This window comes from Leeuwenhoekiella nanhaiensis (assembly GCF_002744755.1).
GTDB lineage: Bacteria > Bacteroidota > Bacteroidia > Flavobacteriales > Flavobacteriaceae > Leeuwenhoekiella > Leeuwenhoekiella nanhaiensis.
This window is the reverse complement of record NZ_KZ319288.1, coordinates 230686-288356: the sequence shown is the minus strand read 5'-3', so window position 1 is coordinate 288356 and position 57671 is coordinate 230686. Positions and strand designations below refer to the sequence as shown.

Here is a 57671-nt window from a genome sequence, read left to right as displayed (position 1 = left end):
AGTTGGCGCTGCAGGGCGCTTTCGTGTTCAAAATTGGTATACAGCAACAACAGGCTGCGGTGGGTGATTTTACGTTTGACTTCGGCATACAGACGGCCAAAATCACTGTCGAGAAAACGGGTTTGTATGGAGTACAACACCTCGAAAATGGTATTGAGGTGGGTTTTTTTACTGCTGGCAGCCAGATGGTTGATGATCGTGTTGCTAAAGGTAATCAGCCCCGTTTTATCGTTCTTTTTAAGCGCCACATTGCTAAAGGCCAAAGTCGAGTTTATGGCGTAATCCAGCAGGGTAAGGCCTTCAAAGGGCATTTTCATCACCCGGCTGGCATCGATGATCGAGTAGATGGGCTGGGATTTCTCATCCTGAAACTGGTTGACCATCAGATCGCCGCGTTTGGCAGTAGCCTTCCAGTTGATGGTGCGCACATCATCGCCGCTTACGTAGTCTTTTATCTGTTCAAACTCCATCGTATGACCTATACGGCGTATTTTCTTAAGGCCAAACTGGGTCAGTTTGTTGTCTATGGCCAGAAAGGCATATTTTTTCATCTGTATAAACGACGGATAGACTTTTACCGGCTGCCCGTTGTCAAACACATAGCGGCGCTTCACCAGCTTTATGGGGCTCGTTACAAAAACATTCAACCGCCCAAAGGTATATACCCCGCGTTCTACCGGGCGTAGGCCGTAGGTAATTCGGTTTTTTTCACCCGCTGAGATGCTTCCGGTTTTGAGAAAGTCCCGTTTTTGAAACTGTACCGGGATCTCGTCAATCACTTCAAAAGCGACTTTAAAGGGATAGCGGTTGGTGAGTTGCAAGGGCACCTCATTGACATCTGAATTGGAAAATTTCTCGGGGAGTTTTCGCGTAGCGCTAATGCCTTCCTTTTTCTTGTAGAGGGTGATCGCGTCAAAAAGTACGGCGATTCCCAGCAGCAGCATCCCTACCGAAGCGATGGGAAACAGGCTGTGGTTCCAGTACGAAAACAGGAACAGCACCACCAGCGCGCTCAGCACGTAAAAGACCCTACGGTCAAAATACAGACTTTTTATGAAGGCTATAAGGCGCACTAGCGGGGTACTTCTACAGATTGAACAAGCATATCAATCACCGTTTCGGGCGTCATCCCTTCCATTTCGCGTTCGGGCGAAAGGATTACTCTATGCCGCAATACCGGCGTTACCGAGCGTTTTACATCTTCGGGCGTTACAAAGTCGCGGCCGTTGATGGCTGCAAAAGCTTTAGCCGACTTTAAAATCGCCAGGGAAGCACGTGGCGAACCACCCAAATACAAATGCGGATGCGTTCTCGATTTTACCGTGATCTGCGCGATGTAGTTGAGTATTTTTTCTTCGACCAAAACCTGACCCGTCTGCTCCCGGAATTCCTGAAGCTTCGCCGGAGTGAGAACCGCATCGATTACCGCGGTGGCCGCGCCACTCAGCTGATTCTGACTTTTTAGAATCGCGATCTCATCTTCCAGATCAGGGTAGGTCACCTTGATTTTGAAAAGGAAACGGTCGAGCTGGGCTTCGGGAAGGGCATAGGTACCTTCCTGCTCGATGGGGTTTTGGGTGGCGAGAACCATAAAAGGTTTTTCCAGGTCATACTGAGTCCCGTCTATGGTGATCTGGCGTTCTTCCATCACCTCAAAAAGCGCAGCCTGGGTTTTGGCCGGCGCACGGTTAATCTCGTCAATCAGCACAATGTTTGAGAAAATAGGCCCGTGTTTAAATTCAAAATTGCTGGTTTGCATATTGAGCACCGAAGTTCCCAAAACGTCACTCGGCATCAAATCTGGCGTAAACTGAATACGGCTAAATCCGGTACTTAGGGTTTTGGCAAACAGCTTGGCGGTTACCGTCTTGGCGATTCCGGGTACGCCTTCAATAAGCACGTGACCATCAGCAAGCAGGGCGACGATAAGCAGTTCTACAAACTCGTGCTGGCCTACGATTACTTTGGCCAGTTCGGCTTTAAGTGCGACAACCGAGTCGCGCAACTCATCAAGCGGTATGCGGTTTTGAAACTCCAGGTTTTCAGAATCCGATGTTTCTTGTGAAGCTACCGGAGTTTGCTCAGGCGTGTTTTGCGGGGTTTCTTCCGGGTTATGTTCAGGCGTTTGCCCGTTTTCTAAAGGCGTTGAATCTTCCATCAATGGGTAGTTTTAAAATTTTCAATCAGGCTGTTGAGGCGTATGAGTTCGTCTTCACTCAATTCGGCCTTTTGCCTGATGGTTACGATATAATCTATAGTATTTTGAACCATGTCGAGGGGCTTTCCGCTTTTCGCCGTGAGGCGCTCTATAAAATCACGGTTAAGCCGGTCTGTCGCCAAAACATAAGTGCTGCGCAGGTATTCCATAAAATGGTTGATCTGGTGCGTGGCGATCTGGCGGTTTTCTTTTTTATCTAAATACATCCCGGCAATGGTGCGGGTATAGTCAAGGGTGTTGTTAGGCAAAGGCTTGATCACGGGGATGCTGCGCTGTTTGCGCTTGCCTTCAAAGATGACCCAGATCAGGGCACCCAGCAACAGCGTGTACCAGGACCATTTGAGGTATTTGTTTGTCAGAATCAAAAACAGCGGCGACACGGCGATGGTCTTGCTGTTTTTATAGTATTGATCGAGGTAAATGGTACCGTCTTTAGGCAAATAGGACAAAACGTTTGCCGTATAGTCTGCATTGCTGTCGTGCAGCATAAAGTAGTTGGTAAAAGCCTGCGGAAAGGTGCTCAGAATGATCTCGCCTTTTTCAAAAGGCAGTTTGATGAAATTGACTTTGGGTTTTTTAATACGGGTGGAATCTTCGTCGCGAATGATGTCTGCAACTCCCAGAACGGTAGTATTTAAAGTGTCGATTTTATTAAAATAGGCTATAGAATAATCCTTGTCTAAAATATACGGAAGCTTGCCGCGTAGCGCCGGATTGCTCAGGTTTACGAGCGGGCGTTTGATCAGATCGTCGTTGTCGTAAGTATATTCGCTTTCCAGATTTAGGGTGTCTTCCAAAACTTCACCAAAGCCATCAGAAGCCATAAACAACGTATTGCCCTGAGCTACCCAGTTGAGCAGTTTTCGGGTTTCAAACTCATCGTTATAGATATACGAGTTTACAAAGAAATAGGTGCCTTTGGGCTGATTGAGGCTATCCATCAAAAACTCATAAGGCGGAATGTTGACTTCCTCGAGCCGGTCTTCCTCAATGAGCGAGGAGAGCTGCTCGTAAAATACATAGGTGCCGAAGGGAATCTTATCCTGCTTTCCATACGACTCATACCAGTTTAGAGGCTCTTTTTGAGAAGCTTCGGCATAGACCAGAAGACCCAAAAACACGATCAGCAAACCGGCGAGTATTTTATAGCGCTTACTCATAAGGTGTTGATGCTCTTTTTAAACTCGGTTTCTGCTTTAGCAAAATCGGTTTCGTTTACTTCAAAATTCCCATACCAGATAAAATCATATACCCGTGTGAGCCGGGTAAAGGTATTGCGCAAGCCGGCGTCTTTGAGCTCGTACACATAATCGGCATTGGTCTTTTGCACTTCCCAGTCAATGAGTTCTTTTTGCGCCAGTTTTTGCAGCAACAGCAAATAGTAAAAACGCACGGCCAGACGGTAATTCTTTTCGCGAAGCGCGGCTTCTATGAGTTCGTCAATATTTTGATTTTCGATGATTTCCTGTTCATCGGTAAGGATTACTTTATTGAGGTCAGGGCCTTTAAGCGGCGAACCACCCAGATCAACTTTCATAAACAACCAGACCAACAGGGCGACCACCCCGGCAATCAGTAAATAGGGGAGTGCGCGAACCAGAAATCCAAAGAATCCGGTAGCTTCCTCTCCCTGAAGAATCCAGTTAATAAATTGGCGCCAGATATCATTAATCCAGGCTTTAAAGCGCGTCCAGATATTGTCTGGTGCTTCTTCTTCCACATAGTCAAATTCTTCCTGAGCCGTATAGTTTTCAATCTGATCGGTATCAAATTTTAAAGGTGTGGCGGGAGTCTTATCGTATTCTATTTCCTGAACAATTTTCGGTTTTTCAACCACAGTGGAATCCTGTGCCATCGCGATATTTTGCAGGCCAATACATACAACTATGTAGAAGAAAATCTTACGCATTAGCGGTCTGTACCTATGCTGTCAATGGTTTCAAAAGCCCCGGTTTGATTGGCTTTTTCGTTTAAATGATAATAGATAAAGGCAAGACCAATGGGATAGATCGCAGCGATTATATACTGTGCGGCTGACGAAATCACATTGAGGGTGATAGACACCCAGTCTACCAGACTGCTCATATCGCCTGCTGAAATTTCGGCTGCTGAAGTTAATCCCTTGATGATTCCGTAAATGGTTGCCGGCAAGGCAAAAACAACGTTGGCAACACCTAAAATCAGGCTGAGAACGAAAATAGTGGCAAAGGTCATCCACCATTCGCCTTTAATGAGTTTAAAACAGTCTGAAATTACATCACCCACCGGTTTGTTTTCAAAAACCAGCATAGCCCAGCCCAAAGAAAGCGGGATAGCGAGGTAAATACCAGGTAGCACACAGAGCATTAATCCAAAAAATACAATGATGGCAATAAGAAAGGTCAGGGAAATCAGCGAACCGAGTTTAGAACGTACTTCAGATTTGAGTACTTCCTGATCTACAGTGCCGTGGTTTTCAATATAAAGCCTGATGTAGCCCAGCACTGTGCCGTACATAACCCCATAGTAAAACAAGGCGGTTAATAACAGAAAAAATACGGGTATCAGTATATTTGCCGCGCTAAACATACCATAGCTAAACGGATTAAATTCTGCTGAAATACTAGCGTAATAGGCAGCCGCCGCGACCAGTAAAATAAAAGGAATGATCGCGTTGCGCACCAAAGCTTTAAAAAGGCCTTTGTATTCCTGTCTTACAAATTTGAACGTATCGCTCAGGGTCTCACCGAGTTCGCGTTGTCTTTTAAAATTAATGTAATTGTTCATCGATAGATTCTTGGTGTTTTTTGTTAGCTATTCGGGGGTATAGGACGTAATAAAACAGAATTAGTAACAGCGAAAGGCTGATGATCATAATCGCAAGCCAGTCCGGCATTTCGGTGTGGCGGGTCACAAATCCCTCGAGAAATCCTGCAATAATAAAAAATGGAATGGTACTGACCACGATTTTGAGTCCGTCTTTCATTTTCCGTTTAAATGATTCGAGTCTGCTGTAGGTGCCGGGAAATAAAATACCGCTACCTAGAACCAAACCCGCCGCACCGGCAATCACAATCACCGAAATCTCAATGGTACCGTGTATCCAGATAGTGCGTACCGACTCCCACAGGAATCCCTTTTCGTAGAAAAAATACTGAAAAGAGCCGAGCATTACGCCATTGCGCATCATTATATATAAGGAACCTAAACTTAAAAAAATGCCGTAAATAAAAGCCATCAGGGCTACTTTGATGTTGTTAACGGTGATCCCCAGAAACATTTCGATCTCATTCATCTCCTTATAGACCCGCATTGGGTCACCACGTTCCATATTTTCAAGCGTCATATTTACATAACCATCACCCAGAATACTGCGCACGTAAGCCCCGTCTGTTGCGGCACTGTACGCGCCAACGATGCAAAAAAGAGCAAAAACCAGAAACGAAAGCAGGAGTTCACGCTGGTAACCGTACATCAGCAGCGGAAATTCTTCCGTAAAAAAGGTGATAAACCGGCGGCTTGATTCCCGTTTAGTCTTATAGATTTTTTGATGCGATCTGGAAGCCAGATAATTGAGGTATTGCGTGGTCTTACTTTCGGGATAGAAGGTGCGTGAGTAGCTCAGGTGGTCTGTAACTTCAAGATATAAGGCCGAAAGTTCATCGGGCGTCAGCTCGTTGTTATTCCCCAACAATACGTTTTCAAATCTTAACCATTTATCTTTATTTTGCCTCACGAAAGCAGCCTCGCGCATAGTTTTGGGTTTTAAAATGAATTCTGAAGTATTTCGGACTCTGCCCAAGCATTCAGAACAGCTTTCTCAAATTTTAAATAACCGTAGGGCAGTAATTTAAGCTAACATACTGTTTTGAGGCAAGCTTTGGGACCTATAAATCCCGATTTTCGAGTAAAGAAAAAGAATTCATGGATAACTTTCAAATTGAAACCGCACAAAATATCAGCATTCAGCAACAGGTTGCGGGCATTGGCGATCGCATACTCGCTTATATCATTGATGCTCTGCTATTAATAGGTTATTGGATCATTTCACTCTTTCTTGTATCGGCTTTTGGGTTAGACACTAACGAAAGCAGCTCAATCATGATCTATTTTATGATCATTGGGATTCCTTCTTTTCTGTACTTTCTGCTTTTTGAAGCCTTCTGGGACGGGCGTACACCGGGCAAGTCGGCCATTGGTTTGCGTGTGGTGAAGTTAGACGGTTCTAAACCCGGTTTTGGAAGCTACTTTGTACGCTGGCTGATGCGTATTATCGATATTAGTTTTAGCAGTGGCGGGATTGCGGTTTTTACCATTTTGCTGAACGGAAAAGGACAGCGTTTGGGGGATATCGCTGCCGAGACCACCGTAGTAAATGAGCGTAAAAAGGTCACTTTAGGGCAGACCTTATTAGAAAACATCCCTGAAGATTATGTACCTAAATATCCGCAGGTAACTGTATTCACCGATGCCGATGTGCAGAAAATCAAAACGGTTTACAGCAAAGCGAAACGGGAAAGTAAACACAATGTCATTTTAAAGCTCAGTGAAAAAGTGAGCAAAACCATGCAGGTAACGCCTGATGAAACGCCGTTTGCTTTTATAGACCGCGTGCTTAAGGATTATAACTACTACACACGCGAATAATGGAATCTATTGCTGACATCATTGATATTCTGGGAACCATTGCATTCGCGATTTCGGGTGTGATCACGGCGACCAAAAAGCGTATGGATCTCTTCGGTATCCTTATTGTCGCTACGGTAACGTCAGTGGGCGGTGGCACGCTGCGGGATTTGTTAATCGGCAAAACTCCGGTAGGCTGGTTGCTCAATACGACTTTTGTCTATACGATTTTGGTTACCACAGTTGTTGGAGTGGTTTTTAGAAAACAACTGCACTACGTACGCAAGTCGCTGTTTTTGTTTGATACCATCGGGATCGCCCTATATACCATCACCGGTGTGCAAATGGGTATACTCATTGATTTGCATCCGGCTATTTGCGTGGCTTTGGGGACCATAACCGCTTGTTTTGGAGGGGTGATTCGGGATATTTTGTGCAATGAAATCCCGGTGATTTTTAGAAAAGAAATTTATGCCAGTGCCTGTATTTTAGGAGGTGTGGTTTATATAGGTCTTATGCATTTTGGAGCAACAGCCGGAGTTACGGCGGTAATTGCCGGACTTACCGTGATTGTGGTACGTACCCTGGCGGTGGTTTATGAACTGCAATTACCCAGTATTTATTCTCAGGCGGAGCGCGAGGAAATCAATTAGATTATGGGAAAGCAATTACCGGAGCTGACCAATCAGCTTATCAAATTCATCGAAGAGCAGCATATCTTTTTTGTGGGTACGGCAGCTGCCGAAGGACGTGTAAATGTTTCCCCTAAAGGAATGGATACGTTTGCCATGCTTGATGCTAAGGAGGTCATTTGGCTCAATCTGACCGGAAGTGGAAATGAGACGGCCGCACATCTGCTGAAGGATTCGCGGATGACGATCATGTTTTGTTCGTTTGACCGTAAACCGCTTATTCTGCGATTATACGGCAAAGCCGAAATGTACCATCCGCGGGATGCAGCTTTTGAATCCTATATAAAGTATTTTGGCGATACCGAAGGTGCCCGCCAGATTTATAAACTGAAGATTGATATGGTTCAAACTTCCTGCGGTTTTGCAGTACCGTTTATGGAATACAAGGGGGAGCGCGAAACCCTAAAAACCTGGGCAACTGAAAAAGGCGACACCGGAATCAAAGACTACTGGACCGAGAAAAACCAAACAAGCATTGACGGTTTTGAAACCGGGATTTTTGAGTGATTACTTAATCAACAAAGGTTTCTTTGATAATTGCCTTACATTGGGTAATCTCAGAAGTGTGAAGTTTACCAATAACTTTGATAACACGTATTCTATCAACTGTACGAATCTGATCTAAAGCAATCATTACTCTTTTGTTATTGTAGTTTACCTCCACCCTTGTAGGATATGCTTTTACATTTGTAGTCATTGGGGCAATGACTACTGTTTTTAGGTGCTTATTCATTTCATTTGGAGAAATAATCGCACATGGCCTTGTTTTTTGTATTTCGCTGCCAACAGTAGGGTCTAAATTGACAAGAATTATCGCGTACTGCTTCAGTTCCATTCGTCGAGATCTTCGTCTTCAAAAACATCATTCAAAAGTAATACGTCATCGCCTTCCAGGTGCATTTCCTTAAAAGCTTCTTCCCAATTTTTTCTGGGTTCATCAATAGGCTTTAGTATAATATGCCCTTTCTCCAGAATCAATTCCACTTTGTCTTTAATGTTATATTTCTCAAGTATAGTTTTACTTAACCGTAGCCCTTTAGAGTTTCCAATTTGAATGATTGATGTTTCCATAAGATAGAATTTAGGAATTACAAAGTAATTACATTTTTCAATTCAAACAAAATATTCCGAAAAACTTTAATTTACTACCGCAGAGAATTCAATTTCAAGAAGAAAATAATCAAATTAAATTAACTGAAAGCCAAAGCATTACTTAATCAACTCAACTTTTTCCAGATAAATATTTTCAATAGGCCATTCATTATCATCAACTTCCACCTTGTTAATTTGATCTACCACGTCCATTCCTTTGGTCACACGGCCAAACACGGTATGCTCGCCATCCAGATGATGGGCGCCCCGTTCGGGCACAACAATAAACCACTCAAAAGGGGAGGAGGCATCGCTGATGTTTTGCTCGGTATATTTCGCAGCCGAAAAAGCGCCGCGTACGTGCGGGTGCGCCGGTGAAGCTTCGTTAGGAATCAGGTAATTACCAATTCGCATCCGTTTGCGCGGTGTTTCATACCCGTCGCTGTTACCACCCTGCACGACAAAATCAAGCGCATTGCGGTGTATCATGGTATCTTCAAAATAACCCTGCTTCACCAAAAGGATAAAGTTGGCTCTGTGTAAAGGTGTGTCCCGGAATAATTCAATTTCAATATCCCCGTACTTGGTCGTAATGCGCACGCGGTTTTCAGGATTTTTTTTGCCGTATTCGGTGAGAAAAGGAATGAGTTCGGCCTGTGACTCTATGATAGAACCGGCTTTTTTCTTAAGTTTTTCGTTCTGAGCTTTAGCCTTATCTTCGGCCGTGCTGTCCCTGGTTTTTTCGGTAACCTCGGTTTGTGTTTCCTTTTCCTTAGATTTTTTATCTTCACAGCCCGCCATTACAAGGACTAAAGCAAGAAGACTTAAACGTATATACTGACGCATAGATGCAGTTTGAAGAATTTTTAAAACAGATTTCAAAATTAAGCATTTTGGACTTACCGGGGCAAGAGGCTCATTATCTGATGGCTCCTGAAGAGCGCATTCAACAACTTTCCAAATTAGATATCGAAAAACGGAAACCCCGGGAGGCCGGTGTTATGGCTGTTTTTTATCCGGATTCCCAGGGCGAAACCACGCTGGTGCTTATTTTACGCCGCACCTACAAAGGGGTGCACAGCAATCAGGTGGGCTTTCCCGGAGGCAAGGCAGAGCCTGTAGATGCTGATTTGGAAGCCACAGCGTTACGGGAGACCGAAGAGGAGGTAGGTCTAAAAGCCGAAGATATTAGGGTGCTTAAAAAACTTACGCGTTTGTACATCCCACCCAGTAATTTTTGGGTACAACCCTATATAGGTGTTGTAGACTATACGCCAGAGTTTATTCCCGAAGAAGCTGAAGTAGCAGCCATACTTGAAGTCCCTTTAACTGCTTTTCTTTCTGAAGACAGCCTCATCAGGCGACAGATTGACACCTCATACGGCAGTATGATTGATGTGCCCGCTTTTGACCTTGCAGGTCATGTGGTTTGGGGAGCTACGGCGATGATGCTGAGCGAAATCAAATGGGTACTACAGCAAATAGATGCGTTTTAAGGCGCATATTCGTTACATTTAGGTTAAATTTCGCCTCTGGCAAAACCTTCAGATTAATTATGGGACTTTTTAAGACCAATCCATTTGGGCATTATAACTTTTTGAAGAAATGGTTGATACGCATTGCGGGTATGATGACCCACAGGCGCTATCGGGGTTTTAATGAATTGCAAATAGACGGTTCAGAGATTATTAAAGAACTGCCCGATACCGGTGTGCTTTTTGTCTCCAACCACCAGACCTATTTTGCCGATGTGGTGGCGATGTTTCACGTCTTTAACGCGAGCCTGAGCGGCAGGGTAGACAGCATTAAAAATATAGGCTATCTCTGGCAACCCAAGCTTAATATTTATTATGTGGCCGCCGGTGAGACGATGCGTAGCGGTCTCTTACCCCGCATTATGGCCTATGCCGGCGCGATTACCGTAAGTCGTACCTGGAGGGAGAAAGGGAAAGAAGTAGACCGCCCTGTAAACCTGAGCGATACCGAAAACATAGGTATTGCCCTGCATGACGGCTGGGTGATTACCTTTCCACAGGGAACTACCAAACCCTGGAAACCCATCAGAAAAGGAACGGCACATATCATTAAACAGTACAAACCTGTGGTGGTGCCCATTGTCATTGATGGTTTTAGACGCTCATTTGATAAGAAAGGGATCCGTATTAAAAAGCGTGGTATTCTTCAGACTATGGAAATCAAAAAACCATTGGAGATCGACTACGAAAACGACAGTATCGAAGACATCGTAGAACAGCTTGAATATGCAATTGAGCAGCATCCTTCTTTTCTTAAAGTTATTCCGCAGGAAGAATTGCAGAAGGAGGAAGAACTCAATAAAACCCGACAGTGGGAATATTAAATCTTTTTTCTTTAACATTTCTTTGGCAAGGTGTTTGAACAATTTAAGATGGAAAATTGTTAAACTTTGGGTTTAGGTAAAATTTAATGCAACTTTTACATACTTTGGAAGTACTTAATGCGTTAGAGCCCCAAACCCCTTAAGACCAAAAAAATATATGAAAAAATTCACTTTTGTCGCAGTACTGTTCACACTGGCACTGTTCTCAAAAATACAAGCTCAGGAACTACCTTTTAAAGATTGCATTGATGCCCCTCTTGAAGACTTTGAAAGTTCCGTTTTAAAAACCCAACTCTATAATCAGATTGCTAAAGATCCTCAGATGAAAAGTCTGATCGATCGTAAGAAAATGGCAGTAGGTATCGTAAGTCTTGACGATCCTAAAGCCATTCAATACGCCGGTATCAACGGTGAAGAAATGATGTACGCGGCCAGTTTGCCTAAAATCGCTATTCTGCTCGCAGCAATGGATGCCATTGAGAAGGGCGAACTTAAAGAAACCGCAGCTGTACGCAATGATATGTGGCTTATGATTAGTAAATCAAACAATCAGGCCAGTACCCGTATGATAGACCGTTTAGGCTACGATAAAATTGCAGGTGTTTTAACCAATGATAAATACAAGCTTTACGATAAGGAGCACGGTGGTGGTCTTTGGGTAGGTAAGCGTTATGCTGCTGCCGGAGAACGCAGACCAGATCCTATTAAGGGTTTAAGCCACGCAGCTACAGCGGAGCAGGTTTGCCGTTTCTACTACAAACTGGTTACCGGTAAACTGGTAAGCCCCGAGCGTTCCAAGCAAATGCTTGACATTATGGAAAACCCTTCTTTACACCATAAGTTTGTAAACACTTTAGAGCGCATAGCTCCTAATGCACGCTTATTCCGTAAGTCCGGTTCCTGGAAATCGTACCACTCAGATTCCATTTTGGTATGGGGAGAAGATGGGCGTAAGTATATTTTGGTTGCCCTTGTGGAAGATCCTAACGGCGAACAAATTATCAGAAATTTAGTATTTCCGGTTGAGAAAGCTCTTCAAAAATCTCGAACTTTACTGGCGAGCGCTACAAAAGGTGCCGGCCACGTAGGTGATTAGAAAGTTCCTCAAAAAAACGTTTAATATAAGAGATGGTGAAATCACCATCTCTTTTTTCATGCAGTTATACGTTTTTTTAATAATCACGATACTGCTTATTGTTAAACCTATTGTAAACGCCCTCTTTCTGGAAGGTTTGGGCGCAGACAATCTGGCTTACGGATATCTTTTAATCGCGGGTACTGCAATAGCAACCACCTATTTTTACAATCAGGCGGTGCGGCGGTATTCACTAAGACGCATTATAGTTTTTTCCCTGCTCTTTTTCGCAATCGCCTTCAGCGTACTGAGTTTGCTCTATAAATTGCGCGTTATCAATGCTGCTTCTCTTTATGTGTTTTACGTCATCAGCGGCATATTTGCGGTGTTGACCACCAGTCAGTTCTGGCTGCTTGCCAATATGGTTTTTAATGCCCGCGAGGCTAAACGTTTGTTTGGTTTTATAGGAAGTGGAGCCATTGCCGGCGGGATTTTTGGGGGATACCTCACGACTATTTTGGTGCCTTATATAGGCAACGGGAATATGCTGCTTATCGCCGCCGGACTCATCCTGTCCTGTATTCCGTTACTAAGCTTAATTTACAGGAAAGGCTACGTAAGCCGTGCTTCGCGCTCCGGTGCTGCCGAAAATATTGGCGGGGAGACCGCCTTTAAATTGGTTTTACGATCTAAACACCTCACTTATTTAGCGCTTATTATCGGGATTGGTGTTATTGTAGCCAAACTTATTGATTTTCAGTTTAGTGATTTTGCCAGTAAAGCCATACCCGATGCAGATCGTCTGGCTTCCTTTTTCGCATTTTGGTTTTCAACCTTCAATCTGGTCTCCTTGGGAATTCAACTGTTTTTGACCAATAGGGTAGTGGAAAAATTAGGAGTAAACAGTTCGTTACTCATCTTACCATTAGGCATTGCAATAGGTTCACTGCTTTTTTTAACCTTTCCCGAATTGTGGGTGTTGGTTTTGATCAAAGGAATAGATGGAAGCTTCAAACAATCGGTAAATAAGGCAGCCACAGAGTTGGTAATGGTTCCCATTTCGCTGGAAGTAAAAAATAAAACCAAATCATTTATCGATGTGGTGGTAGACAGCTTAGCAACCGGTCTGGCGGGTTGTTTGCTTATTTTCGTCATAAAAGCCCTAGACCTGCCGTCAACCTATGTGACGGTCATTATTTTATTTCTGATTCTCATTTGGATGGTCGGTATTTTTAAGGTACGCGACTCGTATTTTAAAAGTTTTAGGCAAAGCCTGCGCGAAGCCATTGAGCACGCTGAGGAACCTTCGGGCCGCAAGCGAAAATCTCCTCTGGAAATAGGCAAACGCATTCTTTCATCTGATGACGCCGAGCAAATTGTAAAGTATTTAGGAGGTTTAAACGGAAGAAAATCGCGCTTGCTTAAGGCCAAGATTCTTCCGTTACTGGAGCATCCCGATGATGCGGTAAAGATTGAAGCAATTAATCAGTTATACCATTATCCCGAAGGCACAGCATTAGAGACTGTACGCCAACTGGTCTATCAGAAAGATGACGAGGTGGTTTTCGCAGCAATGAACTATCTTATTTTGCACACCTCGCTTAACGACAACCGCATTTTTGATTCGTATCTCAATCACAGCAGTGATTATATTGCGCACGCCGCTTTATTATGTTTGGCTAAAGAAGGCCGAACGAATAAGAAAATCGCTGCCCGCTACAATCTGGAATTACGTATTGAACTTTGGATGGCTGAGTTTGAGCTTCCTAATAGTGAGCATCGCCCCGAAGAATTGTCGTTTTTACTGGAATCAATAGGTTACGCCGGTATCCCCAGGTTTCTGTCTTTTATTTCGGCCAACTTCAATAACCGAAACCCCATGATCGTAAAGCACGCCATTATCGCTGCCGGAATTTCGGGGGAGGAATTATTTGTAGATGCTTTAATTGATTTTCTGAAGGTAAAAGAATACCGTGAAGAAGCCATTGAAGCCCTCATCGCCTATGGCGAATCGATAAGCGAATTACTTCTGGCACGTGAAGCCGCAAGGACTTTGCGCAATGATGTAAAAAAATACATCCCGCAGGTTATTCAGAAGTTTGAAACCCAAACCTCTGTACGGGTGTTGCTGCGTTTGTTGCAAAGCCGGGATAATCTCATCAGGCTAGCCAGTGCCAAATCCTTAAATCGACTGAAAAATAAAAATCCCAAGCTCAACTTTTTTCCAAAAAGTATTTTTCGGTTTATCCTGACTTATTCGTTTGAATACCGGGATATTATAAGTTGCCGAAAAGTCATTAAAAGCAATTTTAGGGCAGAAAACTACAGCGGTCTTTCTGAAGATGATAAGACTGAACTTTTTCAGGCACGGGAAGGCTTGCTTGAAATTTTAGACGTTCAGCTCAGTAAGCGTATTGCCACCATTTTTCATTTATTGGCGGTGTACTACAGCCATAAAGATCTGGATGTGGCTTATAAAGGTTTTAAAAGTGAAGATCGGGATACCCGTGCAAATGCTATTGAATTTCTAGATAACATCCTTGCTCCAAAACTAAAACACGTGCTCTTGCCTTTACTGGAATTAGCGATTATTGAAGACGCAGATGTCTATCAGGAAATTTTGGAAGACACCGACATCAGTTTTAACCGGGCACTTATCAACCTCATTAAAGTAGGAGATGGTAACCTAAGACTTCCGGTGATTTACCTCATTCAGTTTTTAGGAGATACCAGTTTCTCACCGCTTTTAGCGGAATTACAGATCACGGCTAAAAACAGAGATGTACGCTCTTTTGCTTCTTTGGCCTTAAAGAAATTGCAGCCTGCTCTGATGCAGAAGGAGGAAAATTCATAAAACTGATTTTGCTATTCTAGCTCCTCCCTAAAAGCTCTTTGATCATTTTTTCCATCTTTTTTGGCTTAGTGGTCGGGGCAAAGCGCTTTACCGGTCTTCCGTTTTTATCGATTAGGAATTTTGTAAAGTTCCATTTGATTTTACTGCCCAGAATGCTACCCAGTCTTCCTTTAAGCCATTTAAATAAGGGATGGGCGTCAGAACCGTTAACCTCTATTTTTTCAAACATCGGGAAACTAACGCCATAATTTACCTGGCAGAACGAATCAATCTCGGCAGCGCTTCCGGGTTCCTGCTTGCCAAATTGATTGCAGGGAAAGCCCAAAATGACCAAACCGGCATCCTTATATTTTTCATATAGTTTTTCGAGCCCTTCGTATTGCGGAGTGAGCCCACATTTGCTCGCGGTATTCACGACAACGACCACCTTTCCGGCATAGGTGTTCATAGAGAGGTTTTCGCCCTTTAAAGTTTTGGCTTCAAAATCGTAAAAAGTCATAGTTTTTTGAGTTTAGGGATGATTTCCTCAAAAATACGATTCTCAAAACGATTAAAAGTTCCTTGCTTCTAGCAAAAAGGTATTCAGCAGCGCTTGATCAAAACATTTTTTCTTCCTTTTGATACTCGCGCTTCAATCCTTTAATCAGGTTCTGACTGTCAATTTCAAGCGTTTTACGATTCAGGGCATTGAGACAACTGTAGTGCACTACATTATTGATGTTAGCACCGGTGATATCGTAGGTTTTAGCCAGTGATTTAAGGTCAATATCTTTCGCAAAGCGGAAACCTTCAGGAAGTGCCAGTTTCCAAAGTTTGAGACGTTCATCAAAATCTGGTGCAGTAAATTGTACGATCGCCTGAAAACGACGGGTAAAGGCAGCGTCGATGTTTGATTTAAAATTGGAGGCCAAAATGACGAGTCCGGGATGTTCTTCCAGACGTTGAAGCAAATAGGAAACTTCCTGATTGGCGTATTTATCGTGGGCATCGCGCACCTGGGTGCGTTTCCCAAAAATGGCATCGGCCTCATCAAAAAAGAGAATCCAGTTTTTATAGCGGGCTTTGTCAAAGAGTTTAGACAGGTTTTTTTCAGTCTCCCCGATGTATTTTGAAATCACAACCGATAGATCAATGCGGTAGACTTCACGGCCGGTGTATTTGCCCAAGAGGCTTGCGGTTAGTGTTTTCCCGGTTCCCGGCGGACCGTAAAAGAGCGCCCTGTAGCCGGGTTTGAATTTTCCGGTGAGGTCATGCTCCTTTTTCAAAACCTCGTGATGCTTAAGCCAGATTTCCAATTCTTTGATTTCGCTAAGCGTTTGTTTGTTTAAGACCAAATCTTCCCACGACAGATTGGTTTTCAGTTTTTGAGCAGGAAATTCGATGCTCAGCTCCGGGTCTGGAATGCTTCCCGTGAGTAGCAGCTGTACATAATCTTCCTGCAACACCAGATTTCCGCTTAAAAAGGGTTCGTGAGCCGCAGTTTTTTCCAACTGAATGACTTTATTCGATCGCAGGGGTGCTTCCGGAAGCAAAAAACTCAGATTTCGCATGCGTTCCTGCACATTATTGCCGGAGAGCAGAAAAAGTACGGTTTCACCGGTAGGGAGAATCCCGCGATGCTTGGTGCCTTTTGTTCCGCCCAGTTCAGGTAATTCGGCTCCTTCGGGATATACTTCATTTACACAATTTTTAAGCAGGGCAGGAGCGAGATGTGGCGCAAGAGCTAAAAATAGAATAACCTGCTCTTCAGCCTGCAATTCTAAAATGCTGATCAGTTTTTTTAAATACGAATCAGGCAGGCTGTCTGCATCAAAACGCGGCGCCGACTTAAACGAAACATCGGGGTTGTGTAAACGCCAGAGCAGCAGTTCCTCTAAATACTTTATGGCCAGTTCAAATGCTTTAAATTCAGGCATTGCTGTATTTTTGATAGGCTTTTTCCAATTTGATATCGTATTTGTTCTGCGCATAACCCGGCCCGTTATAGCCTTTGGCAAAGGCAGCCCAGTTTTTAGATTGTAGGTGCCTTAGCAGGTTATTGGCCTTTAAAAATTTACCAAAAGCTTCCAGATGTGCCCGTTCGTGCGTATACATATGCGCCACAAAGGCATCAACGCTGGGATAGCCCAGGCTTTCGTAATGAAAACCCATAATTTGATACGAACCGTAGGAAGCCGAGGCATAAGCGGTATCGTGCACGGCATCGAGATCGCTCATTCCTGCCGCTTTTTCCAAGCGCTCGTATTCTTCAGCACCGCCTTTGTAATGCGACCGGGTCCAGGTTTCGTAGAGCACATCTTTGGTGTAGTCTGTCACAAAATCAGCCGGATTGAGTCCGCGCTTTTTAAGCTGTCGCCAAAAAATGTGGCCTTCAAACAAGATACGCGGCCTGCCATCAATCAAAAATCCCTTACCGCTGCTTTCAACCTCATTCACCGCTTTTACCGCAGCCAGCTCCACATCAAAGTCTTCGGCAAACTGTTTTAAATCAGCTTCGCCCAACAATTTATCGCTAAAGCTGAAGAGGTTATCACGAGCCGAAAGCAGTTTTGACCAGGTTTTAAGCCCTACAACACCATCTATAACCAGATCGTTCTTCTTTTGAAAATCCCTAACAGCGGCATCGGTGTCTTTCCCAAAATAAGTGGAAACGTAAACCGAATAGCCCAGTTGTTGTAAAACTTCTTCGAGGAAATAAACTTCCTGATCCTGTGAGCGGTAGCGTAGTGTTTTCATAAATGAGGGTTATTTTCTTTTGATAATTTCTAAAATTTTTGTGTCATACTCAGCATCTTGTCCCACAGACAAATCAACAGAAACACCCTGAGTGTTTCCATCTGTATAACTTGTAGTTCCATCAAGATTATAATGCACTCCCATAAATTTACCGGGTAATGCGTGTAAATCAGGTCTTATTAAAGTTAATAAATCCCGCTCCATCGCGTCTTCAATTGAAGGAATGTGATCTGTATTATCTTTCTTGGCTTCTTCATTTAAGGCTGCAAGTAATCCTGCGCTTGTCGACTTCTCCTTAACAATATTAGCTGAAACCTCCAGATTGAAATTATTCTGATCTTTTGAACCTGATTCCAAAATACGAGCAATAGCATCTTCTTTAGACTTCATCTCTTTAGTATTGTATCGAGGTGTGCTGGGATGAATATTTTCTGCAGAATTACTTCCTGAACCACCAAAACGATCTGCTATTAAGTGGGCATTATGAAAACCCGCAGTTGCGCTATCTGTAACTCCACGAGCGCCTCCTGTAGCTTTAAGTTTTAAATTTCTGCCTGAAACGTGACGGGTGATATTTTCGTCTTCATTTGCAGCTAATACACCTGCATGGCTGATATTGATTTGGAAGTTTGGTCCTTTCTCTCCCGTATCTGTAAGGGTTGTATAGGCCACTTCATATCCCATCGCGGTTTCTGTTTTAGTAATCTTATCTGGTATATAATTTTTATGTTCGGCTTCACTACCAGAGGATGAACCTCCTAATTGTAATTTCCCTTCGGCATCAAAAGAAAGCTGGGGGACACTATCATTGGCTTCTTTACGACGAATGTATTTTTTGCCTGAGGCTGATGTGGCATAATGATAACCGCTGGTCTCTAGTAAGGTCTGTTTTCCATTCCCGTAAGAGGTTAGAGTTGTATGGTCTTTTGAAGCGTACTCCTTCCCTAGTTCCTGAAGCATTGCATTGTCACCGGTGCCCACGGATCCCGGTTCCACTCCTATAGTTTCCAGATCGCCGGCTATACTGTTGAATTTTTGTTCTATTTCACTTTTCCAGCCTTCTATTTTAGCAGAATCAGGTGCTGATTTAGCTTCTTCGGTTTTAATTTTTTGTAAAGTTGCCCGGGTCTCAGAAAGATAACTGGTGATTCTACCTTCGGCTGCAATCCTATTGGTTTTGATTTCCCCATCAGGCAAGGCCTGTGTTTCCTGCTTGGCTTTAGTAAGACGATCACCTACCTGCTGCTTTTCACTTTGCACCATCAATTGGGGCTTACCGCCACTTTCTTCTAAAAAGAGTTTATGATTTTTACCGTCTTTCGTTTTGAAGCGTTTTTTAATGCCTAACCAGTCGATGAATTTTCCGGCCGCTTTTTTTCCTTTACGTACCAATTTCGAAAACGCCTTCTTGGCTTTTAAAATCAGTTTATCAATCGCTTTATCAATACGTTTTCTGATTTTACCGATTAGTTTCTGCACCTTTTTAGCCAAACCGCTAATGCCCAGTAAGGAGGCGAGAAAGCCAATGATTACCGGTACGGCCTTGCCCAGAGCATTTTCAATTTTGGTAGCGATCATACCCACATTACCTGCCGCCACGGCTTTGACTCCTTCGATAAACGCATTGATGAGTTCCATAATCTGGCTGCCGCGCTCAATAAAGAATTTTACTATATCTATAATCATCATTGCTGCTTTGACAAAGGCTCCCGCAGGGCTCATCAAGCCCAATACCCACTTGATGCCCGCATCAACCACGGTAGAAATGATCATTTCCTGAATGCTGTCTATGACGGTCTCTTTAAGATCGTTAAATTGCTCTTTGATGTATTCCCAAATACCTGCGATCCCTTCGGTACGTATAATCTGAAAGAGCTCAAAACCCATTTCGAGTGCCTGTACTACGGGCTCGCCAAGAAGTTTTACCGCCTTTTGCCGCATATAATCCCAGGTAAGTCCCAAAACCTGCATCACCAGGCTAAAAATGCCTTTGAGACTAAAAATATCTTCAGGGATGGTGATGCCCATGGGACCCAGGGCACCGGTAAGCCAGGTGACGAGACCACTCATCAAATGCCTCATAATGTTATTACCAAAATTGACAAAGCCCTCTTTAACGCCCCGAATAAGGTTGCTCAAAAATCCGATAGGATCTGAAATGATCGCGCCGATAGCTTCCAGCGCAGCGCTCAGCAGGTTGGTCAGCATATTTTTAATAGCGATGATGGTATTGATGATGCCCATTACCAGTCCCATCGCCATATCGATGAGTCCGCGGTTTGCGGCCTGCATTTCTTCAATACGCGCGTCTACTTCGGCCAGACTGTCCTGATACTGCTGTGCAAGGGAGTCTATGAGTTCGTCCTGCTTGCTATTTACATCCTCTTCCAGGCTGTCAAACTGCTCCTGAATGTTTTCTGCAGCTTCCTGAGCTATACCCCGCAAAGCTTCCGGCTGTGAATCTACAAAAGTCGCTACCTCTTGTTTGCCCTGGGTAATACGCTGTTTGGCTTCGGTAAGTTTTTGAGCGATATACTCGGCGATTGTAGTAAGCTCGCCATCCATCGCTTCAATATATTTGTTTCGGCCTTCCTCAAAAAAGGCATTGACTTCATCAGGCAGGCCTGTAAAAGCATCACCAACCCAGGTTAAAGCTCCGCCAACGCCGCTGTAACGCTCGTCTTTATAGGCATCCATCTTTCGCTCTACGTAATCCTCAAAGACTTTTTTAGCCCTAGTTGCAGCAGCTTCAAAGCGGGTTTCCACTTCGGCCTCCAGATCGGCCAGCAAGGTTTCCACATCGGTTTTGGTGGCTTCAAAAATTCGGTTGATTTCCCCTGCGATACGCTCACGCTCTGCACTGTCTGACTGGGCGCCGGTTTCCTGATGGGTCTGCATTGTACCCAGCGTTCCGGTGCGGCTGTTGTGCATGGCCTCAAGCCCGGCAGTACTGCTGTTTTGCGCCTGCTCTCGGGTAGCTGCAAGACTGTTTTGCTCGGTTTGTCTAAATTCCTGCGGAGCCTGCTCGGTATGCGTTTGGGCTTCCTGTTTACTGTCTAAAGCCTGCGTAAAACTGGGTTCGTTACTGTTTGCCAGCATCTCATCGGTAACCTGATTATTGGCCATCTCCGAATCGATACTTTGCATATTCTCCTGAAGCGGAGCACTTACCTGATCTTCGGGACGGGGAGCAGGCATCGCCTGATCTGCCCGCACAGGAGCAGGAGGGGAGCCATACTCGGGTTCGGGAAGGGGTTGCACCTCTCGTGCCGGGACAGCGTCCGGGTTGGGTTCGGTTTGTGTAGCCTGATCAATAGCCCCGGCGGCCTGTTGCCGCTCTGCCGAAGCCATCGCGGTACCGTCTGCGGTAACTTCATCTATGTTATTGTTGTTTTCAAAATCATCAGCTTCTTCTTCGTTTGCCGGTAGTTGCATAGCCTCGATTCGTTCCATCAGGCGAGCTTTAAAGGCAACCGCGTCAAAAGTACCGGGTTCCTGTTCTTCCATTACGGCAACCTGACCCGCTTGTGCTTCACTCAGTTGTTCATTGGATGCAGCAGGAGCAGCTGCCGATGCTGCCGCAGCTGCCTGTGAAGCGGGTTGGGTGGTCTGGGCGGTTTCCGACCGGTCTTCCACCTGATTTTCGGTCTGTTGAAAAGCTGGGTCCTCCTGCGGACTGCGTGGATAGGGCGTCACGGCAGTTTGTGCCTCGCCGGGTTGTGCTTCTGCATTTTGCGGTACTTCCTCCTGTGAATTGGCTGGAGCTTCTGCGTTTGCCGGAGTTTCAGGAGTTGTTAACCTTGTATTTTCTGAGACCGAATCTACTGCTGTAGTTGAAGTCGCAGGGGCCGAAGTACTACCGTTTGCGTTGCTTTGTGGTGCCTGTTGCGGATCAACCGCACCCTGCTGAATGGTATGTGTTAATTCGTGGGCTAGAAGCGCATCACCCTGCACAGTACCGGGATTAAAGCGCCCCTGATTAAAATAAATATCGCTTCCGCTGGTAAAGGCCTGAGCTCCTATGTCCTGAGCCATACGCTGCGCCCGCTGATCGGTATGTACGCGTACTTCGCTTAAATCGGTACCAAAACCGGATTCCATTTGATTACGGGAAGTTTCAGGAAGGGGAGAACCTGCCCCACGGGAACTTTGTAATTCACTGCTGATGTCGGTATTGCGTTGTGTCGTCGCAGCCCGCATTTGTACTTCTTCCTCGTCTTCTTTTGATTGAATGGCCTCTTCTTCTTCAGCCTGGGCTTGTACTTCCTCTTCCTCACCTTTAGATTGAACCGCTTCTTCTTCCTCCTGCATTTGGAGTTCGTCATCGGCTTTAGACTGAATGGCTTCCTCTTCTTCCTGCATTTGAAGTTCTGAATCAGACTTGGCTTGTACCGATTCGTCTTCTAAAGGCTTGAGTTGTACACCCGTGCTGATGCTTTTAGCCAGAGGTTTTGCCTGCACGGCAGGCGTATTTGCATCTGCCGAAGTATTCTGAATGACACGTGCAGCCACATTGTCGGCCTCGGTCTCATAGCGATCGCCGGGTTGACCGGTTTTCAGCTTTGACTGTATGCCAAAAAAAGGCGTCTTCCCGGTTTTGCCGGAAGCCTTCTGAGAAGCAGGTTTAGTTTTGGCGAAAACAGGCATAACCTTAATTATTTTGAGTTCGTTGCTGTGTACTTAAATAGCGCGTACGCAGTACATACTGGTTTATAGGTTCGTATCTGGCCGGAAGTCTCACCTGTTGAAGTTGTTTAGCGGCAGCGCTGTCAATGGCGGCTGCGGTCGCGGTATACCGGTTAGCAATCTTCAGTTCTTCCTGTACCTGCGCGACCTGCTTCAACTCTTTAGCGGTCTCGGAGTTTTGATTTTCAGAAAGGGCTTTTTCAGCAAAATATTCGGCCTCTTTGGGTTTTTGAAGCAGGATTTTAGAATAAGTAATGCTGTTCAATTGCTCTTCGGTATGTGCACGGGCTTCAATTTTGTTAGTAAGGGCTTCCACTTTTTTACGTGAAGCACTATCTGCAGGATTTTCAACCAAATCCTGTTGGGATTTGTGAAGTTTGATCCAGATTTCCTGATATTTTATCTCCTGAATACTGGGATAACCAATCATTAAAATCGGCATCAGGAAAAACAGGAGTAAAGGTTTAAGTTCTTTTCCCTTGATTACAAAAAATACCAGCGAACCCAGCAAAACAAAAAACATCAGGATGCCGAGATACATAAAAACCTGTTCGAAAAACGTAAGACTTTCCATGGTTTTTTAATTTAAATGAGTGCCGTAACGGTCTTATTTACAATGATTTTTATGGCTTCGTTCTTAAAAAGGCCAATTTTGATTTTAGAAATTCCGGCACGTTGCAGGCTTTGAATCACCAGTAAGTCCTTTTGACTTTTAAGCAGCAGTTCAAATTCAGCAGGAGTCAGGGCACCTTGTTCCAAAAGTGAGGTCCAGCGCATCAGTTTATCTTTAGACCCTTCCAGAAAATCTTCAATGTCTTTACGCACCTGAGTTCCCTCTTCGTCAAAACGGTCTTTTACCAGCTCAAGAATGTCTGTTTTCAATGCTTCAAATACGTTTTTAAAATCCATAATCGTCGTTTTAAAGGGTTATCAGGTCAAGCAACAGGCTTTTTGACTGTGCATCTTTTTGGGTTTCATAATTGGCCATCAGGTCAAAGATTTTCTCAACCTGAGGTCTGTATTCTTCCTTAAAAACCGGACTTAACGTACCTTGTTGCTGCCAGAGTTTTAAAAACTGCTGCAGACTGCAGTCCTCATTTTGAAGGTATTGCCACATCTGTACGGTGATTTCATTTTTTGATTTGGCGCGCTCGTAAGTCAACATCAGGTCTATCTGACTTTTTAAAGCTTCTGCAGCGGCTTTATGATCTTCAAAATTTTGATCAGAGACATTAATCAGGCTAATCGCGGCTGCTTTGGTTTCCAGCGTTTGGGTGTAGCTGTAGTGATCGTAGAGACTGGTGCCGCATGAAAGCAAAATCAGGCCCGTAAAAAGGGTAAGTAAGGTGTGTTTTAGCGAATTCATAGTGTTCAGTTTTACCAGTTTATGTACAGTATTTTTTTGAGCCATGGCAGTCGCATCATACTCAGTCCCCAGGGGAGCTGGTCTAATAAAATGTCTGCCGTTACCCGCTCCAGTTGGAGTTGATCCCGCTCGCTGTCAAAGCTTAGTTTACCGGAGCGAATAAGAAATTGTCCCCGTAAACCCGCCGGTGATGTGTTTTTTAATACAGACCAGTGTTGGATGGCTGTTTCCAGCAAATGGGTAGCTTCAGTTTTTTGCTTTCGCGAAAGCTTGACATTCCTTTTTACCGGAAATTGCTGCGGAAGACCACACAGGTATTTTTCAAAACCCAGTTCAGCTTCGAAAGGCTTTAGGTTGCCTGTGGCTAGAAAGTGGAGCACATGAACGGCTTCGTCTTGTTTCGACTTTCTTAGTTGCTTAGCTTCGTCTAAAAAGTTTAGCTCTTTAAATAATACCGGTAAGAATGGATGCAGTAAAACCAGACCTGCCTGTTGAACAATCAGCGACCCGGCATCAGCTTCTGTAGGGTGCTCTTGCTCGCTATTTTTAGGATAAAATTCTTTTGCAGTTAACTCATTTTCGAAGGGCTCAAATACCGGTTTTTGCGGTGAAACCGAAAGTTCTTCCAGCTTTTCATTAAGCACTTTATCGGGATTTACTATGTACTTTAATTTTCTCTTTTTTAAGTTTTTAAGTCCTTTTACCGAAAGCGTTACTTTGTTTTTATTTAGAGTTACAAGAAGTTGATTTTCGGTAAGTTGCGATAAGGTCATCAGGTCCGTGAAAAGCAATTTTTCATTAGACCGAAGCAATACGCTCAACACCCGATTTAATGCCTGATCAATACGAGGTACCGGTGCCTCTGCAAAGCTTTCCAGGATCAGGTTGAATACCGATTCTCGATAAGCAGCATTGGTGTTTTTGGAATAGCCGGTTTCAGAAGCACGGATTGATTTGGAATTACCCTGTACCAAAACCGGCACGAGTTTTTTCAAAAATTCCGAGTTATTAGCATATTGAAAAACCAAACGTTTTAAGGCGAACGGGTGTTCAAGCAAGAGTTTTTTGAGCTTAGGAGTCATTCGGTTTAATGCTGTCGCAACCTCCTCAAGGTTTAGTTTTTCTCCTTCATTGAAATACCAGGGTAAGCTTCCGGTTTTTAAGAAGTGAAGAAAAGCTTCCGGATGACGTTCCTGTGGTTCCAGAAGCTCTACTTCACTTGATTTCTCGGCGGAATTCTTGTGCTGAATGGTTTTGCTTATGCTTTCCTGAATCTTTTCGCAGAGTGTATCTGCTAAGTCTGAATTCAAACCTGAAGTCGTTGTGCTTAAGTCCAGATCAAGCGTTTCCAAACGGTAAAAGTTCTCAGAATATAGTCCCTGAGTCTCCAACCAGGCTTCCAGTTTTGGGAAAACCTGTTGCTGCAACACCTCATCAATATGATCTTTAAGAAACAGCGCACGCTCCATCGAGTTGCAGCTTACTTCTACAACCACTTTATCTATGATATGAGCCTGCGCTGTCGCCATCACTTACTTAAGATTTTCGATTAACAGATTAAAATGCGTCTCGTAGCGCGGCGTGTTGAAATGCTTCTGCAGCTCCAAATATTTGGCTTCCAGATTATCGGGGAAGCTTACTCCATCCTGATTGCCAAAGGCGCCGTTTTCTTTACGGTTAAAGTGTTTTTCAGTCGCTGAGAGAATAGGAGCGACCACCGTTGTACTCCAAAAGGTCGACTTCTTGCAGCGCATCACGCCGTAAAATAAATCCTGAGCGAAGATGTAAAGTCTTACAAACAGCGGTTTTTCCGTGCTTTTTGCAGCCAGGCAGGCTTCGTGAATACGGTCTAATGTCTGTTGAATGCGCTGACCGAGTTCGCTGCTGAGTCCGCTTGTAAGTATCGCGGGATCTGCCAGGACATCGCGGTACAGTTCTTTGACCAGAGTGCCTGCTCCAACCAAATCCATATTCTGACTTCCTTTTAGAAGACTGTTAAGTGCCGGAAGCTGAGCTTTCAAATATTCGGTTGTTTTGCTGCTACAGGTGGTATCATCGGCAGGTGGGTCTCCCGGCTCCTGCACCTTGATCTCGACACGGGTGGGCTTAGATCGCAAATTATCGCAAGGCGGAATACTAACCTGTAAGACCAATTCAGCTGAAAGCGCCTTATCTAATGCAAAGGAGATTTTATTGTCTTTAAAGTCGTCGAGTGCTTTACCGTCCAGAAGCCAGGTATAACTTGCGTTTGTGTCGGTTATATTGCTGGTATAAATACGATTTCCATTTTCTTCTTTGGGAGTGAGAATTACGTCTCTGCCGGAAGGAGCCCCCACACGTATAGTGATAGACTGTCCGCCTTCAGGTTTAATTTCGTAGATATTGGGAGCCAGACCCAAAGGTATAAAGCCCCATTTTTCATTTTCAAAGACAACTCCCTCCCCGGTAATTTTGGTTTTAGGATCACCCGATACGAAAGTGATTGAATACGTGCTTTGATCGGTATTGCAGTATTGCGTTTCTTCCATAGCAATGACAACTGTTTCTACCTCATCAGTTTCCAAAGCCGGAATTTCAATACTGATAATCTCTGAACGTATGCTACCGCAAGGCTCTATCACAGCATCTACAAATACTCGCGCTGTTAAAGCAGTTTGACTTTGCTTAATTATCAACTGTCCATCCTCAGTAGTTTTATGCGGTTTACCATTAATAAACCATTCAAACGGTGCCTTTGCATTAGGATCGTCAACGCTGATGCTAAGCTGTTTATTTGCGGAGTCAAAAACAGGTTTGAGGCCAAAGGCTTTGGGAACATCCTGCACTGTCACGCCAATTGAATTTCCGTCTTTTAGAAGGATCTGATGAATACCCGGACCTGCTTTTGCCGGCATAAACGTCCAGCCCTTGTCGTTTTGTTCAACACCAACTCCACCAATTTCAACTACGGCATCTTCCGGAATTACGGTGATGGGATAGGCAAACTCGTCATTTGCGCAGAATAGGCGGGGTTCAATATTGATAAAGGTTTGCTGAGCTTGCTTTATTTCAATCAGCAGATTAGTTTCCTGAGTGACGCTTTCACAAATAGAACCCTCAAGTCTCAAACTTACTGGAACTTCAAACATACTGCCGTCAAATTCTTTAGGCACAGTAACCCGATAGGTAGGATTTTTACCGGAAAACTCCTGATCACCGGCCTTCCAGTTGAATTCGAAGACGCTGGTATTGAATTGATTGGTGTTTTCGATATCTAGTTTCAACTCAATAGATTCACCCGGTGCAGCGCTGAGTTGCTGCGGAATGGTCACAATTTCAAAAGCCGGTTTTTTGATTACCGTTAAACTGGCCGTAGTGAGCACGCCATCAACTGCAAATTGCAGGGGCGTATCGTAGGCATTGTATTCCGGCGGACTGATGCGCAGCGCGGTTCCCTGAATGCTGATTCCTTTTATGGTTTTATTGATGAGGCTTACTTCTCCATCTGAAGGACTGACAGTAAGTGTTACTTCTACCGGATCTTTACTTGCAGGATCAAGACACAAACGGTTGGGATTAACAATGAGCGAAGCACTATCTACAGGCTCCGGAATTATGAACCCAATAGGAGCACAGTCTGAGCAGCACATATAAGGCAGTGCAAAATCGGCCACTACCGTGTTTGGAGCTATGTTTGAATCGGCCTGTTCTCGTGTGATGCCTGCGTAAAGCATTACAAATGTGCCGCCCATAGGTACCCCGGCTTTATGCTCTAGACCGGGATGTTTTCGCACGAAGTTTTCAAAAATGAGTTCGTCAAGAATTTGAGCTTTTTTGGTTTCAATCTCTTCCAGAATTACCTCCAATTGCTCGGCAGCACAGCAGTTTTCCTGCAAGCGGTCTAACATAAACGTATATATGGTCTCGTAGCCATAATGTGTATAATCAACCTGCGGATTATTAAAAATCTCATTGACAATGGCACGGGCCTCTTTTACAAACGCGCAGAGGTCTGCCATTGCTTTGACAAAATTTTCCTTGCCTTCTTTGGTCACCGATTCCAGATCTGGTGGAATGTGCGAAGCCGCAAGTTGTAATCGGGATAAGATACCAGCAGGAATCTCCAGACCTACTTTGAGATCGTTGGGATTGGTTGGGGTTTCTTTAGGGAACAATTCTTTTTGCCTTCGCAGAATATCCCTAATAAGTTCAACAGCACTGGCATTGACACGATCTTTAGAAACGAAATCCACCACAGAGCCCAGATCTTCGGGTTTGGTATATAAACTCGCCGTTACCGTTTTATTGACTTTAACTTCCTGAGTAAGTGGTGCGATGGTTTTGAAAGCACTTTTCATACGCACTGTACTGTCTTTTGCAGTAGACGTGGCGCTGCTATCGGTAATACCACCCAGAATGCGGAAGCTATCTGTTTTTGAGGATGTAGATTTTTCGGTAAAGAAGTCCATACGTACGGCATCTTCTGCCAAAAATTCCTTGATTTCACCTTCGCCTTGACCACCGGTGATTTTAGTAATCAGACTGGTAACCTGTTTTTGATAAGATGCCAAAACCGCCTGAGTATCTCTTGCTGTGGTTAATTTTTGGCGAATCTCTTCCAAAAGTTTTTGCAGCTGGTCTAACTGAGCTCTGGGGTATTTCTTAAGCGCTTCAACATCAATCTTGTAATAGTCAATGATGAACTTTTGGTCTGCTGCCATTTTTGATGAATCGCGCAAATCAGGTCGTATAACAACCTCTTTGTCTAACAAATCTTCCCGCCCAAACTGCTCAAAACTGTAATTGTGACTGCCCAAATCTTTAATATTGAATCCGCTGAAAAAGGCGGTCACCTCACTGTTTAGACAATCCTGCTCAGCCATCCACGATTTTAGGCTGGTTGCCAGATAATCAAAATTGCAGGAGTAGGCATCCAGTTCAATATCCTCAAGGCTTGCATTGATGTTTATCGCCTTGATGTCAAAAGCCAGATTGTATTCTTTTTTTAGGTTTTCGAGACTTTTTAGCGCCTGGCTGAAGGGTTTACCCTGAATACCTTCAATTCTGAGGAAATTAAAGCCTGTGAGTTCATACGCCAGCGGATTAGTAATCGTAGGGGCTTTGTCTAAGAAGTCTTTATGATAACCCAGATTAAATTTCTCCCGAAAAATTGACGTTTTGAAGTAATCCCAAAGTGCAGTCAGTTGCTCATTCGGTTTATAGTAGAAAGGAATAGCCCGGGCATCTTCTTGTTGTTGTGCAGGGTTGTTTGAAGGTGTAATGACGATTGCAGGCTGCACAGGCAAACTGAAGGATTCACTTAAAACCACAGCCTTTTGAAGCAAAAAGCGCGCTTTTTGAAATGCCTTATCTCCATTTGCAGTTATAGGCGAGTTGTAAAATTTATGCCTGTTTTTAGCAAAACGCAGGGAAGCATTAGGCTTGCCCAAAAGCAGATGCTTCGGAAAGGCATCAATGGGTGGACAGCACACGTGTTGAATGTGCAAAATCAAGTCCCGAACTTCGTTGTACACAGCAGTCAAATCAGCCAGGTAATCGTAATAATACTGAACCTGTTCCTGCGGAATTTGCTTGGAAAGCGTATTCAAGTTTTGAATGAGACTGTTTAGTTTTATAGATTCTATATCAAGAAGTTGTCTGAAATTTTCCTGTACTTTAAGGAAACCATTTGCCAGTTCACCGGCAAGCCCCGCGCATTTCACTCTGTAGTCTGAAGCCAGAGCCGAATAGGTTTTGGTATTTACAGGTTTAAAGTTGGTATTGATGCGCAAACCCGATAAATCTCTGATCTCCGGAAAAACCGGTTTTAAAGGTTTGATTTCTTCGGCAATCGAGAAGCCGGGAGAAAACTTAATGGGTGTTTCTGCGATTTCTTTGGTGGTTTTAAGACTTTCTAAGCCATTAACTTCTTTAGGTAATTGGATCAGACTTTCATCAAAAAGCAAATCTTTACGCAGATTGATAAAATCGAGCAGGGCAGAGGTATCCAGTCTCGGCGGTTCTTTTATTTCTTTTGCTCCTGTTTTAAGAAGAAGTCTGGGTACTTTTATTTCTGGCAGACTTTGATATGCAACCAGGTTGTTGTGAACACCGTAAATGGAATCTTTCTTTAATAGTACGGGGACGTCACTCTCGTTAACAAGTAACACTCGCAAATTAACCGCCTGTCGTTCTCCCTGATTGTCACAATTGGTTTCGGTACAGATATCAGGTGTTTGCGGGTAGGTTTCCAGGTATAAAACCACCACTTTGTCTTTGAGTTCTTCAGCAGTAAGTACGTTGTCTTTCCCGGTTTCTTTAGTAGCCTCTGTTCGTAATTCAAGTAAAGGAATTTGTGTCGCCGTTTCGCCAGCTCCGGTTCTGAAATAGGGATATTTGGCATAGGCGTCCTCAAACTCGCGGTAATGTGTGTAATGTAAAGCCTGGCCGGCCAGTTTTTGATACACATCGCTACCGGTAAGTTGTTCACCTGCTTCGGTTTCTTTTACCGGTTGCAAGAGTTTGATCAGGTCACCATCGGTGGTAATGCCACACCCGGGTTTTACGATTAGTGTGGTTCCTGCTGTTGAAACCTCAAATCCACAAACGATGCCTACACCGCTCAGGCAAATACGAGAGAGTCTATCCTGGTCCTGAAAAAAGTCTAAAAACTCATTGAGTTGACCCGCGGTCAATACCTGATCATCAACAAACGCGCGGTAATCGGGTGTTATTTTGGTTAATAGTGCTTGCATGATACGTTGTTTTTAGAGTTTGCCAAGATTGGTTCTTCCCAATATGACATTTCGGTTCGTTTGATTCTCTTTGGTTTCTGCGCTCTCAGGCGTCTGGTTCTGATCTTTGGGTCTGCAGCGGTGCAGTCTGCCCTGATGATAGATGGTATGTAAACTGCTTATGGCCTTGTTCAGATTGATCAAAGCGGTCTCGTCCTGAGCCTGTTCATTTGAAGTACGGCTGAGCAGCCAGGCTTTGTAGGCTTCTTCAAGAATCACCATCTCATTTTCTTCAGGTGGATTACCCGCTTCATCGGTATAATTTTTGGCGTAACCAATCCAGCAGATTTTGGCAACAATGTGCGCCGGTAATTCGCGGCGTATCAGGTCTTCAACAAAGCGTCTAAAGTCGATGTTGCTAAAACGCTCGGTCCAACCCGGGAGCACGATACTTACTCTAAAGCTATAGGGATCAATAGATTCGCAGCTATCCGCCTCACAGGCATCTGCACAAATGGGTAAAAAGGTTTTGGTATTTGTAGTTTCCAGATTTACATCGGGTCTGAGCAAAATATGCTCTATGAGGTACATGCCTTCATTGCCTTTAAGCGAATTGATGAAATTAAGCACGGCTATTTTGGCTTTCGTTGCATTTTCTTTGGTCTTAAAGGTCGAAATGCGTCGTGCAATGATGTAGGCTTCAGAACCCGGCTCTTCATTAGGGTTGACCAATACGAAATAAAACCCCGGTGTCTTATTGGGATCTTTAGGCCTGGTTTCTTTAATTATAAAGTTGTCTGGATCCTGAGCATAGCGTTTCACCAGTATCAATTCCTGATGCAATTGCTCCAGATTTTCATAATGCTTGGTAGCCGAAGACAATATGGTTTTAGAACCGTCTTTTATACGCCAGCGGTATTCTAAAATGTCATCGGTGTCCTTTTCTTCATAAATCTCGATATAATCTTCAGACAGATTTCTGCGGTTGATATCTGTAATGCCCAGCAACAGATACAGGCGTTTTTGCAGGGCCGAAATATTAGGGGTATCCCATAAATTTTTAGGTTTCTGATTGAAATAATTGAAACTCAAAGCACGTGCGCTACCGCTTGTGGCATATTCCTTCAGAAAACGTTCTTTAGTACTGATAATCGCTTCTTCAGCAAATTCCCCGTAGATTTTTCGCATTAAAAAGGCGTAGTCCCCGAAGTTTTCGGCAAAGCGTGCCAATAGATGATCGAGAACTTCATTGCGCTTTTTTAGGTTTCGGTCTTCAAAATTGGGGTAGAAGTGTGCAGTAAGCTCTTCATCATCGTTAGGATCGAAACTGGTATCCGGACCTTCAAAAAGTTTGTCGCGACCTTTCAAATCATTTACTGCCTGAGCAAAATAATGATTGCGGGATTTCCCGGTAACCGAAAATAAAGTGCCCACTTCTTCTAGGTGTTTGAAGTAGTTTGCTAAAATCTGATCAAAGAACAGCAGATAGGCCTTAAGTTGTTTGGCCTGAGCCCGCTCAGCCTCGGTTGCGGTAGACTTAAGCCCGTAGGGACCAATGCCGTAAACCTCCGGGAAGTCATTTTGTATGCTGGTAGTTTCACCGAGCTTATAGCTGTTTCCGTTAGGCAATTTCAAGCTTTTAGGAGCTGCTGCAATTGCTTCAAGATCGGCAGCACGATTCTCTAAAAGTTCGATCTTAAACTGATTGACCCGTTGCTCATCAATATTCAGCGGAATAAAGCCTTTAAAAAAGCTCCACGAACTCTTGTCACACACTACCGGTTTTTTACCGGGATCGATACAGAATACCCAGTTGCTGCCGTCAGGAGTCTGATCGTTACAGGCACCTATGCTGATGTCCCTGATGTTTTCGACGCCATCAAGATCCATAATGATATTGATAAGATCAGATTGACGCACTTCGGTTTTTAAAGTCGCTTTGATCACCTCATCGTCGTCCAGAAAACCGTTTTCAAGCTGTGGACCATTGAATATTTCGAGAGGTGATTTACCCGAAGCTGTAAGTTCGCCCAATGTTTTTGGGGTGATCTCCGGTGTAAAATAGTCTTCAACCGCAAGCAGGATTTGCGCTTTTACGGCATCTTCATCAGCTTTAGGATGCAATTCGATTTCGGCACATATTTTCACGGAATGCTTTTCGACTTCTTTGATTTCAATCAGATCTTCACAGAGGTTTCGGTTTTCGTGGTATTTAGCACGTACCGCTTCTTCAATAGTTTCCAGCTTTATGCCTTCTTCCAGATCGAGCAGCAACGTGTATAGACCATTCAGGTAAAAATGCTTTTCGTCTTTTTGTTGTAAATATTCAAAGCCTTCTTTCTCCAGGAATGAATCATAATTCAGCAGTTTGTCTTTGCAGTTTACGAATACCTTTTTCTCGTGGCGTTGCAACCAGGCATTGCGAATACCCGGCATATCGATAAAAATCTTACGGTAATCGAGATGCGTAACCGGCTTCGTGCTTAAAATCTCGTGTGCCTCGTGAAACTGAGCGTTAAAACCCGAATCTCCGTCTGTGAGCAGGTCGGCCATCGGCAGGTTGAGCCGATTGGCCAGATCGGTAATGGCATAGGAGAGCACCTCGAGTATGGTAATGCCGGGATCGTGGCTGTTAAAGTCAGTCCACAGGCTACCCGCGAGCTTTTCGATATAGGCGATGCCCTGTTGTCTTAAGAACTCAAAATCCAGATCATCGCGACTGTTGGCGTCTTTAGGTATGCTGATATGTTCATTAAAACTTAACATAGACTATCAATGGAATTTGAGGTATTGGCAGCGCAATACTGTGGTGCGCGCGTTACGCTGTGTGTTTTGGCAGAAACCAATATGGCTTTGGGATTAGAAGGTTTTACCCGTTTCTTTTCGACCCCCTGATGCGTGATGATCAAATCAGTAATAAAATCCACATAATCAAGCTCCTCGATGTAGTTGACCAGCGTATGTTGACGCAGTTCTACGCTAAAAACGATTTTCGCTGTCTCGGAATAGGCCCAGGGCGAAAGAAATTTCTTAAGATCTTCTTCCAGACGTTTGAGGTAGTAATTTTCGTCCATCCCTTGTTTGATTCGGGCTTTAAGCGCAATATGCACCGCTTCATATTCGGGGTTGATCACCTGCGGAATTACAAAGAAAGAGGTGCGGGCGATTAAAAACTCCTGAATAGCTTTGAGTTTTGCGGCGCTCACGCGGGGCTCAAAAATGTCGAACACATTTTGATTGATGATATCCGGGATAACAACCACAGTAACCTTACCCGCAGCGCTAAAGCGATTACCACAGGTATGGTTAAGGCATTTCACTTTATAGACTTCTTTAAAATGCTCCAATACCAGATGCTCATAATCCCACAGACTTACTGCGCGGTCTTTATGACGCAGGCGTTCACTCACTCTGCGGTAGTAGGCAGCGTCGTTTTCTTTCGGGCTTCCGCCAAAACTGGAGTAAGGCTGCTCTACCTTTTTAATTGCTGCTTCCCGGTTTATCAGTTTTGAAATAGTACCGGCTTCAAGTCCGTTTTCCAAATGATCAAGTGCGTTATCGCGGTCTGTAAATTGAGCCAGGACTGCCTGAGCCCGCACGTCGAGAAAGCGGCAAACCACATCATAATCTTTAATCGTTTGCGCCTGCAACCAAAGTAGCCCCGTTGGCATGAGCTGATGCCGGGTTGTCGCTTCGGCCGGAATCGCAATACGCACAATACCGGTTTTTAGGAAATTGCTAGTATTATCCTCCAGAATAGAAGTTTCAGGAAGTGGCAGCCATTCATTTCCGCTTAAAACGGACCACGAAATACCCTCGTTAAGCGCAAAACCGGGTTTTGAAGTGTTTTCAGTTCCTTCCAGAAGCTGTATAAGCATACTGATGTTTTGACCTGCAACGGCATTTTTAAGACCTATGTAAAGCCTTCCACCTTTATCGTAAGATGGAAATAGACTTTGGGTTGCTACAGTTCCGAAGGGATGTATGTGATAAAGCTCAATGGCTTCGACATCAGGAGTTGTCGTGACGTTTCCGCTTACAAAACTGATTTCCTGAGCCGCGAGATATGAGAGACTCAGTTGCTCAACAAAAGGAGTGTAGGGCTCGTTGGGTATCACCACGTCATTTTCGGTGCTGGTGATTGCAAGGGTGTACAAACGCGGATACAGACTGTGGTAAAAGGAGTTGTTGAGGCTCAGCTCCAGCGGACCGCTACCCGGTTTTTGACCCTGTGCAGCAGCCGTGTTGACCACGAGGCTCGATTCTTCAAGTGTTTTACCTTCTTCCTCAGCAAATAATGGGGCAGAAGCGGGGTCTAAAACGGCAGTTTCATCATTATCTAAACTGAGGTTCACGCTGAAATGGGAAGCATCGTTAACGATGAGGTTTTTTAAGCTATACGATTTCTGCTGAACATTTTCTGTGAGCTGCTTTTCTATTCCCGAAGCTTCAACACCATCCCGGAGCTCGCGTAAATCTCTGACAGCTGATTTTTCGACTTTCAACTCTTCAAAATCGTAAAGGATGTTCAGGTATTGTAAGTTGCTGCTGATGTAGCCGTTGGATGCACTGCGATAGGCTTCATAATGGTTCCGGAAGCTTTCAGGCAGATTAAGCCAGCTCAACTGCAAACCGATCGCTGACCAGCGTTTGCTAAAAAGTTCGGGATAGTCAATTTTAAAATGGGAGCGCTTATAAGGTCTGGGACCAAATGGTAGAAAGGGCTTTTTAGTATTAATTGCACCCAGATCGTTTTCCAGCTTTAAGCTTGTGATACCGGTAACTTCTACTTCCAGTTTTAAACTAATGAGTTGCAGTTTGCTCAGACTTTGTGCTACCTCATAAGCCTCGGCAGTATCGTGGTCAATCATCAGTTTTAGGAGCGGATGGGCAGTTTCAAAGTCCGGGCCGTGCAGCTCAGGATTGTATGAGATGACCGCTTTTTCTTCCTGCGGAATGGTGAATGCCAGATTGAAAACCGCCGGGTTAGACAAAGAAAGCACACCGGTTCCCGGAAGGTTGTCTGAAGCATTTTCGCGCAGCTTAAAAGGACCTAACCAGCCTTTTTCACCCGTGAGATAGATTTTTGCGTGGTTTCGCAAGAGCGAAAAATCCAAATCATTGAGTTCTGCCACCGTGCAACGTACTGCGATGTTTCGGTTACCTTCCTGCAGCTGAAGCAGCGGGGCGCTAATGGCAAGACCTAAAGAAGCATTTGCTAAAGGCGGACGCTTATCATAGGTCTCAGGATAGCCAAAGGGCCACCAGGATTTATTCTCCTTTAATGGCTTTTCAACACCGTCAAGGGTATTGGTGCTTTCTGCAACCTTTATCACGTTTAGCGCAGGGTCGTGGTAGATACTCTTTAAGCTTTCAACCTTTGCTTTATTGACGATAAGGTCGGCGGTTGTGGCGTACTGTCTGGGTTTGTTAAGCGCGTCCTTTTTGGCATCTACTAAACTTCCCTTAAATACCGCAGCTTCGGTAAAATTCTTAGCTAATTCAAATAAGAGGTGTACCTGATCGGGTTGGGCCTTTTTACGGGGAATCTGTAAAATTTCAGCATAATAAAACTCCAGATGTCTGCTTGTCAATCGGTTGAAACGCTTCCGCGAAAACTCCATGAGTTTCAGAAAACACACAAAAAGCGTTAGATGTGGTTCCAGGTTTTGTTCTAATTGGGCTTCGGCCAAAAAGTTTTTGAGGGTATCAAGATCGCCTTTAGGGAAGAAATTTTCCCAGTTGCCTTTAGGCTCATCCGGATTGTCAATTGGGTAATACTGAATATGAACGGCAAAATCACGAGCCAGCTGTAACCATTCCACCACATCCAGATCCTGCAGTTCAAAAGACTCCGGATTGAGTGCAGATGCCCAGCGCGCGGCCTGTGAAGTGCCTGCACGCCCGGTTAAAAAGCTGGTGTCGCATTTTTTTGCCATCGTTTCTAGTTATTAAAACCTTCTTCCTTGTAGAAGGGGTAAACCATATTGCCCCGAGCATTGGTTTGCCTGATGTTGTATTCTATAAGCAGGCGTACTTCACCTTCCAGTTCGCGGCTGCGGTCATAACTCACACCCAGCAGATCAATACGTTTCTCGTGGTACAGAATCGCGGTGCGTATACGTTCTTCGATATAGGTGCGCGTTGAGAGATCAAGGGATTCAAAAATCAAATCCTGCATCGCACAGCCGTATTTGGGCAGCATCACGCGCTCACCCAGTTTGGTGCTCAATAAAATATGCAGGCTGGCATTGATGTCTTCTACACCCGAGGTCATTTTCGCTTTCCCCGACTCTTTATCAAAGTGCGGGGGAAATGCCCATCCTGTACCTAAAAATGCCAGATTGTCTTTCATTGTATTTTCTATTGACATCGCAAAAAGATCTAATATCTCTAAGCTTGCTTATACTTTCTTTAAATTTTAAATAGCCAAACAGGTTATCAACCTGCGGTTATCCTATTAAAACTGTGGGGTCACCTGCCATTATCGTCCCGCCGTGCGCTGTGGAGTCACCCATACGTGCTGCCGGCATTCCTTCAATCAATACTGTTGCAGAGCCCGCGATGACACTATCTGGCGGACCGGTACAGACCGCCATATCTCCCACGCGAGCAGCCGGTAGGCTTCCTATGAGCACAGTGGGTGCTCCCGGAGGTAAAATGGGTCCGCCTACGTGGGGTACAGGCGTTGGGCCGGGAATTACCTGTGGGCAAACGTGCATATCGTTAATACGTGCTGCTGGTGGCATACTTCTAATTTATTTGTACCAAAGAGCCTTTAAGCACGGCAACAGCGCTGGTAGAGAGTTCTGCTCCCGCGCCACCTTCCGCTTTAAATTCTGCATTGGCTTTGATGTTTACGTTAGTTCCTTCCAGATTGAGATCGCCGGAGGCCTTGATGTTGATATCGGCACTGCTGCTGATCTCGATTCCGTCTGTATTGAGAATGATGCTGTTGGCCCCGGCATCATCTATTTTGATTTCTTCTGCATCATCGTCTATCACTACGATGCGACCGGCCGGAGTTTCGATAGTGACGGAAGATTTTTCGTCATTGAAAAGCAATTTTATCCCGCTGCGGGTCACAAAACCTTTTTCGTGATTGTCGTCTGATGCGGCTAGCGGTGCCGGTTTGCTGCTGCTGTTCACACCGCCCAAAACCACCGCATAGTTGGGATCATTATTAATAAAGCCTACAATCACTTCGTCGCCTACTTCAGGTCTGAAAAAGCTTCCTCGGCTGTCTCCGGCATCAAGTGTGGCAACCCGTGCCCAGATTCCTTCTGAAGTCGCATCAATGATGGGGATGTTGACTAGAATACGGTCTTCACCCTCCGGATCTTCTTCCAGCTGAGTTACAATACCGGTTTGCAGGCCCTGTACCGCTGCGACGAGTCCTGCTGCGGGTTGAGAGTTTACGTTATAGGTTTCGCTAAACCATTTAGGCTCCAGACCAAACTGCGCATCAACCGTCCAGGTACCGTCTGCGATCTCGTGACGTACGCCGGTGATGTAGGCGTTGCCATTAAACCGGTTGCCTACGCCTTCCAGTTTTATAATGGTATCAGGCTTTACCTGTGGAATCCCAATAAACCGCACTCTACCGCGATTGCGGGCGAGTTCCTGTATTTTAGCTTTGGCATCAGCCCACTGTTGCAGTTGATCAGTGTTTAACTGTCCCCCGTGCTTAAGTGTCAGATTTTCGAGATTGATTATTTCTGAAAGTTCGCTTTTAGAAAGATTTCCGTTTAGGTTGACGTTAGCATCTGCGGCTTCGGTCTCTATGAGCTCCTGATCACCGGCATTCCAGCTGTAGGCGGTAATTTTTTTGAGTTGGTCACGGGCATCGATCTCACCGTCAAAAGCAAGCATGGTAGCGCCATAAGCCACGGTTTCTACCGGCTCCTGAGAAAGATTGGGTTCTTTGATCTGAATGTTTCCATTTTCTACAAAACCCAGTTTTCCATTTGCCTGAGCCCGCAGCATCAGGAAATCCCAGTCTGAAGTCTGGTACTGTACGAGCTCTTTATGAGTCACGTTTGTAGCTTCCACATCCGCAGAAAGACCGCTGTAGTTTGCAACGAGTTGTTCAATAATATCGCTGTCACTGCTTTCGTAGAAATAAGCGCTTTTAGTGCCCACGGTCATTTTAACCGCAGGATCTTTGCATTCTACGATGAGTGCCGAAGCAGCATCGCGAATTTTAATCCCGTGGCTGATGACAATTCCCTTGAAAATAGATTCTTCGTCACTGTGGTAACCGGCTTTGATTTCAATTTCACTGCCTGGAATAAACAAATCGGTGTTGCTCAGCTCAAATTCCTGACTGGCGGCTTCTCCATCCAGAATGATGAGTTGGGCATAGGGTATGCGGTTGACTTCCCGGTTGACCAATATGGATTTTACCGCATAAGCCGCAGAGAGCTGCTCGCCATTTACCAAAAGGGTAGTGGTAACCAAATCGGGATTTTGTGCGGTTGCTATGCTTCGGGAAGTATTCATAGATTACTAGTTAGTTTTTGATCTTCAGACGTGTTATGCTTTCGCCAGAGGCGGAAAAAATAACTGCTGTCCGGTTGTTAGTTTTCTAAAGTTGGTGATTCCGTTTACCCGGGCGACTTCCAGATAATACTTGCTGTCGCCGTATATTCTGTAGGTCATCAGCGGAAGCGTATCACCATCTGCTACGGTACGCATATGGGTGAGGTCTGGCGAACTGCTGTTTTCCTGAGCCAAACGTAATTCTTCGTCAACAGTTTCTTTAAACTTAGCTTTAATGACTGCCCGTAATGGTGTGCCATCAGGGCTGAATAGTTTAAACTCAATACTCATATTGAGCATCACACACTTAAAGATGAGGTTACCCCAGCGTATCTCCAGGTAGTAGGGTTTATGCTCTTCACCGGCATAGTCAAAAACCACCTTTTTAAACAGCTTAATATCATCAATGATACCCTGATCGCTACCCTGATCGTCGTGGGCGATGATGCCGGTGCGGTCAAAGAGAAACTCCAGATCCAGCTCTTTAGGCGCGATTTTATCAAAAACGGGTGCCGTGGCGCTACTGCCCGAAGCCTGCTCTTCCTTGTACTCAATCTGGTAATTGAGCACGTATTTCTCCGGATTGAGCAGCGTGGTAAATTGCCCGTCGCCCACCTTTTCTGTAAACTCAGGATCTTTGTAAGCCGAAATCTTTAATTTATCGTGTGCTCCGGTTGTCATTTAGCGTTCGTTTTTACGTTTTTCGATATGCGCTACCTGCTCTAAACAAGCCTGAATAATCGCATCTTTCTTGTCTGCCGGTGAACGTGAGGCTGAAGCGGTACTTTGCGCATCATCACTCACATTGATTTTGATATGTAGTTCTTTAATGGCTATGGGCATGGCTTAACTTTTAAAATAGTTGTAGGCGAGCTCAATGGTTTCTATCACCAGACTGTTCTCTTCGGCATTAAAGTCGCTTACGCTCCATTTAACCGGGTAGGCGTGAACCACATTCCAGGTTTTCAAAGGCTGATGCTCTTCGTTTAGCAATTTGACCATCACCCCGGTAGGTTTAAACTGAAAATCTTCAATCGCGTCCCGACACCAGGCAATCAAATCAGAGTCTGTGACAAGCCCGCGCTTGAGAACCAGATTGGGGAACTTAGTACGCACCGGCAACTTATGCTTAAAGCGATTTTCACCACCTTCGGCAAACTCTTCGGTCTCAATATCTACCGAAAGCCCGCTTACCGATTGAAACTCAAACTCACTGTCTTGCGTGACTCCAAATTCAACCTTAAAGTGAAAACCAACCGGCGGATAGTAAGTTGCCATTAACTTCCGTTTTGAATGGTTAGACCTTCGTGTGCGATTTCCATAGATTCAATAGCGACTTCATTGGCATCACCTTTTAGGTCTGTTGACTGAACCTTGATGGGGAACGCGTTTTTGACTTTCCAAACCACAACGGGAGCGTGCTCCTCGTTGAGCAGGCTGATGGTGATATCGCGTCGTTCAATGGTATTGAGTTTGACGGTATTCCACCAGGCGTAGTATTCATTATCAGCCAGAAAGGTGCCGCGTTTAAGCGTAATATTGCTGTATTTCTGCATTCCCGGCATTTTGATTTTACTGTACTCCGGGCTCGCTCCCTGGCGGTATTCGATGAGTTCGGTTTCAATATCAAGACCTGAAACCTCGGTAAAGCCTACGTTTGTACCTCCCCAATCTACCAGGAAATGAAATTTTACTAATGGATATGTAGCTGCCATCTTATCTGTTTTTAGTTATTGATTTTTTAAAGCTTGAAAATTCTAAGACTCCTGCATTTTGTGCGAAAACTTAAGAATGATGAATTCTGCCGGTCTTACTACCGCCATCCCGATCTCAATGTTCATAACCCCGTTTAGAATATCTTCGGCGGTCATCGTTTCGCCCAGACCTACGCGTACAAAGAAGGCGTCATCGGGTTTGGCACCGGCAAGCGCTCCTGCCCGCCATTGCAGATTGAGAAAGTTTTCAATCATCGCACGCACTTTTACCCAGGTGTTAGCATCGTTGGCTTCAAAAACAAATTGCTCTGTGGCCTTTTTAACCGATTCTTCAACCATATTGAAAAAGCGACGTACCGAGATATAACGCCATTCGTTGTCGTTACCGGCCAGCGTGCGGGCACCCCACACCATAATGCCTTTACCGGTAAAGGGACGGATTGCATTGATACTTTTACCCGCGACCACATCTACATTGATGTCCTTTTGTTGATCGTGATCTATGAGTTCGGTAACACCCACCACACTGTTAAGCGAAGTATTCGCGGGAGCTTTCCATACCCCGCGGTTTGCGTCAATACGTGAGTAAACACCTGCCATTGCAGCACTGGGCGGAAGAGTCAGATATTCACTTGCAATAGCATTCTTTATCGTTTTAAGTGCGGGAATACTTTCAACGGCAGAGTTTTCATAAATGCTTACATAACTGGTAACCGTGGTTCTGATATAATCTATAGCCGATTTGATTTCGGAATAGAGCGCGACTATAGCCGAGAGGTGAGCGGTGATCCCTGCTGCCTGATTAGCTGCACCATTAAAGTAGGTTCCGTTTGCTGTTCCCGTAGCATAATCCAAACCGGTAACAGATGCATTCAGCGCTAAAGTGGTTGAAAATTCATCTTCAAAGTCGGCTTTCATTTGCTGTATGGCTGCGATAACCGTATTTATTGAACCGCTGTTTACACTATCATCTAATTGAGCTTTAAGGTGTGTTAGTAAAGCTTCATTAGGTGGTGTAGCGGCGGTGTGCGTCAGGGCAAAATTGCTTGTGCCAATTTCCAGAGTATCGCGAACGAAGTCAATACCTTCGATATAAAAGTTTAATAAATCCTGGAATTTGCCTTTGGTGGTATCCTGCTTGAGAGCGGTCACCAGACTTTCGTACCGGGCATCAGCAGAGTTAGTCCCATCAGCAAGTGCGGTGAGCTGAACATCAATAGTCGCCTGGTCAGTTACGAGTTTGTCGAGTTGATCTGCCAGAGCTTTGGCACCGGCATCGTCAATAAGATCGGCAAGATTTACCGAAGCTCCGTTACGGCTTATTTTTCCTTTAAGACTGGCATAGCTTACCTCACGGGGCAGGTTTGCTTTAAGCCAGGGGGTATAGGCTGCACCGTATTTCAGGTTGTTCATTCCAATACCGTTTCTAAAATTTTGAATTTCGTCATCAAGGCTTAGAGCAGGATCATTTTGCAGATCAAGAATAGCGAAACGATCGCCAAGTTTTCCGCACTGCGCGAGCATTGCCTGATAAAAGCTATTCATGTCACTCTGTCCCATTAAACAGGCATCAGGCGCTACCAGCAGGGTAGGTTCATCAACTTTTGCAATGGCATCAAGGCCTTTCTTTAGAGCTGTAAGGGTAATGTTTACTCCGTCTGATTTACCCACACTAACCACATAACATTTACCGCCACCGTTTGCATAAAAAAGTCTCATAGCCTCATAGAGGTAGTAGTTGTCCTCCAGCTTGAGGTCGGTAACCTGATTGAGGTTGTTAAGGGTAACCGAATTGACTAAAATCTTCGGTGCTCCGCCAAAATGGGAGACAAACTCAAGCATTGAAGTTATTTTTTGAGGAGTGTCATCGAGTGACTTCCCGTTACGGTCTTTTGCCATATTGGTGTACCCAATAAAAGCCGGAATCGCAGTCTCGACCTGAGCAACGGAAGGAGGGAAGATGGAAATTTCTTCGACATAGACCCCCGGTGTTTTGTATGCAGATGCCATAATTAGTGTATTTAGTTAATATAGATTTTAGAATATGTTTTTAGTAGATTGCCAACAGAGTCACGCTCCCAAATAATATTTTGTGGAGATGCCGAAGGATAATCGGTGTTACCCTGACTAACCTCAATAATTCCATTTTGAGTGAGTGGCTTCGTATCAGGATCGGTGGTGTGAATTAGACTTTTGTCCAGCCCTGAGTAATAGTTCCAGATGGTTCTCCGGTTATCAAACCGAATATTGAAAACCGGTGTTTCCTGCGGAAGATTACCATTGGCCAATATAAGATGGTGACCGTTACCTGCACCGCGCATTTTCAGGGAAACTAAAACTTTAGACTGATTTAAGCGATCACTCGGATTGTTTTCAAACAGGTGTTCTTGCAGGTCTTCGCTTATGGTAAAATCTCCGGCCTCTCTTGTTTCAGAATGGGTATTGATAAGCGGTAATGAAGGATCGAATAAGTCATTATAATTTCGAAATAGCAATGGATACCGGCTAACATCATCCAGATCGCTGTAATTAAAAAAGACAGGATCTGTTATTTTAATTATAAAATGAAGTTGAAGATTTTCATCTAAATCAATAAGGGGTCTGTAACTGGTTGCATTGGGATTTTGTGCAAGGGCCTCAATAAAAATTTTAAAACCAGTTGCAGTGTTTTTAACAAAAAGCCTGTGGTTAACCAACTTGTGTCTGGTGGCTGATGTTGGACTAGCAAATGCAAACTGAGACCAGTCGTACTTTTTAAGTCGGGCAGTTTTAAGCGCAGGATTGTGATCAAAAACGGTCTCGCCATCATCCAGAAAATACCGGTGATAAACCTGTATTTCTGCTAACATTCTGTATGTGGCTGTAGAGCTCATTAGTTGATGTGTTTATACTGCGTTTGTACCTGAGTAAGTGGTGCACCCTCCTTAAGACTGTGTTCGCGCTCGAGGCTCAATAAATTCAGTTTGTAAAGAGCTGCCGGGTAAGCCTTACCACCGTGCATACTCCAGATGTAGTTGAGCTCTTCAAAAGTGGGCGTATAGAGATCTAGCGTAAAGTAGAATTCGGTTACATCACGCATCACCTGGGTATTGCGTGAAAACACGGTATTCTTATGGTTAAAGATGTTTTTTCCCTGAAAGAATGCAATGATCGCAGCTAAAGATCGCAGTGAAAATGCATAATCACTGCGGTTGCAGGTAAAAAGAATATAAGCGTGTACATTAACCGGATTGTTGGTGTAAACCGGATTTCCGTTTTGGAATCTCATATTGCGCTGGTTCTTGAGGCTGGTTTCTTCCTGAAGACTCAGCAAGGAGAGAATCACCTTATTATCTAAAGCCTCATTGTCTTTATTGGGATTGTCTATAAAATGCGCAATAGCGTCTAGCGCTACCTTATCGCTACCCAGGCCGCTATCATTTAGATAATTTGCCAGTTGTTCCCGTAGTATTTCAAGGGCTTCGTAAAGCATATTTTGGAGAGTGGTTTTTTTGTCTTCCTCAAATGTATTCAGGATAGCAGAAGGAGAGAGGCTGTAAAACCCTGAAATTCAGTATCTGATTTCCCTGTTTTTCAAAAGTGGTATATCCTTATCGGTTGGGGGTATTTCCCCCTATTTCGCATCCAGAGGCAGTAGGATGTGGTTTAAAACGGTACTTTAGAAACTGTAATTAAAAAATTAGAATTTATGAGTTTTATAAAATCAGGATGGGTTTTAGTTGCGTCCGTTTTATTTTTTAGCCTAATTGGTTGTGCGGAGCCGGAAACTAAAGTGGTAAAACCACCCAAAGGAGTTATTCCGATTAAAGAAGCTAAAATGCTTGATCGCACGTATGGTGAAACCCGCCACGCGCTTATTTCGGAGCAGTTAGGTATTAAAGATAACCGCTCCAGCTGGTGGTCAATTCAGGATCTTGAAGATTATATAGCCTATGCCCGGTCTCAGGCAAAAGAAAAAGGTCAGGAGGTAACTGGTCTTCGGGTGTATTTTGGGGCTTATCCCCGTTCATATGGCAATCAGGAAGTTGCGGGCTATTCTACGCTTTTTATTGTGCCTACAGGGACTTCCACAACCCAGCAGGGTAGTCTTAACCTCTTTAGTTCCTTTCAGGAGGATGCAGACCTTGAGATAGCCCCTTTAAATATGGGTCATTCGCGAACTCCGCCGGGAACAGGTTACTAATACATTTAATTTAATCGTGTATTTAATGCAATCCCTATACAGCTTGAGATGATTTATAAAAAATCAATCTAATACTTTAGTCATGAAAGAGTTGGGCGCGTATTCACAATACCTTGAGTTGATAGCGGTTGTTATTGGGATCGTAAAGTATAGAGAGTTTAAAGACTTTCAGTTGAAGTATGTATTTTTTTTTCTCATTTATGTAGCAATAAATGAAATCCTTGCCGGCATATCTTTCCCGGTTTTTGGATTGCCAAACTATGCCTTGTATAATGTTTACGTTTTAATACATTTCTGCTTCTTTCTTGCCTGGTATCATAGTCTATTAGATGGTGCTAAGCGGAAACTGGTACTGAAAATCTTTTTTTTCATCTTTCTACTATTTTGGACTTTTGAAAGCTTTTATCTTGACAATTTTTTAGGTGAGGATGTGACCTTATCTTTTACGCTTGGTGTGCTTTTTTTAATTGTAGCCGTTGGTTTTTATTTTATGGAAATGCTAACCCGTGAAGTTATTCTTCACATCACCCAATCGCCTTATTTCTGGATTTCCTTCGGTATTTTAGTGTATTGCGTAACTTATTTACCATTTTACCTGACCCTAAGTTTTATTAACCGTGAAAATCCTGTAATTCTGAATGTCACTTTGTTTTTGATCAATTGTATACAGTATTGTTGCTTCTCGATAGCCTTTATACAGGCCAATCGGAATAAAATAGAACATAAGTCTTAAAAGGATTTATAAATCTGAAAGATTAAAATTAACACAAGGAGGTATGAACCCTTTTTTTGAACAGGATGTATTGCCAACAATGGAGTTACTGGTCGTAGTATGCTCTCTTGTACTGCTTTTACTTTTGATTCTGGTTATTGTGTTGTTTTCTATTTTTCAAAAGCGCAAAATCCTATTTATTACCGAACGGAATAAGGCCGAATTGCGTTATCAGGAAGAATTAACCCGCACCCAGCTTGAGATTCAGGAAGCTACCCTGAAGAATGTGAGCTGGGAACTTCACGACAATATCGGTCAGCTGCTTTCAGTAGCTAATCTGGAGCTGAATATGCTTCACCGAAAGAATGAAATTGACCGGGAGAATACACTTGACGACATACGCGGACTGGTGAGTAAATGCCTTATGGAAATACGCGCGGTATCCCGAAACCTGAATAATGAGGTCATTACTCAGGTAGGTCTTGCAGAAAGTGTACGCTATGAGCTTAATCGCCTTGATAAACTGGGTATTTTAAAAACTTCGCTAATTGTAGAAGGTGATAACTGGAAACCTCCGCAAAATGATGCTTTAATCCTGTTCCGAATCATTCAGGAGTTTTTGACCAATGTGATTAAACATGCAAAGGCAGCTCATTTGCAGGTACTTTTCCGGTTTACCCGTGATCGTTTACATATTCTGGCAAAAGACGACGGAATCGGCTTTAATATAGAGCAGGTAAGTTCCAGTTCCGGTCTTATCAATATGCGCAGTCGCGCAGCACTTATCAATGCTGATTTTGATTTGTCATCCCAAAAAAGCAAGGGCACTTCTTTAATAATCAATTATTTGAGAAAATAGAAATGGCTTTGCTTCGTTATTTAGTTTTATATTTGAATAACCAAAAAGTCCCAACAACTAACAAAAATCTGAAATGATGACTAACCGCCTAGTAGGTGTTGTTGACGATCATGTTCTATTTGCGCAATCCCTTCAAGGGCTGATAAACAGTTTTGATGGTTTTGATGTAGCTTTTATGGCGCGCAATGGCAACGACCTGATCAATAAACTAAGCACCGTAACCCGTGACCCTGATATCATTCTCCTGGATATCAATATGCCCGTTATGAATGGTTTTGAGACGATTAACTGGCTTAACGAGCACAAACCAGACATCAAAACCATCGCCCTTTCTATGGATGACGATGAAGAAACCATCATACAGATGCTCAAAGCCGGCAGTAAGGGCTACCTGCTTAAAGATATACATCCAGACACGCTACACAACGCGTTAAAAGAAGTGGTAAACAAAGGGCATTTTTATACAGATAATGTGACTTCCGCTTTACTGAGTGGCTTTTCAAAACGAGATGATGAGGATGGGATTGCTTCATTTTCAGAACGTGAGCTCGAGTTTATGGAGCTGGCCTGCTCTGATAAAACCTATAAGGAAATCGCCAGTGAAATGTGCCTGAGCCCAAAGACCATAGATAATTACCGCGACACCCTGTTCAAAAAACTCGAAGTGCGCAGCCGCATTGGTCTGGTACTTTACGCATTGAAGCATAAGATCGTAGAGACCTAAAAGTATTTTCTTAAACGTTTAAAGATTTTCAGCTTTTTGGAATAGGGGGCATACCTGATGTTCAAATCGATCCAGGTTGCCTTATGTACCATAGATTTATTATGTGAAAAAGTATCAAAGGAATGTTTACCGTGATAAGACCCCAGACCACTGTTTCCTACGCCACCAAAGGGAAGCCGGGGATTTAAGAATTGCGAAACCACATCATTGATAACGCCGCCTCCAAATGCCAGTTCATTAAGTATTTTATTTTTCAGTTTTTTGTTTTTCGAAAACAGGTATACGGCTAGCGGTTTATCGTATTTCTCGATCCAATCCTGCACATCTTCCTGATTTTTATAGGTTAAGACAGGTAGAATGGGACCAAAAATTTCGTCCTGTAAAACTTCAGGTAATTCGTTGAATGCAATATCCGGATCAAGCATTCCCATATCCAGAATAGTAGGAGCTATATAGTTTTCTAAAGCATCGGAATCACCACCATATAGTACCTGTTGATCTTCAAGCAGGGCTTTGAGACGTTTAAAATTTGAGTTATTTATAATTCGGGCGTAGTCTGGTGACTTTTTAGGGTCAGAACCCAAAGCCCTCTGCAATTCTGTTTTTAGAGCTAAAAGCAGTTTGTCTTTTATGCCTTCCTCAACAAGAAGATAATCAGGCGCTATACAGGTTTGTCCCGCATTTACGATTTTACCCCAAACTATACGTTTTGCACTGAGCTCCAATGGTGCAGTCTCGTCTATGATACATGGGTTTTTACCACCCAACTCTAATGTGACCGGAGTAAGATGCTTTGCAGCTGCCTCATAAACAATTTTACCTACACGAGAGCTTCCGGTAAAAAAGATATAGTCCCATTTTAGGTTTAGCAGGGCTTTGGCTACCTGTGCATCTCCCTGAACCAGATCAACATAGCCCGGTTCAAAAACTTCGGCTATTATTTTTTCTAAAACGGAAGCCGTATTCGGCGTGAGTTCGCTGGGTTTGATAACAGCCGTGTTACCTGCAGCTATTGCCGCGATTAGGGGAGCCATTACCAATTGAAACGGATAGTTCCAGGGAGCGATAATCAGTATGCTGCCAAAAGGCTGTTTGTAGATTTTTGAAACTGAAGGGAAGTTCACCAGACTTGGCAGAACATATCGGGGTTTTGCCCAACTCTTGCAGTTTTTAATCAGGCTTTTTAATTCAAGCAGAACAATTAAAAATTCGCTGAGTTCCGTTTCATAAACGGGCTTTCTAAAATCCCGGTGCAGCGCGTCACAAATTTCATCTTCATAACGCAACAGCACGTTTTTTAAACGTTTTAAATGCTGAATACGGTAATAAACATCACGGGTTAATCCCTGATTATAAAAGTGTTTTTGTCTCTCAGAAATAGCCTGGAGATCGTTTGGAGCATTTTCTACTGTCGAGGTCAAGGTGTTGTTTTAATGATTTAGGGTCTTTCATATACGTTTAAACGAAAGATTTGGTTTTAATCCTTCGGTTTAAAAAGGCTCGCCGTCACTACAATTTGTCCTAAATGCCTTTGGCTGTGCTCGGCAGCGTGAAATAAAAGTCCTAAAGTAGTAGAAGGTAAGGCTTTTCTGCCAACTTTTCGCTCCTCAAGTAAAATGGAAGTTTCCAGCGTTTTAAAATAAGCCAGAGCTTCAGTTACTTTTTGCTCAAAGGCCGCGATTAATTCGTCAACACTGCTAGTTTCCTGCTCAGTTCCTTCGTTTCTCAAGTACTCGAATTGGGCTTCCGTTAGTTTTTCAGCTTTGGCATAAGTCATCATTCGGTCTAAGACCCCTGTTAAATGCTGAAGATGAAAACCCACGCTGGCTCTTCCTGCAGGTTTTGTCCACAGTTCCTTCTCGTCAAAACCTTCTAGCCAGACCGGTAACTCTTCACAAGTCTGCAATAGAGCGTGAGCTGCAGGTTGCAGAAGTTGAGGGACGTCTGGGACAGGTCCACGCAGCCAGACCTCAGGTTGCCGGTTCTTTTTCATCTACACAAGATTTTAGTATATACCAATCATCAATTTTTAAATGCTATTCGTGATGTAATTCCCTTTATGGGCTTTCCGAATTAATTCGTTGAAAGTTTAAAGCCCAAAACAACCGCCTGCTCGCTTCCGCCTCCAAAAAAAGAATGCACATAATCAAGCCTGAAAAACTTAAACTTGCCAAGGCCCAGATTGTCTAGGCCCAGGTTTAACTCGGTATAGGGCTTGTTTTCTAAAGTGGAGAGCGTATGCACGCCACCAATTAGATTAAGATTTAACGCGCGTATTCCCGGAATCTTACCCAGGATAAAACCTTTAAAGTTGTGCTCAACATGTACTTCAAAAAAGCTGTTTCTGGTGCTGTACTCATAATAGGGCATATTGTTGAAGCCTGTAAGACGCGTATCCCTGAAATTGAGGTAGGTGCGATTGCCGTTAAAATGCTGATAGTCCACAAAACTGATTCCATCTGCATTAAAAAAGGTACCGCCGCTGAATGCATATCCCAATATCCCTTTATTCCCCAGACTGAGTTCCTGGCGCAGCTCGGCTTTTATTTCGGTGAAATTGTACTGCTTGTCGCTACCTGCAAACGCCTGCTCAGCGCCTACAATTAAAGTAGGGTATTTAGACTCATCCAGATTGAATTTACCATCAGGGTAGCTCATATATTTTTGGTCAAAATGAATCACCGCCTGAAGGTTTAACTTTGCCAGACTGTGTTTATTAAAAGCCGCAGTGTTGAAATCATCCGGTGCCAGGGGATTGTTTGAAGTGTACCCAAAATCCCAGTCAAAAAAGGTCTGATCTGTGGTGTTAAATAGCGGACTGCGCTGCTCATAACCCAGTTGGGCGCTCAATTGCAATCCATTTACCAATTCTTCGCTATAGGCCAAACGCACAAACTCCAGATCATAGAGTTTTATATGATTACGCTTCCAGATGAGGGTAGAGAAGGAGTTGCCCAGTCTGGTGATGGGTTCTTCAGCATTAAATTGCTGCGCTTTGATACCTCCTGTAAGTGACAGCACACTTCTGCTGGTTCGGTTAAAGCGTTTGGCAATACGCCCCGTAAGCCTTAAGCGCTCATCATCCAGTCCATAATTAGCCTGCGCCGATACACTAAAAGCCTGCTTGTAATCTTCGGTCCAGCTGTTGTAAGATAGGCCCGCAAAGGCATTAAAACCCTGAACCGTATTGAAATTGATAGTCGTAATAGGGCCTTCGTAACTCAGCCTCCATCTCTTATATGAATTTTGATAGCTGTAACCCAGAATAGGATCTGCAAGACTAAAACGGTTCCTTACGCTGTCAACGGAATCTTTATATGGTTTTGAGTTGCGCTTTTCCTGCAAGCTGTCTTTAAACGTGTAGTCGTTGCGCTCCTCAAGCGTAAGCGGCACCGGGCGTGCCAGTTGCCAGAAAACCGAATCTTTTTTATTAGCCTCGGGTTTAAAACTCAGGACTTCGCGCGTAAAGGTGCCCCGCTCGAAATCCGGATTAAAATTGTAATTGCTGTAAACTGCGGTAAATCTTCCGTTACCACCAAAGCCCAGCATTTTAAAACTAAAGTCGATATTCTGGGAAATTTTAACCCATAAGTCCAGATTGGCGTCGTATTTAAAACTGTGTTTAAACCCTAAAAATTCAATAAACGGAACCTGAATTGCAGCCCCATTGGTAGTAAGGTCAACGCCATAAAGTTGCCAGTCATCCTCCACAATGTAGAGGGTTCCCCTAAAAATGCGGTCGTTTTCCCGTTTTGGGCTTACCGTGATTTTATTGATGAGCTTATCGCCTTCGCGAAAAGCACCTTCCAGCTTATAGGTGTAGTAATTAAAGGCATTGTCGGCCAGAGGAGAGACCAGCTCGGTGTTGACTTCAAGGGTGTTGTCGTAGAAAGAAAATTCGGCTTCCTGAGCGCTGTTAAAACTAAAACCGTTATCATCGCCACTTACTTTACTGGCCGTGATGGTTTCTTTAAAATCGTCCGGCTTTCGCACAGCGATTTTTGAAAGGGTTTCGCTCAAATAGACAATACCGCTTCGGGTAGAATCGAGCCCTCCGCCCAGATCGCCAATGTCCTGCCCAAAGAATTTTTCAGGGGCATTTTCTACGCGCCAGATTCCGCGGGAATAAAAATCTGCAGTATAGGCGTTTTTCTTTTCCAGAATTTGAGATTTTTTGGCAATAACAGCCCGTATAATGCGATCTGCAGGATTAGACTTTGCATCTACAACCACTTCATCAAGCGAAGTAGTTTCCGGCTTTAAAGTCACATCGAGCACATAGGGGAAGCGTTGTGGGTTGATTTCAATTTCCTGTTTGGTAAAGCCTAAAAATTGAAATACCAGTGTATAGGTTCCCGGTTTATCAAGTTGTAATTGGTAGGTTCCCGAAGCATTTGTCGTGGTGCCCAGAGTGGCATCTTTGACGTACACATTTACGTAAGGCAGGCTGTTGTTGTCTGCATCGGTAACCAGACCGGTAACCTGAGCCTGCAACGTAAAACTTAAAAGCAGCAGCGCGAAGAAAAGTAGTTTTTGAATCATAAATACCTGTTAGGCACCCTTAGGAAGGTGTAATTAAGTTAAATCTCTAATTTAAAGACGTCTGCCTCAGGTATAGGTTGCAATTAATTATTAAATGCCTTTTTAATTTGTCCCAGTCTCTTCTTACTATCCCGTTCTTTAATGGCTTCACGTTTGTCGTAAAGCTTCTTACCTTTTGCCAGGGCAATCTGCATTTTGGCCAGACCGCGGTCGTTAATAAATAGCCGAAGCGGTACAATCGTAAGACCGCTGGTGCGTACTTCTTTCAGCAATTTATTCAACTCGCGACGGTTAAGCAAAAGCTTCCGGCTTTGTTTGGGATTGTGATTAAAGTAAGTGGCGTGTGAATACTCCTGAATGGTCATATTGATCACAAAAAGTTCATCACCTTCAAACTCGCAAAAGCTTTCGGCGATAGAAGCTTTCCCTTCGCGTATCGATTTAATTTCGGTTCCTGCCAGTTTGATTCCCGCGGTGTATTTATCGAGAATCTCATATTCAAAGCGGGCCTTTTTGTTTTTTATATTTATGGTATTCGTTTGTTTCATCTTTGCAAATTGATAATACAGGCTTCTAAACTGCTTTTCTGAGTATATATCCCGTGGTGCAGCCTAAAATACACACAAAAATACGATTTTAACAAGGTCTGAGGTCGTTGCTTTAAAATCCTTTACTTTTGTTGTGTTGAAATTTTTGGTTTAAAAACCTAAATCTAATCCCTCTGCAACATTTAAGTTGCGGGTTTAACGGGTGTTTGTGAAAGTCCAAAATGGGCTTTAACTAATTAATTGCCATCAAAATAATTACAACACAGATTATTTGAGGTTAACACTATTTGAAATTGATGAAACCTATTTTTCTCATTCTTTTGATAATCAGCATCAGCGCCTGCAAGGAGCAAAAACCTGCCGAAGACCTGTCGTCATCGGTAATTATTGATAATGCTATTGAAAAAGCAGGAGGAAACATTTTGGATACCGCAATAGTTTCTTTTCGCTTTCGGAATCTATTTTACCGAGCCAGGCGCGATAATGGTCTTTACGAACTGGAGCGCTGTACAGACGCGGCCTGCAAAGACACGCTAGATCAGCTTACGAACTCAGACTTTAAACGTTTTATAAACGAGAAGCAGATTAAGCTGGCTGATAGTCTTATTGCCGGGCTTTCGGGAAGCGTCAATTCCGTGCACTATTTTTCAGTATTGCCTTATGGTTTAGATGCCGAAGCCGTTCAGGCTAAAAAAATAGGGGTAGACACCATTAATGGAAAGACCTACTATGAGGTTCACGTAAGTTTTGCCGAAGACGGAGGCGGAGAAGATTTTGAGGACGAGTATATGTACTGGTTTAACACCGAAAATTTTGAGGTTGATTATTTGGCGTACAATTATCACGTGAATGAAGGCGGAACCCGTTTTCGGGAAGCAATAAACCCACGGATTGTAAACGGGGTTCGCTTTGTAGATTACATCAATTACGAGCCTGAAACCACATTTCCTCCTTTAGAAGATTTAGACAGCCTTTTTCAGGCCGGAAAACTTAAAGAGCTTTCGCGCATCATACTTGAAGACGTACAGGTCAATTAATCAAAAGACCAGTCGTTATATTCCTGCAATTCAACCTGTGTCTGGCCGTCCTTGATTTTTACGATGTACAGATTGCCAAATACGCTGTCGTCAATTTCACCATATTTTTCTTCGCCCAGGATGCTGTTTACAAAAGCCGGAGTGGTATTGCTGTGTCCCACAACTAAAACCGTTTTTCCTGCAGTTTCCTGCTGAAATGTTTCATCATAGAGATTCTGCGCATCGTAGATAGTAAGTGGTAAATCATTTGCCTGTGCTACCGGCAATGCCGTTTTACGCGTGCGTACATAATCAGTACTGTACACCGCATCAAAATCAACATCTTTCAAAGTCTGCGCCCAGAACTCGGCACGCGCCAGTCCTTTATCGGTAAGATCAGGATCTGTACCGGCATCAGGACCTCGCTCTTTATCTGCGTGGCGTATAAGATAATAGGTTGCATCAGTTACCGGGGTTTCAGCGTTTGCGGTTTGTTCAGTGTTGTTTTTACAGCTTAGAAGGCCTGCCAGCAGCAGAATAAAAAGAGCTATTGATAATCGCATAGTGGTTGTTTTAAGTAAAATTAACGCTTGTCCTGCAAAGATTAGCTTTTTGTTGGCGCAAATACCTCATTATTCTGGGTAATTTTATTTTAGTACTAATCAATAAATACAAAGCTATGAATAGTGATCAATTAGAAGGAAAATGGAAACAGGTAAAAGGAAAATTTAAGGAAGAGTACGGTGACGTTACTGATGACGATACCACACACGCTGAAGGTAAATTTGACCAAATGCTTGGAAAGCTTCAGGAGAAAACCGGAAAAACCAAAGAGGAAATCAAAGACTGGATTGACAAACAATAAGTTAATCCTCTTATTATAATTGGTGATTGGGCTGTCTGATAGGGCAGCCCTTTTTCATGCAGTTGTTTTATGATCAAATTGCAGCCGATCGCATTCGTTTTTATTGGTTTTGATGCTGTATTTTCGCAGCATTATGCGCGCGGTTAAAACTTTCTCGGTTCCCCAAAACGATGATCTCCCGGAGCGTCTGCTTCACTGGGCATCGCAGGATTCCGTAAGCTGTTTACTTACTTCAAATGCGCACAAAAGCCGCTACGGCAGGTTTGAATTGCTTCTGGGAGTAGGGGTAAAAACCGATTTGAACTGCTCAACAGGAACCGCATTTCAACAACTGTCAGAGTATCGCAGGCAAACTCGGGATTGGATTTTGGGTTTTCTCACTTATGATTTAAAAAATGAAGTGGAACAGCTTAAGTCTGATAATCCTGATGCACTTTATTTTCCCGATCTCTATTTTTTTCAGCCTTTAAAACTCGTAAAACTTACTGTAGAAGGACTTCAGTTTTTGTATTTACCGGAAGTGTCAAATGAAATTGAGTCGGACTACGAGACTATTTTTTCCGCAGCTTTTCAGGATTTACAAACCGAAGCTTTAGAAACACCTAAAATTAAAGTGCGTTTCAATAAAGATGCCTATTGCGCTCAGGTATCGCAAATGCTGGAAGAGATTAAACGCGGCACGATTTACGAGGCAAATTTTTGTCAGGAATTTTACGCGGAAGCTAAAATCAATCCTATCAAAAGTTTTCTCAAACTGAATGCGATGTCCCGGGCACCTTTCGCAGCTTATTTCAGGCTGGGGGAGCAATATGCCCTGTGTTCTTCTCCTGAACGCTATTTACAAAAGGCAGGAATTACGCTTATCAGCCAACCTATAAAGGGTACTTCCAGACGGGGCCAGACTCCCGAAGAAGACCTTAAGCTTAAGCAGGCTCTGGAAAATGATCCTAAAGAGCGCTCTGAGAATATTATGATTACCGATTTAGTGCGTAATGATCTGTCACGGGTTGCCAGCAAAGGCAGTGTGCAGGTAAAAGAGTTGTGCAGGATTTATACCTTTGAGCAGGTGCATCAAATGATTACCACCGTCAGCGCTGAGATTTCAGCGGGTACAGATCCTGTTTTGTGCTTGAAACATACCTTCCCAATGGGCAGTATGACCGGAGCTCCCAAGATTTCGGCTATGCAAATTATAGACAGGCTAGAAAACCGAAAGCGCGGTTTGTACAGCGGTTCTATAGGCTATTTTACACCTGAGGATGATTTTGATTTCAACGTGGTGATACGCAGTATTCTTTACAATGCAGAACAAAAATACCTGTCGTTTACGGTGGGAAGTGCCATAACGGCACAGGCAATTCCTGAAAATGAATACGATGAATGCCTCATTAAGGCAAAAGCTATGCGAAAAACTCTGGAATCCTAATCCAGATTAAGCAACTGTATTTTATTGCGCTGTATATTTATGCGCCCTTCCAACTCCAGTTTTTTGAGCAATCTTGAAATCACGACGCGCGACGTATGCAGTTCGTAAGCAATATCCTGATGTGTGCTGTTGAGTTCGTCACTCTGCGTGAGTTTTTGCTTATCACGTAAATAGCGCAACAGGCGCTCATCCATCCGCATAAAAGCAATGCTGTCAAGAGTATCGAGCATTTCTTTCAGGCGGTTTTGATAGCTGTCAAAGATAAAATTGCGCCAGGTCTTGTATTTAGAACTCCATTCTTCCATTTTCTGAATGGGAACCATCACTAAAATCGTATCAAGTTCTGCAATAGCACGTATCTCACTTTTGCGCTGGCCACGGTTAAAAGATAGGGTCAGGGCGCAGGTATCTCCTTTTTCCAGGAAATAGAGCAGGAGTTCGTCACCATCGGGATCTTCACGTAAGATTTTGATCGCTCCGGAAATGAGCAGCGGCATCGCGGTAATATACTGACCTATTTCCATCAGTTTATCGCCTTCCTTTACCTCGCGTAAACTTCCGGCTTCATTGATTTCTTTCAGCAATTCCGGCTCAAAAAGATGCCCGTAATGCAGTTGTAACAATTCTTCCATAGGCGTAAAAATAACATGAATGTCATGATTTACATTGAAATTATTCCGCCTTAAAATTTAAAAAAGGGTTAAAATACTGGCAAAAAAGCTTCAAAATTTTATATTAAACTGAAACCAAATTGAATATATATGGCTGGTCACAGTAAATGGGCGAATATCAAGCATCGTAAAGGCGCACAGGATAAGAAGCGCGCCAAACAGTTTACCCGCGCAATCAAAGAGATTACGGTCGCTATTAAAGAAAATAATCAGAATGGCGATCCTGATTCGAATCCTGCATTGCGCAATGCGATTCAGAACGCTAAAGGAGTTAATATGCCGAAAGACACCATTGAACGTGCGATTAAAAAGGCGAGTGGGGCAGATGCAGACACATATGAGCAAATGACCTTTGAGGGTTACGGGCCGCACGGTATCGCTTTTTTTATTGAATGTACGACTGATAATGCCAACCGCACAATTTCTTCGGTGCGTTCTATTTTCAGTAAAAATGGAGGGAGCCTGGGAACTAATGGTTCGCTGGAATTTCTTTTTGACCGAAAAGGCGTTTTTACTTTAGATAAAACTGAAATAGACCGGGATTTTGAGCTGTTGCAACTCGAACTTATAGAAGGTGGTGCCGAATCTTTTGAAAATCACGAGGATGTTTTTGTGATTTATACTGAATTTACTGATTTCGGAAAAATGGCGCAACATCTGGAAGAGTTGAATATTGAAACCAAAAATGCCGAATTGCAGCGCATTCCGCTTAATACGGTTGAGCTTCCGCTGAAAGAATCCCGCCAAATCCTCAATTTAATCGAAAAATTCGAAGATGACGATGATGTGCAAAACGTCTTCCATACCTTAGAGTTTACTGAAGAACTGGAACTTGCTTTGGACGAGGAAGAATAGATTAGTCTTTAGACTTTTTTTCGTTTTGGTCCGCTTTTTCTCCAGTGTCCTGTTTATCTTTTTTCTTTTTCGACTTTTTATCGGTCTTCGATTTTTTCTTCTTTTTGGTCTTGTCTGAATTTTCTATTTTAGGCTCATTTTCAAACTGAAGTCGGGTTTTAGAAAGGTGTTTTCCATTTTCAAGCTTGCAAATAAAGCGCACCAATTCTTCGCGAAGTTCACAATGTAAATCCCAGGTTGTAGAGGCATCTTCAGCACTGCATAAGGCTCTGATTTTAATGCCTTTTTCGGTGGTGTCAATAACCTGTACCTTGGGAGGATACTCCTCATCCCAATTCTCATTATCCTTTAAAATCTCTTCAAATTTCGCCCGTATTTTAGAAACATCAATCTCATAATCGGCGTGCAGAATAATAGGACGTATTTGATGCGCGCTGGTCATAGACCAGTTTTCAAAGGTATTGGAGATGATATTTTTTAAAGGAACAATAAGCCTTCTTTGATCCCAGGTGCGAACCACCATATACGTAAACCGAATATCTTCCACATAACCCCAATCGTCATTAATGATCACCGTATCGCCTATACGTGCGGGGCGGGTGATAGCAATTTGAATCC

Annotated in this window: 52 protein-coding genes (2 of these 52 only partly in view); 15 read left to right on the top strand and 37 right to left on the bottom strand. The window is 43.7% G+C overall.

The features are described from left to right. The 6 genes in view from CJ305_RS04970 to CJ305_RS04945 are tightly spaced (each overlapping or abutting the next) and all read right to left on the bottom strand, a layout consistent with a single transcriptional unit that may run on beyond the window. Positions 1–1073, bottom strand: the 5' portion of a protein-coding gene (locus tag CJ305_RS04970) for a DUF58 domain-containing protein (RefSeq protein WP_189319389.1). 268 nt of this gene lie to the left of the window's left edge; the window shows 1073 of its 1341 coding nt (coding positions 1–1073); the start codon lies at positions 1071–1073; the stop codon falls past the left edge of the window. Then, positions 1073–2158, bottom strand: a complete 1086-nt coding sequence (locus CJ305_RS04965) for an AAA family ATPase (protein WP_099645147.1) — start codon at positions 2156–2158, stop codon at positions 1073–1075. Before CJ305_RS04965 ends, CJ305_RS04970 begins: the two co-directional genes overlap by 1 nt. Continuing rightward, positions 2158–3378, bottom strand: coding sequence for a DUF4350 domain-containing protein (locus tag CJ305_RS04960; RefSeq protein ID WP_099645146.1), 1221 nt, complete (start codon positions 3376–3378; stop codon positions 2158–2160). Before CJ305_RS04960 ends, CJ305_RS04965 begins: the two co-directional genes overlap by 1 nt. Beyond that, a complete protein-coding gene (locus CJ305_RS04955; protein WP_099645145.1) occupies positions 3375–4127 on the bottom strand; it encodes a DUF4129 domain-containing protein in 753 nt (250 codons plus the stop codon). Before CJ305_RS04955 ends, CJ305_RS04960 begins: the two co-directional genes overlap by 4 nt. Then, positions 4127–4984, bottom strand: a complete 858-nt coding sequence (locus tag CJ305_RS04950; protein WP_099645144.1) for a YciC family protein — start codon at positions 4982–4984, stop codon at positions 4127–4129. The genes CJ305_RS04955 and CJ305_RS04950 overlap by 1 nt, the downstream gene beginning before the upstream one ends. Continuing rightward, the gene (locus CJ305_RS04945) at positions 4968–5951 is read right to left on the bottom strand and encodes a stage II sporulation protein M (protein WP_099645143.1); all 984 of its coding nucleotides are present in this window, start codon (positions 5949–5951) and stop codon (positions 4968–4970) included. Before CJ305_RS04945 ends, CJ305_RS04950 begins: the two co-directional genes overlap by 17 nt. A 170-nt stretch (positions 5952–6121) precedes the next feature. Between CJ305_RS04945 and CJ305_RS04940 the strand changes: the two genes are divergently transcribed. The 3 genes from CJ305_RS04940 to CJ305_RS04930 are packed head-to-tail and all read left to right on the top strand — an operon-like array spanning position 6122 to position 8022. After that, positions 6122–6844 carry an RDD family protein gene (locus CJ305_RS04940; protein ID WP_099645142.1) on the top strand — a complete coding sequence of 241 codons (723 nt, stop codon included), beginning with the start codon at positions 6122–6124 and terminating at the stop codon, positions 6842–6844. Then, the gene (locus CJ305_RS04935) at positions 6844–7476 is read left to right on the top strand and encodes a trimeric intracellular cation channel family protein (RefSeq protein ID WP_099645141.1); all 633 of its coding nucleotides are present in this window, start codon (positions 6844–6846) and stop codon (positions 7474–7476) included. Before CJ305_RS04940 ends, CJ305_RS04935 begins: the two co-directional genes overlap by 1 nt. Before the next feature lie 3 nt (positions 7477–7479). Beyond that, entirely contained in the window at positions 7480–8022 is a 543-nt protein-coding gene (locus CJ305_RS04930; RefSeq protein ID WP_099645140.1) for a pyridoxamine 5'-phosphate oxidase family protein, read from the top strand. Between the two features lie 4 nt (positions 8023–8026). On the opposite strand, the gene CJ305_RS04925 is transcribed toward CJ305_RS04930, so the two are convergent. From CJ305_RS04925 to CJ305_RS04915, 3 genes are all read right to left on the bottom strand, one after another. Then, positions 8027–8350 (bottom strand): type II toxin-antitoxin system PemK/MazF family toxin, encoded by a 324-nt coding sequence (locus tag CJ305_RS04925; RefSeq protein WP_099645139.1) that lies wholly within the window; start codon positions 8348–8350, stop codon positions 8027–8029. Next, positions 8341–8586: an AbrB/MazE/SpoVT family DNA-binding domain-containing protein gene (locus CJ305_RS04920; protein ID WP_099645138.1), complete on the bottom strand. Its 246-nt coding sequence runs from the start codon at positions 8584–8586 to the stop codon at positions 8341–8343. The genes CJ305_RS04925 and CJ305_RS04920 overlap by 10 nt, the downstream gene beginning before the upstream one ends. Positions 8587–8724: 138 nt before the next feature. Further along, positions 8725–9453: a peptidylprolyl isomerase gene (locus CJ305_RS04915; protein ID WP_099645137.1), complete on the bottom strand. Its 729-nt coding sequence runs from the start codon at positions 9451–9453 to the stop codon at positions 8725–8727. 2 nt (positions 9454–9455) lie between these two features. Here CJ305_RS04915 and CJ305_RS04910 point away from each other — a divergent pair, with 2 nt between their 5' ends. The 4 genes from CJ305_RS04910 to CJ305_RS04895 all read left to right on the top strand — a co-directional run bounded on the left by CJ305_RS04910 (position 9456) and on the right by CJ305_RS04895 (position 14895). Further along, the gene (locus CJ305_RS04910; RefSeq protein WP_099645136.1) at positions 9456–10103 is read left to right on the top strand and encodes an NUDIX hydrolase; all 648 of its coding nucleotides are present in this window, start codon (positions 9456–9458) and stop codon (positions 10101–10103) included. Positions 10104–10162: 59 nt separating this feature from the next. Continuing rightward, positions 10163–10966 (top strand): lysophospholipid acyltransferase family protein, encoded by an 804-nt coding sequence (locus CJ305_RS04905; RefSeq protein WP_099645135.1) that lies wholly within the window; start codon positions 10163–10165, stop codon positions 10964–10966. 157 nt (positions 10967–11123) lie between these two features. Beyond that, a complete protein-coding gene (locus CJ305_RS04900; RefSeq protein ID WP_099645134.1) occupies positions 11124–12062 on the top strand; it encodes a serine hydrolase in 939 nt (312 codons plus the stop codon). Positions 12063–12120: 58 nt separating this feature from the next. Continuing rightward, entirely contained in the window at positions 12121–14895 is a 2775-nt protein-coding gene (locus CJ305_RS04895) for an Npt1/Npt2 family nucleotide transporter (RefSeq protein WP_223248799.1), read from the top strand. A 16-nt stretch (positions 14896–14911) separates the two neighbouring features. Here CJ305_RS04895 and CJ305_RS04890 read toward each other — a convergent pair whose 3' ends face one another. From CJ305_RS04890 to CJ305_RS04795, 21 genes are all read right to left on the bottom strand, one after another. Beyond that, positions 14912–15394, bottom strand: coding sequence for a glutathione peroxidase (locus CJ305_RS04890; protein ID WP_099645132.1), 483 nt, complete (start codon positions 15392–15394; stop codon positions 14912–14914). 97 nt (positions 15395–15491) lie between these two features. Further along, a complete protein-coding gene (locus CJ305_RS04885) occupies positions 15492–16811 on the bottom strand; it encodes an ATP-binding protein (RefSeq protein WP_099645131.1) in 1320 nt (439 codons plus the stop codon). After that, a complete protein-coding gene (locus CJ305_RS04880; RefSeq protein ID WP_099645130.1) occupies positions 16804–17631 on the bottom strand; it encodes an N-acetylmuramidase domain-containing protein in 828 nt (275 codons plus the stop codon). The genes CJ305_RS04885 and CJ305_RS04880 overlap by 8 nt, the downstream gene beginning before the upstream one ends. Before the next feature lie 9 nt (positions 17632–17640). Further along, entirely contained in the window at positions 17641–22278 is a 4638-nt protein-coding gene (locus CJ305_RS04875; RefSeq protein ID WP_099645129.1) for an eCIS core domain-containing protein, read from the bottom strand. A gap of 4 nt (positions 22279–22282) precedes the next feature. Then, positions 22283–22891, bottom strand: coding sequence for a hypothetical protein (locus tag CJ305_RS04870; RefSeq protein WP_099645128.1), 609 nt, complete (start codon positions 22889–22891; stop codon positions 22283–22285). Positions 22892–22902: 11 nt separating this feature from the next. After that, a complete protein-coding gene (locus CJ305_RS04865) occupies positions 22903–23226 on the bottom strand; it encodes a hypothetical protein (protein ID WP_099645127.1) in 324 nt (107 codons plus the stop codon). Between the two features lie 10 nt (positions 23227–23236). Further along, positions 23237–23683, bottom strand: coding sequence for a hypothetical protein (locus CJ305_RS04860; protein WP_099645126.1), 447 nt, complete (start codon positions 23681–23683; stop codon positions 23237–23239). 11 nt (positions 23684–23694) lie between these two features. Then, entirely contained in the window at positions 23695–25212 is a 1518-nt protein-coding gene (locus tag CJ305_RS04855) for a contractile injection system tape measure protein (RefSeq protein WP_099645125.1), read from the bottom strand. A gap of 3 nt (positions 25213–25215) precedes the next feature. Next, a complete protein-coding gene (locus tag CJ305_RS04850) occupies positions 25216–30417 on the bottom strand; it encodes a hypothetical protein (RefSeq protein ID WP_099645124.1) in 5202 nt (1733 codons plus the stop codon). A 12-nt stretch (positions 30418–30429) separates the two neighbouring features. Then, positions 30430–33162, bottom strand: a complete 2733-nt coding sequence (locus CJ305_RS04845) for a hypothetical protein (protein ID WP_099645123.1) — start codon at positions 33160–33162, stop codon at positions 30430–30432. Beyond that, entirely contained in the window at positions 33156–36335 is a 3180-nt protein-coding gene (locus CJ305_RS04840) for a baseplate J/gp47 family protein (RefSeq protein ID WP_099645122.1), read from the bottom strand. The genes CJ305_RS04845 and CJ305_RS04840 overlap by 7 nt, the downstream gene beginning before the upstream one ends. Positions 36336–36340: 5 nt before the next feature. Next, on the bottom strand, positions 36341–36769 hold the full coding sequence (locus tag CJ305_RS04835) for a GPW/gp25 family protein (RefSeq protein WP_223248798.1): 429 nt from the start codon (positions 36767–36769) through the stop codon (positions 36341–36343). Between the two features lie 79 nt (positions 36770–36848). Further along, the gene (locus tag CJ305_RS04830) at positions 36849–37145 is read right to left on the bottom strand and encodes a PAAR domain-containing protein (protein WP_099645120.1); all 297 of its coding nucleotides are present in this window, start codon (positions 37143–37145) and stop codon (positions 36849–36851) included. 4 nt (positions 37146–37149) lie between these two features. Further along, complete coding sequence (gene vgrG, locus CJ305_RS04825) at positions 37150–38898, bottom strand: type VI secretion system tip protein VgrG (RefSeq protein ID WP_099645119.1); 1749 nt, start codon at positions 38896–38898, stop codon at positions 37150–37152. Between the two features lie 33 nt (positions 38899–38931). Then, positions 38932–39618 (bottom strand): CIS tube protein, encoded by a 687-nt coding sequence (locus tag CJ305_RS04820; protein WP_099645118.1) that lies wholly within the window; start codon positions 39616–39618, stop codon positions 38932–38934. Continuing rightward, on the bottom strand, positions 39619–39780 hold the full coding sequence (locus CJ305_RS19425; protein ID WP_189319388.1) for a DUF5908 family protein: 162 nt from the start codon (positions 39778–39780) through the stop codon (positions 39619–39621). A 3-nt stretch (positions 39781–39783) separates the two neighbouring features. After that, positions 39784–40215, bottom strand: a complete 432-nt coding sequence (locus CJ305_RS04815) for a phage tail protein (RefSeq protein ID WP_099645117.1) — start codon at positions 40213–40215, stop codon at positions 39784–39786. Beyond that, entirely contained in the window at positions 40215–40652 is a 438-nt protein-coding gene (locus tag CJ305_RS04810; protein WP_099645116.1) for a phage tail protein, read from the bottom strand. Before CJ305_RS04810 ends, CJ305_RS04815 begins: the two co-directional genes overlap by 1 nt. A 42-nt stretch (positions 40653–40694) precedes the next feature. Next, the gene (locus CJ305_RS04805; protein WP_099645115.1) at positions 40695–42662 is read right to left on the bottom strand and encodes a phage tail sheath C-terminal domain-containing protein; all 1968 of its coding nucleotides are present in this window, start codon (positions 42660–42662) and stop codon (positions 40695–40697) included. Between the two features lie 11 nt (positions 42663–42673). Continuing rightward, complete coding sequence (locus tag CJ305_RS04800; protein ID WP_099645114.1) at positions 42674–43525, bottom strand: hypothetical protein; 852 nt, start codon at positions 43523–43525, stop codon at positions 42674–42676. Next, entirely contained in the window at positions 43525–44124 is a 600-nt protein-coding gene (locus CJ305_RS04795) for a Pvc16 family protein (RefSeq protein WP_099645113.1), read from the bottom strand. The genes CJ305_RS04800 and CJ305_RS04795 overlap by 1 nt, the downstream gene beginning before the upstream one ends. Positions 44125–44340: 216 nt before the next feature. Between CJ305_RS04795 and CJ305_RS04790 the strand changes: the two genes are divergently transcribed. The 4 genes from CJ305_RS04790 (at position 44341) to CJ305_RS04775 (ending at position 47130) form a co-directional block, all read left to right on the top strand. Further along, entirely contained in the window at positions 44341–44835 is a 495-nt protein-coding gene (locus CJ305_RS04790) for a hypothetical protein (RefSeq protein WP_099645112.1), read from the top strand. Between the two features lie 82 nt (positions 44836–44917). After that, a complete protein-coding gene (locus tag CJ305_RS04785) occupies positions 44918–45568 on the top strand; it encodes a hypothetical protein (protein WP_099645111.1) in 651 nt (216 codons plus the stop codon). A gap of 43 nt (positions 45569–45611) precedes the next feature. Next, the gene (locus CJ305_RS04780) at positions 45612–46406 is read left to right on the top strand and encodes a sensor histidine kinase (RefSeq protein ID WP_099645110.1); all 795 of its coding nucleotides are present in this window, start codon (positions 45612–45614) and stop codon (positions 46404–46406) included. A gap of 76 nt (positions 46407–46482) precedes the next feature. Next, entirely contained in the window at positions 46483–47130 is a 648-nt protein-coding gene (locus CJ305_RS04775) for a response regulator (RefSeq protein ID WP_099645109.1), read from the top strand. Here CJ305_RS04775 and CJ305_RS04770 read toward each other — a convergent pair. The 4 genes from CJ305_RS04770 to smpB all read right to left on the bottom strand — a co-directional run bounded on the left by CJ305_RS04770 (position 47127) and on the right by smpB (position 52220). Beyond that, the gene (locus CJ305_RS04770; RefSeq protein WP_189319387.1) at positions 47127–48551 is read right to left on the bottom strand and encodes an aldehyde dehydrogenase; all 1425 of its coding nucleotides are present in this window, start codon (positions 48549–48551) and stop codon (positions 47127–47129) included. The genes CJ305_RS04775 and CJ305_RS04770 overlap by 4 nt on opposite strands. A 56-nt stretch (positions 48552–48607) precedes the next feature. Continuing rightward, a complete protein-coding gene (locus CJ305_RS04765; protein WP_099645108.1) occupies positions 48608–49123 on the bottom strand; it encodes a DinB family protein in 516 nt (171 codons plus the stop codon). An 80-nt stretch (positions 49124–49203) separates the two neighbouring features. After that, the gene (locus CJ305_RS04760; RefSeq protein WP_099645107.1) at positions 49204–51672 is read right to left on the bottom strand and encodes a DUF5686 and carboxypeptidase regulatory-like domain-containing protein; all 2469 of its coding nucleotides are present in this window, start codon (positions 51670–51672) and stop codon (positions 49204–49206) included. Between the two features lie 83 nt (positions 51673–51755). Further along, positions 51756–52220: an SsrA-binding protein SmpB gene (smpB, locus tag CJ305_RS04755; protein WP_099645106.1), complete on the bottom strand. Its 465-nt coding sequence runs from the start codon at positions 52218–52220 to the stop codon at positions 51756–51758. A 296-nt stretch (positions 52221–52516) separates the two neighbouring features. Between smpB and CJ305_RS04750 the strand changes: the two genes are divergently transcribed. Further along, positions 52517–53257 carry a DUF6503 family protein gene (locus CJ305_RS04750; protein WP_099645105.1) on the top strand — a complete coding sequence of 247 codons (741 nt, stop codon included), beginning with the start codon at positions 52517–52519 and terminating at the stop codon, positions 53255–53257. Here CJ305_RS04750 and CJ305_RS04745 read toward each other — a convergent pair. After that, complete coding sequence (locus CJ305_RS04745) at positions 53254–53799, bottom strand: SixA phosphatase family protein (protein ID WP_099645104.1); 546 nt, start codon at positions 53797–53799, stop codon at positions 53254–53256. The genes CJ305_RS04750 and CJ305_RS04745 overlap by 4 nt on opposite strands. Positions 53800–53915: 116 nt before the next feature. Here CJ305_RS04745 and CJ305_RS04740 point away from each other — a divergent pair, with 116 nt between their 5' ends. Both CJ305_RS04740 and CJ305_RS04735 read left to right on the top strand, forming a co-directional pair. Then, positions 53916–54101: a CsbD family protein gene (locus tag CJ305_RS04740; protein ID WP_099645103.1), complete on the top strand. Its 186-nt coding sequence runs from the start codon at positions 53916–53918 to the stop codon at positions 54099–54101. 133 nt (positions 54102–54234) lie between these two features. Further along, positions 54235–55527 carry an anthranilate synthase component I family protein gene (locus CJ305_RS04735; RefSeq protein ID WP_099645457.1) on the top strand — a complete coding sequence of 431 codons (1293 nt, stop codon included), beginning with the start codon at positions 54235–54237 and terminating at the stop codon, positions 55525–55527. Here CJ305_RS04735 and CJ305_RS04730 read toward each other — a convergent pair. Further along, on the bottom strand, positions 55524–56159 hold the full coding sequence (locus CJ305_RS04730; protein ID WP_099645102.1) for a Crp/Fnr family transcriptional regulator: 636 nt from the start codon (positions 56157–56159) through the stop codon (positions 55524–55526). The genes CJ305_RS04735 and CJ305_RS04730 overlap by 4 nt on opposite strands. Positions 56160–56288: 129 nt before the next feature. On the opposite strand from CJ305_RS04730, the gene CJ305_RS04725 reads away from it, so the two are divergent. After that, entirely contained in the window at positions 56289–57053 is a 765-nt protein-coding gene (locus tag CJ305_RS04725) for a YebC/PmpR family DNA-binding transcriptional regulator (RefSeq protein WP_099645101.1), read from the top strand. Position 57054: 1 nt separating this feature from the next. Here the strand turns inward: CJ305_RS04725 and CJ305_RS04720 are convergent, their stop codons facing one another. Continuing rightward, positions 57055–57671, bottom strand: the final stretch of a protein-coding gene (locus CJ305_RS04720) for a mechanosensitive ion channel family protein (RefSeq protein WP_099645100.1). The gene runs 1246 nt beyond the window's last position; 617 of the gene's 1863 nt are visible here — the last part of the coding sequence; its start codon lies off the right edge, out of view; its stop codon occupies positions 57055–57057.

Bases quoted from the DNA above. Each gene is read 5' to 3' on its own strand.
- CJ305_RS04965 (WP_099645147.1), bottom strand. From the start codon at position 2,158: ATGGAAGATTCAACGCCTTTAGAAAACGGGCAAACGCCTGAACATAAC.
- CJ305_RS04960 (WP_099645146.1), bottom strand. From the start codon at position 3,378: ATGAGTAAGCGCTATAAAATACTCGCCGGTTTGCTGATCGTGTTTTTG.
- CJ305_RS04955 (WP_099645145.1), bottom strand. From the start codon at position 4,127: ATGCGTAAGATTTTCTTCTACATAGTTGTATGTATTGGCCTGCAAAAT.
- CJ305_RS04950 (WP_099645144.1), bottom strand. From the start codon at position 4,984: ATGAACAATTACATTAATTTTAAAAGACAACGCGAACTCGGTGAGACC.
- CJ305_RS04945 (WP_099645143.1), bottom strand. From the start codon at position 5,951: ATGCGCGAGGCTGCTTTCGTGAGGCAAAATAAAGATAAATGGTTAAGA.
- CJ305_RS04940 (WP_099645142.1), top strand. From the start codon at position 6,122: ATGGATAACTTTCAAATTGAAACCGCACAAAATATCAGCATTCAGCAA.
- CJ305_RS04935 (WP_099645141.1), top strand. From the start codon at position 6,844: ATGGAATCTATTGCTGACATCATTGATATTCTGGGAACCATTGCATTC.
- CJ305_RS04930 (WP_099645140.1), top strand. From the start codon at position 7,480: ATGGGAAAGCAATTACCGGAGCTGACCAATCAGCTTATCAAATTCATC.
- CJ305_RS04925 (WP_099645139.1), bottom strand. From the start codon at position 8,350: ATGGAACTGAAGCAGTACGCGATAATTCTTGTCAATTTAGACCCTACT.
- CJ305_RS04920 (WP_099645138.1), bottom strand. From the start codon at position 8,586: ATGGAAACATCAATCATTCAAATTGGAAACTCTAAAGGGCTACGGTTA.
- CJ305_RS04915 (WP_099645137.1), bottom strand. From the start codon at position 9,453: ATGCGTCAGTATATACGTTTAAGTCTTCTTGCTTTAGTCCTTGTAATG.
- CJ305_RS04910 (WP_099645136.1), top strand. From the start codon at position 9,456: ATGCAGTTTGAAGAATTTTTAAAACAGATTTCAAAATTAAGCATTTTG.
- CJ305_RS04905 (WP_099645135.1), top strand. From the start codon at position 10,163: ATGGGACTTTTTAAGACCAATCCATTTGGGCATTATAACTTTTTGAAG.
- CJ305_RS04900 (WP_099645134.1), top strand. From the start codon at position 11,124: ATGAAAAAATTCACTTTTGTCGCAGTACTGTTCACACTGGCACTGTTC.
- CJ305_RS04895 (WP_223248799.1), top strand. From the start codon at position 12,121: ATGCAGTTATACGTTTTTTTAATAATCACGATACTGCTTATTGTTAAA.
- CJ305_RS04890 (WP_099645132.1), bottom strand. From the start codon at position 15,394: ATGACTTTTTACGATTTTGAAGCCAAAACTTTAAAGGGCGAAAACCTC.
- CJ305_RS04885 (WP_099645131.1), bottom strand. From the start codon at position 16,811: ATGCCTGAATTTAAAGCATTTGAACTGGCCATAAAGTATTTAGAGGAA.
- CJ305_RS04880 (WP_099645130.1), bottom strand. From the start codon at position 17,631: ATGAAAACACTACGCTACCGCTCACAGGATCAGGAAGTTTATTTCCTC.
- CJ305_RS04875 (WP_099645129.1), bottom strand. From the start codon at position 22,278: ATGCCTGTTTTCGCCAAAACTAAACCTGCTTCTCAGAAGGCTTCCGGC.
- CJ305_RS04870 (WP_099645128.1), bottom strand. From the start codon at position 22,891: ATGGAAAGTCTTACGTTTTTCGAACAGGTTTTTATGTATCTCGGCATC.
- CJ305_RS04865 (WP_099645127.1), bottom strand. From the start codon at position 23,226: ATGGATTTTAAAAACGTATTTGAAGCATTGAAAACAGACATTCTTGAG.
- CJ305_RS04860 (WP_099645126.1), bottom strand. From the start codon at position 23,683: ATGAATTCGCTAAAACACACCTTACTTACCCTTTTTACGGGCCTGATT.
- CJ305_RS04855 (WP_099645125.1), bottom strand. From the start codon at position 25,212: ATGGCGACAGCGCAGGCTCATATCATAGATAAAGTGGTTGTAGAAGTA.
- CJ305_RS04850 (WP_099645124.1), bottom strand. From the start codon at position 30,417: ATGCAAGCACTATTAACCAAAATAACACCCGATTACCGCGCGTTTGTT.
- CJ305_RS04845 (WP_099645123.1), bottom strand. From the start codon at position 33,162: ATGTTAAGTTTTAATGAACATATCAGCATACCTAAAGACGCCAACAGT.
- CJ305_RS04840 (WP_099645122.1), bottom strand. From the start codon at position 36,335: ATGGCAAAAAAATGCGACACCAGCTTTTTAACCGGGCGTGCAGGCACT.
- CJ305_RS04835 (WP_223248798.1), bottom strand. From the start codon at position 36,769: ATGTCAATAGAAAATACAATGAAAGACAATCTGGCATTTTTAGGTACA.
- CJ305_RS04830 (WP_099645120.1), bottom strand. From the start codon at position 37,145: ATGCCACCAGCAGCACGTATTAACGATATGCACGTTTGCCCACAGGTA.
- vgrG (WP_099645119.1), bottom strand. From the start codon at position 38,898: ATGAATACTTCCCGAAGCATAGCAACCGCACAAAATCCCGATTTGGTT.
- CJ305_RS04820 (WP_099645118.1), bottom strand. From the start codon at position 39,618: ATGACAACCGGAGCACACGATAAATTAAAGATTTCGGCTTACAAAGAT.
- CJ305_RS19425 (WP_189319388.1), bottom strand. From the start codon at position 39,780: ATGCCCATAGCCATTAAAGAACTACATATCAAAATCAATGTGAGTGAT.
- CJ305_RS04815 (WP_099645117.1), bottom strand. From the start codon at position 40,215: ATGGCAACTTACTATCCGCCGGTTGGTTTTCACTTTAAGGTTGAATTT.
- CJ305_RS04810 (WP_099645116.1), bottom strand. From the start codon at position 40,652: ATGGCAGCTACATATCCATTAGTAAAATTTCATTTCCTGGTAGATTGG.
- CJ305_RS04805 (WP_099645115.1), bottom strand. From the start codon at position 42,662: ATGGCATCTGCATACAAAACACCGGGGGTCTATGTCGAAGAAATTTCC.
- CJ305_RS04800 (WP_099645114.1), bottom strand. From the start codon at position 43,525: ATGAGCTCTACAGCCACATACAGAATGTTAGCAGAAATACAGGTTTAT.
- CJ305_RS04795 (WP_099645113.1), bottom strand. From the start codon at position 44,124: ATGCTTTACGAAGCCCTTGAAATACTACGGGAACAACTGGCAAATTAT.
- CJ305_RS04790 (WP_099645112.1), top strand. From the start codon at position 44,341: ATGAGTTTTATAAAATCAGGATGGGTTTTAGTTGCGTCCGTTTTATTT.
- CJ305_RS04785 (WP_099645111.1), top strand. From the start codon at position 44,918: ATGAAAGAGTTGGGCGCGTATTCACAATACCTTGAGTTGATAGCGGTT.
- CJ305_RS04780 (WP_099645110.1), top strand. From the start codon at position 45,612: ATGAACCCTTTTTTTGAACAGGATGTATTGCCAACAATGGAGTTACTG.
- CJ305_RS04775 (WP_099645109.1), top strand. From the start codon at position 46,483: ATGACTAACCGCCTAGTAGGTGTTGTTGACGATCATGTTCTATTTGCG.
- CJ305_RS04765 (WP_099645108.1), bottom strand. From the start codon at position 49,123: ATGAAAAAGAACCGGCAACCTGAGGTCTGGCTGCGTGGACCTGTCCCA.
- CJ305_RS04760 (WP_099645107.1), bottom strand. From the start codon at position 51,672: ATGATTCAAAAACTACTTTTCTTCGCGCTGCTGCTTTTAAGTTTTACG.
- smpB (WP_099645106.1), bottom strand. From the start codon at position 52,220: ATGAAACAAACGAATACCATAAATATAAAAAACAAAAAGGCCCGCTTT.
- CJ305_RS04750 (WP_099645105.1), top strand. From the start codon at position 52,517: ATGAAACCTATTTTTCTCATTCTTTTGATAATCAGCATCAGCGCCTGC.
- CJ305_RS04745 (WP_099645104.1), bottom strand. From the start codon at position 53,799: ATGCGATTATCAATAGCTCTTTTTATTCTGCTGCTGGCAGGCCTTCTA.
- CJ305_RS04740 (WP_099645103.1), top strand. From the start codon at position 53,916: ATGAATAGTGATCAATTAGAAGGAAAATGGAAACAGGTAAAAGGAAAA.
- CJ305_RS04735 (WP_099645457.1), top strand. From the start codon at position 54,235: ATGCGCGCGGTTAAAACTTTCTCGGTTCCCCAAAACGATGATCTCCCG.
- CJ305_RS04730 (WP_099645102.1), bottom strand. From the start codon at position 56,159: ATGGAAGAATTGTTACAACTGCATTACGGGCATCTTTTTGAGCCGGAA.
- CJ305_RS04725 (WP_099645101.1), top strand. From the start codon at position 56,289: ATGGCTGGTCACAGTAAATGGGCGAATATCAAGCATCGTAAAGGCGCA.